The organism is Variovorax sp. GrIS 2.14 (assembly GCF_046115955.1).
In the GTDB taxonomy this organism is placed as follows: domain Bacteria; phylum Pseudomonadota; class Gammaproteobacteria; order Burkholderiales; family Burkholderiaceae_C; genus Variovorax.
Map to the genome: position 1 here is coordinate 1 of NZ_JBJXIA010000012.1, position 56,167 is coordinate 56,167.

Annotated in this window: 56 protein-coding genes, 1 tRNA gene and 1 pseudogene; 32 read left to right on the forward strand and 26 right to left on the reverse strand. The window is 62.2% G+C overall.

All coding sequences use genetic code 11. The features are described 5' to 3' along the window. Window positions 1-36: 36 nt before the first annotated feature. Window positions 37-1,071, reverse strand: a complete 1,035-nt coding sequence (locus RCH10_RS18540) for a hypothetical protein (protein WP_409053528.1) — start codon at window positions 1,069-1,071, stop codon at window positions 37-39. A gap of 203 nt (window positions 1,072-1,274) precedes the next feature. On the opposite strand from RCH10_RS18540, the gene RCH10_RS18545 reads away from it, so the two are divergent. The 5 genes from RCH10_RS18545 to RCH10_RS18565 all read left to right on the forward strand — a co-directional run bounded on the left by RCH10_RS18545 (window position 1,275) and on the right by RCH10_RS18565 (window position 8,306). Then, window positions 1,275-3,980: a hypothetical protein gene (locus RCH10_RS18545; RefSeq protein ID WP_409053529.1), complete on the forward strand. Its 2,706-nt coding sequence runs from the start codon at window positions 1,275-1,277 to the stop codon at window positions 3,978-3,980. A 59-nt stretch (window positions 3,981-4,039) separates the two neighbouring features. Then, window positions 4,040-4,885 (forward strand): UbiA family prenyltransferase, encoded by an 846-nt coding sequence (locus RCH10_RS18550; RefSeq protein ID WP_409053530.1) that lies wholly within the window; start codon window positions 4,040-4,042, stop codon window positions 4,883-4,885. Between the two features lie 50 nt (window positions 4,886-4,935). Further along, window positions 4,936-5,859 carry a glycosyltransferase family 2 protein gene (locus RCH10_RS18555; protein WP_409053531.1) on the forward strand — a complete coding sequence of 308 codons (924 nt, stop codon included), beginning with the start codon at window positions 4,936-4,938 and terminating at the stop codon, window positions 5,857-5,859. 72 nt (window positions 5,860-5,931) lie between these two features. Further along, a complete protein-coding gene (locus RCH10_RS18560) occupies window positions 5,932-7,317 on the forward strand; it encodes a UDP-glucose dehydrogenase family protein (RefSeq protein ID WP_409053532.1) in 1,386 nt (461 codons plus the stop codon). Window positions 7,318-7,331: 14 nt separating this feature from the next. Beyond that, window positions 7,332-8,306, forward strand: a complete 975-nt coding sequence (locus tag RCH10_RS18565) for a UDP-glucuronic acid decarboxylase family protein (protein ID WP_409053650.1) — start codon at window positions 7,332-7,334, stop codon at window positions 8,304-8,306. Window positions 8,307-8,566: 260 nt separating this feature from the next. Here RCH10_RS18565 and RCH10_RS18570 read toward each other — a convergent pair. From RCH10_RS18570 to RCH10_RS18580, 3 genes and pseudogenes are all read right to left on the reverse strand, one after another. Continuing rightward, a pseudogene (locus RCH10_RS18570) lies at window positions 8,567-9,830 on the reverse strand (IS3 family transposase). Window positions 9,831-9,911: 81 nt separating this feature from the next. Then, the gene (locus RCH10_RS18575; protein WP_409053533.1) at window positions 9,912-11,726 is read right to left on the reverse strand and encodes a 3'-5' exonuclease; all 1,815 of its coding nucleotides are present in this window, start codon (window positions 11,724-11,726) and stop codon (window positions 9,912-9,914) included. Between the two features lie 124 nt (window positions 11,727-11,850). Beyond that, entirely contained in the window at window positions 11,851-13,398 is a 1,548-nt protein-coding gene (locus RCH10_RS18580; protein WP_409053534.1) for a helicase HerA-like domain-containing protein, read from the reverse strand. Between the two features lie 100 nt (window positions 13,399-13,498). On the opposite strand from RCH10_RS18580, the gene RCH10_RS18585 reads away from it, so the two are divergent. Genes RCH10_RS18585 through fabG form a run of 10 tightly spaced genes read left to right on the forward strand, consistent with a single transcriptional unit; the run spans window position 13,499 to window position 23,093 of the window. Further along, entirely contained in the window at window positions 13,499-13,813 is a 315-nt protein-coding gene (locus RCH10_RS18585; protein ID WP_187052146.1) for a phosphopantetheine-binding protein, read from the forward strand. A gap of 5 nt (window positions 13,814-13,818) precedes the next feature. Beyond that, window positions 13,819-14,457, forward strand: a complete 639-nt coding sequence (locus RCH10_RS18590; protein WP_409053535.1) for a hypothetical protein — start codon at window positions 13,819-13,821, stop codon at window positions 14,455-14,457. A 44-nt stretch (window positions 14,458-14,501) separates the two neighbouring features. Continuing rightward, window positions 14,502-16,217 carry an AMP-binding protein gene (locus RCH10_RS18595; RefSeq protein ID WP_409053536.1) on the forward strand — a complete coding sequence of 572 codons (1,716 nt, stop codon included), beginning with the start codon at window positions 14,502-14,504 and terminating at the stop codon, window positions 16,215-16,217. After that, the gene (locus RCH10_RS18600) at window positions 16,214-17,209 is read left to right on the forward strand and encodes an acyl-CoA synthetase (protein WP_409053537.1); all 996 of its coding nucleotides are present in this window, start codon (window positions 16,214-16,216) and stop codon (window positions 17,207-17,209) included. Before RCH10_RS18595 ends, RCH10_RS18600 begins: the two co-directional genes overlap by 4 nt. 22 nt (window positions 17,210-17,231) lie before the next feature. Further along, window positions 17,232-17,810, forward strand: coding sequence for a LolA-related protein (locus RCH10_RS18605; protein ID WP_409053538.1), 579 nt, complete (start codon window positions 17,232-17,234; stop codon window positions 17,808-17,810). Beyond that, window positions 17,807-20,236 (forward strand): MMPL family transporter, encoded by a 2,430-nt coding sequence (locus RCH10_RS18610; RefSeq protein WP_409053539.1) that lies wholly within the window; start codon window positions 17,807-17,809, stop codon window positions 20,234-20,236. The genes RCH10_RS18605 and RCH10_RS18610 overlap by 4 nt, the downstream gene beginning before the upstream one ends. A 16-nt stretch (window positions 20,237-20,252) precedes the next feature. Further along, a complete protein-coding gene (locus RCH10_RS18615; RefSeq protein WP_409053540.1) occupies window positions 20,253-21,080 on the forward strand; it encodes a polysaccharide deacetylase family protein in 828 nt (275 codons plus the stop codon). Between the two features lie 32 nt (window positions 21,081-21,112). Further along, on the forward strand, window positions 21,113-21,889 hold the full coding sequence (locus RCH10_RS18620; protein WP_409053651.1) for a class I SAM-dependent methyltransferase: 777 nt from the start codon (window positions 21,113-21,115) through the stop codon (window positions 21,887-21,889). Continuing rightward, window positions 21,886-22,350, forward strand: coding sequence for a hydroxymyristoyl-ACP dehydratase (locus RCH10_RS18625; RefSeq protein WP_409053541.1), 465 nt, complete (start codon window positions 21,886-21,888; stop codon window positions 22,348-22,350). The genes RCH10_RS18620 and RCH10_RS18625 overlap by 4 nt, the downstream gene beginning before the upstream one ends. Beyond that, window positions 22,347-23,093 (forward strand): 3-oxoacyl-ACP reductase FabG, encoded by a 747-nt coding sequence (fabG, locus tag RCH10_RS18630; protein WP_409053542.1) that lies wholly within the window; start codon window positions 22,347-22,349, stop codon window positions 23,091-23,093. Before RCH10_RS18625 ends, fabG begins: the two co-directional genes overlap by 4 nt. 123 nt (window positions 23,094-23,216) lie before the next feature. Here the strand turns inward: fabG and RCH10_RS18635 are convergent, their stop codons facing one another. Genes RCH10_RS18635 through RCH10_RS18665 form a run of 7 tightly spaced genes read right to left on the reverse strand, consistent with a single transcriptional unit; the run spans window position 23,217 to window position 29,530 of the window. Beyond that, complete coding sequence (locus tag RCH10_RS18635) at window positions 23,217-24,443, reverse strand: beta-ketoacyl-[acyl-carrier-protein] synthase family protein (RefSeq protein WP_409053543.1); 1,227 nt, start codon at window positions 24,441-24,443, stop codon at window positions 23,217-23,219. Next, on the reverse strand, window positions 24,440-24,694 hold the full coding sequence (locus tag RCH10_RS18640; RefSeq protein ID WP_409053544.1) for an acyl carrier protein: 255 nt from the start codon (window positions 24,692-24,694) through the stop codon (window positions 24,440-24,442). The genes RCH10_RS18635 and RCH10_RS18640 overlap by 4 nt, the downstream gene beginning before the upstream one ends. 21 nt (window positions 24,695-24,715) lie before the next feature. Further along, complete coding sequence (locus RCH10_RS18645) at window positions 24,716-25,441, reverse strand: phosphatase PAP2 family protein (protein WP_409053545.1); 726 nt, start codon at window positions 25,439-25,441, stop codon at window positions 24,716-24,718. Continuing rightward, complete coding sequence (locus tag RCH10_RS18650; RefSeq protein ID WP_409053546.1) at window positions 25,438-26,214, reverse strand: glycosyltransferase family 2 protein; 777 nt, start codon at window positions 26,212-26,214, stop codon at window positions 25,438-25,440. Before RCH10_RS18650 ends, RCH10_RS18645 begins: the two co-directional genes overlap by 4 nt. Next, complete coding sequence (locus RCH10_RS18655; RefSeq protein ID WP_409053547.1) at window positions 26,181-26,984, reverse strand: lysophospholipid acyltransferase family protein; 804 nt, start codon at window positions 26,982-26,984, stop codon at window positions 26,181-26,183. The genes RCH10_RS18650 and RCH10_RS18655 overlap by 34 nt, the downstream gene beginning before the upstream one ends. Window positions 26,985-26,999: 15 nt before the next feature. Beyond that, window positions 27,000-28,166 carry a Rid family hydrolase gene (locus RCH10_RS18660; RefSeq protein WP_409053548.1) on the reverse strand — a complete coding sequence of 389 codons (1,167 nt, stop codon included), beginning with the start codon at window positions 28,164-28,166 and terminating at the stop codon, window positions 27,000-27,002. After that, the gene (locus RCH10_RS18665; RefSeq protein ID WP_409053652.1) at window positions 28,163-29,530 is read right to left on the reverse strand and encodes an NAD(P)/FAD-dependent oxidoreductase; all 1,368 of its coding nucleotides are present in this window, start codon (window positions 29,528-29,530) and stop codon (window positions 28,163-28,165) included. Before RCH10_RS18665 ends, RCH10_RS18660 begins: the two co-directional genes overlap by 4 nt. Before the next feature lie 155 nt (window positions 29,531-29,685). Here RCH10_RS18665 and RCH10_RS18670 point away from each other — a divergent pair, with 155 nt between their 5' ends. Genes RCH10_RS18670 through rng form a run of 8 tightly spaced genes read left to right on the forward strand, consistent with a single transcriptional unit; the run spans window position 29,686 to window position 36,668 of the window. Beyond that, window positions 29,686-30,411: a YebC/PmpR family DNA-binding transcriptional regulator gene (locus RCH10_RS18670; protein ID WP_409053549.1), complete on the forward strand. Its 726-nt coding sequence runs from the start codon at window positions 29,686-29,688 to the stop codon at window positions 30,409-30,411. A 25-nt stretch (window positions 30,412-30,436) separates the two neighbouring features. Next, window positions 30,437-31,771 (forward strand): phosphoribosylamine--glycine ligase, encoded by a 1,335-nt coding sequence (gene purD, locus RCH10_RS18675; RefSeq protein WP_409053550.1) that lies wholly within the window; start codon window positions 30,437-30,439, stop codon window positions 31,769-31,771. After that, window positions 31,771-32,706, forward strand: coding sequence for an oxygen-dependent coproporphyrinogen oxidase (gene hemF / locus RCH10_RS18680; protein ID WP_409053551.1), 936 nt, complete (start codon window positions 31,771-31,773; stop codon window positions 32,704-32,706). The genes purD and hemF overlap by 1 nt, the downstream gene beginning before the upstream one ends. Continuing rightward, a complete protein-coding gene (gene nadD / locus RCH10_RS18685; protein WP_323495158.1) occupies window positions 32,697-33,344 on the forward strand; it encodes a nicotinate (nicotinamide) nucleotide adenylyltransferase in 648 nt (215 codons plus the stop codon). Before hemF ends, nadD begins: the two co-directional genes overlap by 10 nt. Next, window positions 33,344-34,039, forward strand: coding sequence for a ribosome silencing factor (gene rsfS / locus RCH10_RS18690; RefSeq protein WP_409053552.1), 696 nt, complete (start codon window positions 33,344-33,346; stop codon window positions 34,037-34,039). The genes nadD and rsfS overlap by 1 nt, the downstream gene beginning before the upstream one ends. Beyond that, on the forward strand, window positions 34,036-34,503 hold the full coding sequence (gene rlmH, locus RCH10_RS18695) for a 23S rRNA (pseudouridine(1915)-N(3))-methyltransferase RlmH (protein WP_409053553.1): 468 nt from the start codon (window positions 34,036-34,038) through the stop codon (window positions 34,501-34,503). The genes rsfS and rlmH overlap by 4 nt, the downstream gene beginning before the upstream one ends. 30 nt (window positions 34,504-34,533) lie before the next feature. Then, entirely contained in the window at window positions 34,534-35,133 is a 600-nt protein-coding gene (locus RCH10_RS18700) for a Maf family protein (RefSeq protein WP_409053554.1), read from the forward strand. Window positions 35,134-35,141: 8 nt separating this feature from the next. After that, window positions 35,142-36,668, forward strand: coding sequence for a ribonuclease G (gene rng / locus RCH10_RS18705; RefSeq protein ID WP_323501480.1), 1,527 nt, complete (start codon window positions 35,142-35,144; stop codon window positions 36,666-36,668). Window positions 36,669-36,775: 107 nt separating this feature from the next. Here rng and msbA read toward each other — a convergent pair whose 3' ends face one another. After that, window positions 36,776-38,560, reverse strand: coding sequence for a lipid A export permease/ATP-binding protein MsbA (gene msbA, locus RCH10_RS18710; protein WP_409053555.1), 1,785 nt, complete (start codon window positions 38,558-38,560; stop codon window positions 36,776-36,778). A gap of 273 nt (window positions 38,561-38,833) precedes the next feature. Between msbA and tolB the strand changes: the two genes are divergently transcribed. The 9 genes from tolB (at window position 38,834) to RCH10_RS18755 (ending at window position 44,253) form a co-directional block, all read left to right on the forward strand. Beyond that, entirely contained in the window at window positions 38,834-40,087 is a 1,254-nt protein-coding gene (gene tolB, locus RCH10_RS18715; protein ID WP_409053556.1) for a Tol-Pal system beta propeller repeat protein TolB, read from the forward strand. A 20-nt stretch (window positions 40,088-40,107) separates the two neighbouring features. Continuing rightward, complete coding sequence (gene pal / locus RCH10_RS18720) at window positions 40,108-40,620, forward strand: peptidoglycan-associated lipoprotein Pal (protein WP_323495163.1); 513 nt, start codon at window positions 40,108-40,110, stop codon at window positions 40,618-40,620. A 17-nt stretch (window positions 40,621-40,637) separates the two neighbouring features. Next, complete coding sequence (gene ybgF, locus RCH10_RS18725; RefSeq protein WP_409053653.1) at window positions 40,638-41,381, forward strand: tol-pal system protein YbgF; 744 nt, start codon at window positions 40,638-40,640, stop codon at window positions 41,379-41,381. 25 nt (window positions 41,382-41,406) lie between these two features. Further along, a complete protein-coding gene (locus tag RCH10_RS18730) occupies window positions 41,407-42,270 on the forward strand; it encodes a ThiF family adenylyltransferase (RefSeq protein WP_409053654.1) in 864 nt (287 codons plus the stop codon). Between the two features lie 47 nt (window positions 42,271-42,317). Next, window positions 42,318-42,393 (forward strand) — tRNA-Lys (locus RCH10_RS18735). A 185-nt stretch (window positions 42,394-42,578) separates the two neighbouring features. Beyond that, entirely contained in the window at window positions 42,579-42,791 is a 213-nt protein-coding gene (locus RCH10_RS18740) for a hypothetical protein (RefSeq protein WP_409053557.1), read from the forward strand. A 5-nt stretch (window positions 42,792-42,796) separates the two neighbouring features. Further along, window positions 42,797-42,988, forward strand: coding sequence for a hypothetical protein (locus RCH10_RS18745; RefSeq protein WP_409053558.1), 192 nt, complete (start codon window positions 42,797-42,799; stop codon window positions 42,986-42,988). A 442-nt stretch (window positions 42,989-43,430) separates the two neighbouring features. Beyond that, window positions 43,431-43,838, forward strand: coding sequence for a hypothetical protein (locus RCH10_RS18750; protein WP_409053559.1), 408 nt, complete (start codon window positions 43,431-43,433; stop codon window positions 43,836-43,838). Between the two features lie 40 nt (window positions 43,839-43,878). Beyond that, on the forward strand, window positions 43,879-44,253 hold the full coding sequence (locus RCH10_RS18755) for a hypothetical protein (protein WP_409053560.1): 375 nt from the start codon (window positions 43,879-43,881) through the stop codon (window positions 44,251-44,253). Between the two features lie 30 nt (window positions 44,254-44,283). On the opposite strand, the gene RCH10_RS18760 is transcribed toward RCH10_RS18755, so the two are convergent. From RCH10_RS18760 to RCH10_RS18825, 14 genes are all read right to left on the reverse strand, one after another. Continuing rightward, a complete protein-coding gene (locus tag RCH10_RS18760; protein ID WP_409053561.1) occupies window positions 44,284-44,433 on the reverse strand; it encodes a hypothetical protein in 150 nt (49 codons plus the stop codon). Between the two features lie 117 nt (window positions 44,434-44,550). Then, window positions 44,551-45,204: a hypothetical protein gene (locus tag RCH10_RS18765; protein WP_409053562.1), complete on the reverse strand. Its 654-nt coding sequence runs from the start codon at window positions 45,202-45,204 to the stop codon at window positions 44,551-44,553. Window positions 45,205-45,346: 142 nt separating this feature from the next. Next, a complete protein-coding gene (locus RCH10_RS18770) occupies window positions 45,347-48,577 on the reverse strand; it encodes a glucosaminidase domain-containing protein (protein WP_409053563.1) in 3,231 nt (1,076 codons plus the stop codon). Then, entirely contained in the window at window positions 48,578-50,086 is a 1,509-nt protein-coding gene (locus RCH10_RS18775) for a hypothetical protein (RefSeq protein ID WP_409053564.1), read from the reverse strand. It lies immediately after the preceding gene. 9 nt (window positions 50,087-50,095) lie between these two features. Next, the gene (locus tag RCH10_RS18780) at window positions 50,096-50,377 is read right to left on the reverse strand and encodes a hypothetical protein (RefSeq protein WP_409053565.1); all 282 of its coding nucleotides are present in this window, start codon (window positions 50,375-50,377) and stop codon (window positions 50,096-50,098) included. Then, window positions 50,374-50,646 (reverse strand): hypothetical protein, encoded by a 273-nt coding sequence (locus RCH10_RS18785; protein WP_409053566.1) that lies wholly within the window; start codon window positions 50,644-50,646, stop codon window positions 50,374-50,376. Before RCH10_RS18785 ends, RCH10_RS18780 begins: the two co-directional genes overlap by 4 nt. A gap of 4 nt (window positions 50,647-50,650) precedes the next feature. Next, a complete protein-coding gene (locus tag RCH10_RS18790; protein ID WP_409053567.1) occupies window positions 50,651-51,382 on the reverse strand; it encodes a hypothetical protein in 732 nt (243 codons plus the stop codon). 143 nt (window positions 51,383-51,525) lie between these two features. Further along, window positions 51,526-51,822 (reverse strand): hypothetical protein, encoded by a 297-nt coding sequence (locus RCH10_RS18795; protein WP_409053568.1) that lies wholly within the window; start codon window positions 51,820-51,822, stop codon window positions 51,526-51,528. Between the two features lie 490 nt (window positions 51,823-52,312). Continuing rightward, entirely contained in the window at window positions 52,313-52,564 is a 252-nt protein-coding gene (locus tag RCH10_RS18800; RefSeq protein WP_409053569.1) for a hypothetical protein, read from the reverse strand. Next, a complete protein-coding gene (locus tag RCH10_RS18805) occupies window positions 52,561-54,081 on the reverse strand; it encodes a YfjI family protein (RefSeq protein WP_409053570.1) in 1,521 nt (506 codons plus the stop codon). Before RCH10_RS18805 ends, RCH10_RS18800 begins: the two co-directional genes overlap by 4 nt. Continuing rightward, window positions 54,078-55,031 (reverse strand): toprim domain-containing protein, encoded by a 954-nt coding sequence (locus RCH10_RS18810; protein ID WP_409053571.1) that lies wholly within the window; start codon window positions 55,029-55,031, stop codon window positions 54,078-54,080. Before RCH10_RS18810 ends, RCH10_RS18805 begins: the two co-directional genes overlap by 4 nt. Then, on the reverse strand, window positions 55,028-55,219 hold the full coding sequence (locus tag RCH10_RS18815) for a hypothetical protein (protein WP_409053572.1): 192 nt from the start codon (window positions 55,217-55,219) through the stop codon (window positions 55,028-55,030). The genes RCH10_RS18810 and RCH10_RS18815 overlap by 4 nt, the downstream gene beginning before the upstream one ends. A 207-nt stretch (window positions 55,220-55,426) precedes the next feature. Beyond that, window positions 55,427-55,927, reverse strand: coding sequence for a helix-turn-helix domain-containing protein (locus RCH10_RS18820; protein ID WP_409053573.1), 501 nt, complete (start codon window positions 55,925-55,927; stop codon window positions 55,427-55,429). Continuing rightward, on the reverse strand, window positions 55,866-56,096 hold the full coding sequence (locus RCH10_RS18825) for a DNA-binding protein (protein WP_409053574.1): 231 nt from the start codon (window positions 56,094-56,096) through the stop codon (window positions 55,866-55,868). Before RCH10_RS18825 ends, RCH10_RS18820 begins: the two co-directional genes overlap by 62 nt. Between the last annotated feature and the right edge of the window lie 71 nt (window positions 56,097-56,167).

A 56,167-nucleotide genomic window follows, 5' to 3' on the forward strand; every position in this document is an offset into this window, starting at 1 on the left:
ATTGGCGCAAAACTCGGCACGCATGCGTCAATCGTTTCATATCGACATCAACTCGTGTCCGAACTTCGCCTCGCGACGGGTTGTGCAGACCATCCCTAGGCCTTCTGCAATTGACTGTCGGTAGAGCGTGCGACAGCCATTGTCCCAGTCGACGCCGTCTTCAAAAGTAACTTTCGGCATCCCGATCTCGCGGAAACGCACATAGCCGGCCTGCTTCAATGCACTGGCGTAGCTCTCGAAGAGAGCCTGACCCTCTCCGGGCAAATCCCAACCAAAACGAGTTTCGTAGCGCGACAACTCTTTCTTCTCGGGATTAAAGCCGCTGAAATGAAAAAAGACGAGTCGATGGAGCACGCCCGCCTGATCTTCCATGCACCAGTGATAGTCATGTATCCGGGGACTACGTTCGTGAAGATTCCAGTAGGCTGCGTTGTAGCCAATGTGCCTCAGTACGGTGGCGTTGGAAACGATTAGTGGCGCGAAGTCCATCCACTTCTGATCCGTGAACACACCTGTGCGAACGTCTTCAAAGCACCAAGTCCGTAGTTTTTGGTCCCACCAATCCAGCAAAACATGAATGCTCGCGGTATTCCGCATTGCCGCAAAGCCTAGGTTGTAGGTGCCCGCGCGAAGGATGACGAGATCGTCTGGCATGCGTCCATCATTTGGCAGGGGAGACAGGAGGTGCGGTGTCAGCACCAACTCAGGATTGGTCGTGCCTTCACCCCAAAACTGGTCGATCCTCTCAAAGAGCTTAAGGTCGGGATCCAAATAGACAGCCTGCTCGCTCCCACTGTCGAAGACGTATCGAAAGCAGGCGGGCTTTACGCTCGTGGCGAACTCGAGAAGGCTGTAGTGGCACCGCAGATGGTTCCACTCACGCCGTTCGAAAACTTGCCTTGCGGGAATAATGAGCAAGCTGTCCGGCAGGTCGACGCCCGCGGGAGCCTCGTCGATCAAAAAAACAATTAGCGGAGTGTCAGGGTGGTATTGCCTGACCGATGCTCCAAGAACAACTGCTTGGGCCAGATAGTTGCTCGCGCAGATTGTGAAAAGAGAAAGCTTCGTCATCAAGGGTTTCAATAGGCCAAAGAGGCTGCGCTGCCTCGGAGACTTTGGCAATGCGAACCGCGACATACAAGTCGCAAGGTAGTTTACGCATGCATAATCCGGCCGGGCCTGACCGTTGACTCAGGAAGATGAAAAAACTATTAGCCAGACATGATGCGTAATACGAAAGCGTTCAAGTCTGCTCGTTGCATGGCATGTGGAAGTTGAGCACTCCGTCCAGGTTTCGAGATTGCACGATCGCGCTGCTAATTGCGTTTGCAGCCTTCCTGGTCTTCAATGCCAACGGCCGTTTGATCTCTGCCGGGGATACATACGCTGCAAGATTCTTGCCGTTTTCACTGCTGCGCAATCACACGGCCCTTCTCGATCCGATTGAGCGCTCGGTGGCTATGGGCCGGGTCCCACCCGCTGCCATAGGCGAGGATGGCTCGGCATACTGGATCTTGCGTGGCCGTCACGGTCAGCTGATCTCGAAGTACCCGCTCGTCGTACCGCTCGTTGTCACGCCGTTGTATATACCAGCGGCGGTCTATCTCGAGTCCATCGAGTGGGATCCGCACATCTACGACAAGGTCGCCCGTGTCATGGAGAAACTGTGCGCGGCCCTGATCACCGCCGCATCGGTTGGACTCCTTTTTCTACTTCTGCGGCGCCGCGCAAGCCTGCGCCTTTCACTATTTCTGAGCGTGGTCTATGCGTTCGGAACTACGACATGGGTGATCAGTAGCCAGGCGTTGTGGAGCCATGGGTGCGGTGAGCTGCTGATCACCGCGACGATGCTCTTGATCACTGGGCGCTGCACGGTAGGGCGCGTGGCCGCCGCTGGCTTTTTGTGTGCGCTCATTGCAGCGAACCGCCCACCCGACGGTGTCCTGGCTGTCGCCCTTGGCCTGTCCGGCTTACTGTGGGCGGGCCGACGGTGGGTCTGGTTCATCGCTTTTGGTGCAATTCCTGTTGTGCTGATCCTTGCGTACAACTTAGGGGTTGTGGGACACATAGCGGGTGCGTATGCACTGCGGATTCACGACAGCGACTTCAACGACGACATTGCCGCCGGATTGGCTGGCCTGCTGTTCAGCCCCACCCGTGGACTTTTCGTCTTCTCTCCATTCCTGTTGTTTGTTCCGTGCTTCATCTTGTGTGCCATTCGCGATCGCTCGAACCGAACGTTGACTGTGGCTTTGTGCACCGCGATCGTTGTTCAGCTCCTCGTTTACGCCCACGTCGATTGGCGTCAAGGTGTGAGCTGGGGCCCGCGCTGGCTTACGGACATCGTGCCGCTGCTGATCTGGATGCTTCCTCCCATACTCCAAAAGCTGTCTCGTCCTGGGCTGACAGTATTTGGTGTTGCCTGCGCTGTGTCGATCGCTGTTCAGGCCGTCGGAGCGTTCTGGTACACAGGTGCTGTCGATTCGGCCTTGCTCACGACCAAGGGCAAGGACAGGATGCGGCCAATGTGGGATTTCCGGAACGCCGCCTTCGTTGCCGAACTGAGACATCCGCCAGCAGCTGCCGATTTGCTGCGTGACCTGCAAGGCAATATTGACCTTGTTGAGTTGGTGGAGCAGGTTGTTCAGGACGATTCGGATGGCGCACAGATCGTGCGCCAGCTAGATGTCGCCGGTTGGGCGCTGTTTGACTTGCGATCCCCGAAAGATGTCGCCGTGCTGCTAGACGGCCAGGAGGTGGCCGGCACCAGTCAGTTTTTTGAGCGGCCGGATGTGGTCAAAACTCTGGGCCAGAAGAATCATGCTGGATGGCGCCTTAGAATCCCTGCGGAACAACTCACGCCGGGCTTCCATCGTCTGTCTGTCCTAGCCCGCGCCGACTCCGGCGGAGAAGTGCGTGTCCTGCGAGATCGCTCCTTCGTGGTGCCGTTTCAGCAGTTACTCGATCCTCACGAACGACTTTTGAAGTATGCCGCTGGCCAGGCGATCGAGCGGATCAAGCATTCGCAGCAGCCCGGCGGTTACTGGCTCACTACGTTCACCAGGAGCGCACACTTTGAAAAACCCACGCTCGAACTCAACACATATCTCAACGCGGTCATGCTGGATGTCCTGAAGCCTTTTACCGATGACTTGAGATTGCAGGAATCACTACAAAAAACCCGAAAGTTCTTGAGTACCCAGATCGAGCCTGATGGTTTGGTTCGCTATCACGGTAGGCCGGAAGCAACGACCATCGGGGTACTGGGTTGTGCCATCACACCGGACTCGGACGACACCGCGTTGGCATGGCGAATGGCGCCGCTGGAGAATCGGGAAGATCTTCAGAAGGCGCTGCGTGTCATGCGTAGCTTCCGGACCCCCGATGGTCTTTACCGCACATGGCTGGCACAGCGCAGAGACTATCAGTGCCTGGATCCTGGTAAGGAATCCAATCCAGCGGATATCGGAATCCAGATGCATATCCATATGCTGCTGGCCCAGCAGGATGCCGCGGGAGCAAAGCAGCTGTGCGAAGCACTAATGCGCCGCGTTAATGACGACTCCGTCTGGGTCTACTACTCGGGAGCTCCCTTAATAATCATCTTGCGGCTCTCCGAGCTGCACCGGGAAGGTTGTCCGCTGGTTTTTGCACAAGAGCGCCTGAAACCCCCGGAGCCGGAGCAGGAAATTTGGAGCCGTATGGCCTTGCTCTTGACGGAGATCGAAAGCGGTGCATCCAAGCCGGAGTCAAGGGCCGAAGCGCAGCAACTCTTGCGAGACGTTGCATCCAATGGTTTCTCAAAAGCATTCACGAACCCTCCGCTTCTGTATCACAACGACATGACCGGTACTGTGCGCCGCTTTTATTGGTCGGAGGTGCTGGGCTATGCGTTGTGGCTGAGGCTCTATCGTGCTCTTTCGGCTACTAAGGACAGTACTGCCACAGTGAGCGCAGCGCTACCGGACGCTCACCGGTGAGGCGGATTGAACCAAGCCTGCTGCCAAAGGCGCCGAGGCCTGCCTCGTTCTGGCGTCTGTTGTCATGCATCCGCTTCGACGAGGTCTGCGTGTTGCAGGGCGCGCCAATACTCGGGGCTTGTTTCGCGATGGCCAACTTCGGGCAAGTCACTCTGCGCACCATCTGCCTGTTGATCGTTGGAAACTTGTGCCTGGTCGCGCATATTTTTGTCGTAAATGATTGGGCTGGCCTCCAGGGCGACCTCAAGGATCCCCATAGAGGATATCGGACCTACCTGGCTAGCGGTGAAAGCGACGTTCGTATGGTCTGGATGGCCTGGAGCCTGCTTGGACTCACAATCTTGATCTTTGGCCTGATAGGTGCAACGCCACTTTGCATCGCAATAGTCATCGCGATCCTGAGCGCGGCGTACTCGCTTCCCATGCCCAATGGCAAAGGCGTTCCAGGACTGAATTCGGCGCTCCACCTGCTTGGAGGCACCTTGCACTTTCTGCTTGGCTATGCATCGCTTGCAGCAATTTCGCCTCACGCCGTGGCCATTGCGTGCTATTTCGGCCTTGTGTTCGCAGCCGGGCATCTGACCCATGAGACGCGGGATTACGAAGGCGACCGGCGCAATGCGATTCGAACCAACGCCGTCGCATTTGGTAAAAACTTTGCGTTCTTGGCCGGACTAGCGATGTTCATCGCCGCCTACGGGTTGCTGGCGATGCTGGCCTTTCAGAGGGCAGTGCCAATGGTGATGGCACTGGCAGCCCCCTTGCTTTTGATCCACCTTCTGGCGGCTTGGCGTGCCTGGCATGCGGGCCTGGATTACAGCGGCGTCCGCCGCCTCCAGTCTGTATACCGGAACATCCACGCACTCATCGGCCTGGGAATGCTTGCCAGCGTTCCGCCTTGGTAGCCGCAGCCTTGAAAAACCAGCAAACCACGTCCTCCGCACATCGGCATGAGATGCTTTCCATCGTAATTCCCATACTCAACGAACTTGAGACCCTTCCCAGGGTGCTCGCTGCTGTCTCTCAAGTTCTTCCCTGCGTCCCGAAAGAGATCTTGCTGGTCGACGATGGCTCGTCGGATGGAACGCGCGAGTGGCTGTTACGGGAAATTCCTGAAGGAAAGCGCCTGTTTTCAGGCATTACCGTTGACTCCCAAGGACAGCTCACGTGGTTGCATCAATCCGGTGAGGCAGAGCTCGTTGTCCGGGCGTTCTATCACGAACGAAACCGAGGAAAGGGCGCGGGCCTGCGCACTGGTTTTGCTGCCGCCACGGGTCAAGTCATCGTTGTTCAGGACGCAGATCTCGAGTACGACCCGGCGGACTGGCATTCGATGTATGACCTGATCGCGATTCAAAAACGTGCGGACGTGGTCTATGGCTCGCGGTTCGCAGGTCGGCGTGCAGGGCGTGCGACGTTCATCTCCGTTTGGCAAGCCGGCGCGAATTGGTTGATTTCCGCGATATTTAGTTTGCTTTACGGGACTTGGCTGTCCGACGTGGAGACGTGCTACAAGATGTTTAGCAGTGAAGTGAACGACGCATTGAACATCACTTGTAACGACTTCGGTTGTGAAGTTCAGATCAGCGCCCAGATCGTTAGGGCTGGCTCATGGCGGATCAGCGAAGTACCGGTTGGTTATCGTGGTCGAACTGTTGAGCAGGGCAAAAAAATAAACTGGCGGGATGGCCTGAAGGCGCTCTGGTATTTGGTGAAGTTCCGTTTGTCCAACCAACGCGCCGCAGGTCTGCAGAGTCCCCCTTCTGCTAGCTTTGACGCTTTTAACTGCAGCGTTGCACAGCAACGAGGAGTTGCTGATTCGGACGCTTCTCGAAGCGCACGCGTAAATTTGAGTCCAGAGGCGCAGAGCAATGCCTAATCTGCATTCTTATCCAGCGTACACGGCGAAATTGTGCAGGCGCGGCGACCCAGTGGCCCAGCGTCGTCACTCATGAAAGTTTCCGTATTCGGTGCAGGTTATGTCGGACTCGTCACTGCCGGTTGCTTGGCCGACATCGGGAACGAGGTGATTTGTCTGGACATCGACAATCGTAAATTGAAGATGTTGCAAGCAGGAATTATTCCGTTCTTCGAACCAGGATTGCCGGAACTCGTTGCGCGAAATTTCGTTTCTGGTCGATTGAGGTTCAGCGGCGACGTCGAAGCGGCAGTGCATCATGGTGAGATCATTTTTATCGCTACCGGGACGCCTGCAGGGCTGGATGGCAGCGCGGACCTAGAGTCGCTATTTACTGTTGCAAGGGATATTGCCCACTACATGCAGCGCTTCACTGTGGTTGTGCAAAAGTCCACAGCGCCGGTGGGCACTACAGCGCGCCTGCGGGCGGTTATCGAAGAAACATTCCGAGCACGTCCAAAGGCCCATGATGTAGGGACTGAGCCATCTGCGGCCTTCGCGCCGTTCGACATCGTCGCCAACCCAGAGTTTTTAAAGCAGGGCGATGCGATTGGCGACTTCATGCGTCCAGACCGCATCGTGATCGGGAGCGAGCCTGGGGAAAAAGGCAAGGCAGCACGGGACACGATGTTTCGCCTATATGCGCCGCTCAAACTTCGACGCGACCAATTTCTCAACATGAATCCAGCGGCTGCCGAACTTACTAAGTACGGCGCCAATGCGATGCTCGCCACACGCATCAGCTTCGTGAACGAGTTGGCCAACCTTGCTGAGTCGCTGGGAGTTGACATTGACGATGTTCGGCGAGGCATAGGTTCGGATGCCCGTATTGGCATGCACTACCTTCAGCCCGGAATCGGCTATGGTGGCAGCTGCCTGCCGAAAGACGTTCGCGCGCTGATCCACGCTTCTTCCGCACAGGGCCTGCACATGCACCTTCTCAAAGCGGTCCAGAAGGTCAACGAACAGCAGCCAGATGTCCTCGTTGAAAAAATCGTCCGGCAGTTTGGCGAAGACCTTCGCGGCCTGACGTTCTGTGTCTGGGGACTTGCATTCAAAGCTGGAACCGATGACATGCGAGAAACGCCGAGTCGAGTAGTGATCAAGTCGCTTCTTGTGCGCGGCGCGGAAGTCGTCGTGCATGACCCGTCGGCTATGGACCAAGCGAGACTGACGCTTCTGGCTGGATTGAGCTTGGAGCCTGATGCCGATATTCGCCTGCGATACGCTGATACACCTATTCATGCAGCAATCGGTGCAGATGCGCTTGTAGTCCTCACCGATTGGGATGCCTACAGGATCCTGGATCTTGCGGAACTCAAGTCCGCCCTTCGAAAACCGCTGGTTTTTGACGGCAGAAATCTCTTTGATCCATCAATCAGTTCAGCAGGCTTTGTCTATCACGCCATCGGGCGCTGAGGCATTTGCCAATGATGTCCGTACCTGTTTCATCACAGCGCATCCTTGTTACCGGTGGGGCGGGGTTCGTTGGCAGTCACCTGTGCCGCCGTCTCCTTGATATGGGCCACCGTGTCTTGTGCGTGGACAACTTTTCGACTGGAGCGCGGCGCAACGTTGCGCGCCTGCTAGCCAATCCACGCTTCGAGTTACACGTACACGACATCACCGTACCGCTCGATGCGGCGGCAAGTCTCATTTACAACCTGGCGTGTCCGGCGTCGCCAAAGCACTATCAGTCAGATCCCATCCACACCATGAAAACCAGCGTGCTGGGAGCGCTGAATATGTTGGAACTGGCAAAGAGAAATAATGCACGCGTCCTGCAGGCGTCCACCAGCGAAGTCTACGGAGACCCTACGGTTCATCCGCAGCACGAAAACTATTGGGGCAATGTAAATCCCGTGGGGTTACGGAGCTGCTACGACGAAGGCAAACGCTGTGCTGAAACACTCTTCTCGGACTTTCACCGACAGCATGATGTTGATGTGCGGATCGCAAGAATCTTCAACACTTACGGTCCTGGTATGCAGCTCGATGACGGGCGCGTCGTTTGCAATTTCGTCATGCAGGCCCTGACAGCTGCGCCGCTGACCGTCTACGGCGATGGGCTTCAAACTCGATGTTTTTGTTTTGTCGATGATTTGGTGGATGGCTTGATTCGCTTAATGGATTCTGTGCACTGCACAGCAAAGCCTGTCAATCTCGGAAATCCTGCCGAGATCACTGTACGCGACTTGGCCGCACTAGTGATTGAGATGACGGGTTCGCCATCGAAAATAAGATTCGAGCCTCTGCCTTCCGACGACCCGGTTCGGCGAAGGCCTGACGTTGACAGCGCCGAACAATCGCTGGGATGGAAAGCGACGGTCGGCCTTAATGAGGGGCTACGACAAACGATTGCATATGTCAAAACTGTACTTTCTGAGTCCGGCTCAGAACACGACTAGTTGTTGCCGTCGCAACGCGAGCAATGGCATCGCGATGCAACTGCGCGACTGCTCAACGTGACTGTGTGAGCAATCAAGAGCGCCGATGCTGTCCGCGCCGAAATAGAACTGAGCCACTGGGGGTGCGGCGGAATTCTTGGACTACCTGAAAGTGGTTCATGTATTCCTACGAAGATTGAATCCGAGCAGTCGAGCTCTTCATCATGAATCGCCCCGGGATTGAACTGACCCCCAGAAGTTGGAAATTGTGATCCCGCCGATCAGGCGGTGTTTCTCAACCGGTATTGAACCGGGCTAAGCTTCACGCCCGCTTCGAGCTCATCAACGTCGCCAAGGTTTTCAAGGTGGAAGTACTCCGCCTTGAGGGTGCCAAAGAAGCTTTCGATCACAGCACAGTCAAAGCAATTGCCTCTTCGGCTCATGCTTTGCGTTACCCCGCGATGCGCAAGCATCGCCCGGTATGGCTGCATTTTGTAATGCCAGCCTTGGTCTGAATGTACGGTCAGTCCGTACCGGAGACCACGTCGAAGACAGGGCGCCTGGCCATGCGGTGCGCAATGGTCTCGCGGTTGTACAAGTCTATGCAGGCCGACAGATAGAGCTTCTGCCCGTTCACGTTGAACTCGGTTATGTCGGTCGCCCATTTCTCATTGGGAGTCTTCGCGAAGAAGTCTCGCTTCAGGACGTTTGGCACGTGCACATCGCTGATTTCAGGGGCGTGCCGAGAGCGCTTCCTCGCCCGAATCAGCGCGCGCAATCCCATCTCCTTCATGAGGCGCTGGACGCACTTGTGGTTGACAGACACCCCCAGCGAATTGCGCAGCGCTGCCGTGATTCTTCGGTAGCCGTAGCGGCCTTTATGTTCACCCTAAACGGCGCGAACCTTTGCCTCCAAGCCGCTTGGCTCGATACGCTGGATCGCGTTGCACTGGTAGTAGAAAGTGCTGCGCGCAAGCCCTGCTGCCCGCAGCAGGGCCGCCAATTTGTGGTGATGCCTCAATCCGAGTATCAAGCGCGCTTTGTCGGCGCAAGCGATCTTTTCGCCCGGATCAAGGCGTGCACTTTTTTTAAGTACGCGACCTCAGCGCGCAGTCGCTCGTTCTCTTCGCGCAGGGCGTCCGCCGAATCGGGGATGGCCTCGGGCGGTGTCTCTGAGCAACGTCGTTCTGGCTTCGTATCTGGCTTTGGCATGGTGTTCCCCAGAGCTTGCGCGTCGCCCTCAGCAATGTCGCGTCGCCAGACCACAACCTGGTTCGGATTGCGGATGTCATAGAGGGCGGCGACCCGACGGCTGGACAGTCGTTCACGGTCCTGATGTAACAGAACCTGCAGATTGAATTCCGAACTGTATGCGCCGCGCTTGGGGCGTAGACCGTCGATGCCGTGGAGGCGGTAGTGGCTCACCCAGGTACGGATTTTCTCCTCGGGCACTTTCCACCGCCGCGCCAACAGCTTTGCGCCGCCTTCACCTTCTAGAAAGCTATTGACGACCTGGAGCTTGAACTCTGTCTCGTACTTCTCCATAGGACTCCTTAAAGTTCGTCCAACTTCTGGGGGTCAGTTCAAAGCCGGGGCGATTCACTGAGGTCGTCGTGCTTCCGCAGCTCATGGCCACTTCAATCCAAAACTTCCCGGCCCACTTACCCCCAGAAGCAACCTCTGCGTAGCCCTCGTCGCCGCCACATAAAACACCCGAGCAGCCTCCTGCTCGTCTTCGCCCTGCGCTGGCATATGCCCCACACCCGGCAGCGCCACCACCGGAAACTCCAACCCCTTGCTGACCTTCATGGTCATGACCTGAATGGCGTCGGCGGCCGGGTTGTAGTCGCCTGATCGCTTGCGCAGGTTGAAAGGCAACTTGCGCTGGAGCAGTGCATCCGCGCACAGGTCCATGGTTTTCCAGTCCGCGCACAGGATGGCCATGTCACCCCAGGCGTGGCCTTCCTCGTGGGCGTGGCTCAGCTGGTCGGCGATGGCGAATGCTTCTTCGCGCAGGCTGGGCAGTTTGATGAGGATGGGCGCTTGCCCGTCGCGTCCGCAGCTGATGGGTTTGAGCAGCGGTATGCCGTCGTCGTCCTTGTCGTCCGCGGTCAGCAGGTCGGCCGCAATCAGGTTGGCGGTTTGCAGAATCTGCCGCGTGTTGCGGTAGTTGATTTTCAGGATGGTGGTGCGCCCCTGCGCCTGCACGCCCACGCTCTTGAAGCTGAATTGCTTGCTGCGTTTGCGCTCGTAAATGCTTTGGGCGTCGTCGTAAAGCAGCAGTAGGCTGTTGGTGCTCGGGTCGACCATCTGCGTGACGAGCTTGAGCCACTCCGACGCGAAGTCGTGACCCTCATCGATGAGCACCGCCTGGTATTGGCCGCTGGGAATGTGCTTCTGCTCCACGCCGCGAATCACGCGCTGCACAAACTCTTCCATCAGCTGTGTCGTGCCCATCTTTTCGGTGGGCAGCAGGTTGTAGGTTTTGAGTTGGTCGCGGCACCATTTATGAAAATGGCGCACATGCACGTTGTCGGCCAAACCTTTGGCGTCCATCACGCTGGCCAGCTTCACACCCAGCGGCTCGTTGAAGCACAGGATGAGGATGGGCTTGCTGGTCGGCGTGCAGGCCTTGGCCAAATACTCGGCGCGGTAGCCGAGGATCATGGTCTTGCCGGAACCGGCCACGCCGTGGATGACGCGGTGACCGTCGCCCAATGACCTGGCCAGTTGCTCCTGCTGCAGGTCCATCACCCGCATGATGTCGGGCAGTTCGGCGTCGGCGTCACCGTCGTCGAACAGCACCCCGCTTGTTTGCACGCGCACTTCGGGGAAAAGAATCCACCGAACCCGATCGAGTTGCGGCAGCGACATGGCGCCGCGCATCATGAAAGGGAACATGCCCCACATGCGGCTCTGCAAATCTTCGGGATCCACTTTTTCGAGCATCTCGTCGCTGCAGATCACCTGGTTCGGCTCAATGATCTGGTCGAGCTGGCCGTCAGTGAATTGCTTGCGCGTCATGTTCGGAAACACGACCCCATAGCTCCACGGGAAAATCAGGCCGCCTTGATGCTTGCCTTCTGGGTGTACGAGCTGAGCATCCCTTTTGAGCGCATCCACCACGGCATGCGCGTGCTGTCGGGCCTGTTCTGCCGGATTGGGGAGCGTCTTCAACACGCCATCGATAAAGACCTGCCAACTTTGTTTGTTGGCATGCTGAATGGTCTTGGGGCTCCAGTCCTTCACCTCCAGGATCAAGATCCCGCGACGCGGATGCATCACTACAAAGTCAGGGTGCAGGTGCTTGGGTCCGATGGGCACGTCGTACCAGAGCAGGTAGTCGTCTTCGAGCTTTTGCTCCAGCCGCTCGGCCAGGCGTTTTTCGCCACCCGTCATGCGCGATGCGCAGCTGCCTATCGCCGGAATAAGAGTCGCCATCGGTGCCGCGCGTCTTGTTGCAATGATTTACACAAATCATGCATCACTTGGGCGCGTGGGCTGTCGTCTACATGCCGAACGGGCAATCAAACAAGGGTTTGTACGGCGTTCTTCACATTGAAGCTCAGCGCTTCTTCGCGCCGAAGATACCGCCCAGCACGCCACGCAGGATTTCCTTGCCGACCGATGTGCCCATGGTTCGCACCGCCGAGCGCGCCATGGTTTGCGCCAGGCCGTCGCGCCTGCCGCCACGGGGCCCGGTCGATCCGAAGAGCAACTCGTTGAGGCCGCCCATCAATCCGCCACCGGCGGTATCGGGTGCGGCAGCGCCGCCCTTGTTGCCCGGAATCGTCACAGTGCCGGCGCCGCCGCTCGCAGCCGGCGCCCCCGGCGCAGTTTCCGCGTGGCCCTTCAGCTTTTCGTACGCCGATTCGCGATCGACCGTCTTTTCATAAACGCCCGCCACCAGAGAATTGGCCAGCAGCGCCTGCCGTTGCGCCGGCGTGATCGGCCCGAGCTGGCTGGCCGGTGGCAGCACGTAGACGCGCTCGGTGACGCTCGGTCGGCCCTTGTCGTCGAGCAGGCTAACCAGCGCTTCACCCACCGCCAGTTCGGTGATGGCTTTCTCGATGTCGAGCCCCGGCTTCTGGCGCATCGTCGTAGCCGTCGCCTTGACGGCTTTCTGGTCGCGCGGCGTGAAGGCGCGCAGTGCGTGCTGCACCCCGTTGCCGAGCTGCGCCAACACCGAATCCGGAATGTCCAGCGGGTTCTGCGTCACGAAATAGACACCGACGCCTTTGGAGCGCACCAGCCGCACCACCAGCTCGATGCGCTCGACCAGCGCCTTGGGCGCTTCGTTGAACAGTAAGTGCGCTTCATCGAAAAAGAAGGCGAGCTTGGGTTGCTCCGGGTCGCCGATCTCGGGCAGCTGCTCGAACAACTCCGACAACATCCACAACAGAAAGGTCGCATAGAGCCGCGGCGAATTCATCAGCTTGTCGGCCGCCAGAATGTTGACCACGCCCTTGCCATCGACGGTCTGCATGAAGTCGGCGATGTTCAGCATCGGCTCGCCGAAGAACTTGCCGCCGCCCTGCGTTTCGATCTGCAGCAGGCCGCGCTGGATGGCGCCCACGCTGGCCGCGCTGATGTTGCCGTACTCGGTGGTGAACTGGCTCGCGTTCTCGCCGACGTGCTGCAGCATCGCGCGCAGGTCCTTCAAGTCGAGCAGCAGCAAGCCGTTGTCGTCGGCGATCTTGAAGACGATGTTCAGCACGCCGGCCTGCGTCTCGTTGAGGTCGAGCATGCGGCCGAGCAGCAGCGGCCCCATGTCGGATACCGTGGCGCGGACCGGGTGGCCCTGCTCGCCGAACACGTCCCACAGCGTGACCGGGCAGGCCAGCGGCGTGGGCGCATCGAGCCCGCGCTCCTTCAAGGTGGCCGCCATCTTGTCGCCGATACGGCCTGGCTGGCTAATGCCCGTGAGGTCGCCCTTGACGTCGGCCATGAACACCGGCACGCCAATGTTCGAGAGCTTTTGCGCGATGGTCTGCAACGTGACCGTCTTGCCGGTGCCGGTGGCGCCGGTGATGAGGCCGTGTCGATTGGCGAGCGCAGGGAGCAGGGCGCACTCGATGGTGTCGTGGCGGGCAATCAAAAGAGGGTCGGCCATAGGCACTCCGGGGTCGTATCGATGCGACAGTCTAGCGAAGGCCCCCTCCTATAATTAGGGGCACTTTGTTGCCTTTGTAGAACAGTTCCGGAGCTCCCTTTTGTCATCGATTGCACAAACCCCCATTCCCGCCGTTGGCGATGCTTCTTCGGAACAAACGCCGCTCGAAGCCGAGCTGGCCGTGTTGCTTGTCGAATCCCTGAATCTGGAGATCGCACCGGCCGACGTGGCGCCCGACGCGCCGCTGTACGGTGAAGGCCTGGGACTCGACTCGATCGACATCCTCGAAGTCGCGCTGGAAGTCTCGCGGAAGTACGGCTTTCAGCTGCGTTCCGACGACGAGCGCAACCAGCAGATCTTCACGTCGCTGCGCACTCTTGCGACCCACGTCGCACAGAATCGCAGCGCTACCTGAAGCCGATGTCGAGGTGGCGGCTGGCGCTCCTGCTGGTGGTGGGCGCTGCCTACGCAGGGCTGTCGCACTGGATGATGCTGTTTCATGCGGCCGAACCGTGGGCCGTGGTGGTGCTGCTCGTGCCGCTGTGGCTGACCGCCCTTGGCCTGGCTGCGGCGCGCGTCGGCAAGTGGGCCCTGCTCATCGTCGCGGCCGTCGGCGCCGCATTGTTCGTGCTGGTGTTGCGCGGCGAGGCGGGCGACCCCAACCGGCTCTACGTGCTGCAGCACGCGGGCATCAACTTCGTGCTGTGCATCTGGTTCGGCAGCACCCTGCGCGGTGATGGCTTGTCGCTCATAGGCCAGTTCGCGCAGCGCGTGCACGCGATCGTGCCCGGAATGAAGCGCTACACCGATCAGGTCACCTTGGTATGGACGGTGTACTTCGCGCTGATGGTTGTCGCCTCGGTGGTCGTCTACCTCACGCTGCCGTTTTCAGCCTGGTCGTTGCTGGCCAACGTGTTGACGCCGGTGAGCGTGGTGTGCCTGTTCGTCGGCGAACATTTCATGCGCTACCAACTGCACCCCGAGTTCGAACGCACCCGCATGATCGATGCGGTGCGAGCCTTTTATGGTGCGCCTGTCGACAACGGCGCGCCGCGATGAACAGTACGTCTGGTACTCCGTCTGGTACCGCGAACACCACGCAAATGAAGTCCGATCTTCCAAAGTTCCTTCCGCTGCTGGGCGCACGCGACCTCGACGCGCCGCTTGCCTGGCGCGCCGGCGTGCCGATTTCGTCACGCCAGTACCTGGCCGACGTCACCGCTCTCGCCGAGCAGTTGCCTGCGCAAGGTCCGGTGGTCAATCTGTGCGTCGACCGCTATTCCTTTGCCGTCGGTCTCGGCGCTGCGCTGGTGCGCCGACTGCCCAGTTTGCTGCCGCCAGACGCGCGGCCCGAGACGCTGTCGCGACTGCGCGAAGGCAACCCCCATCTCTTCGCAATTGCCGACGACAAGCACCTCGATCCGCAAGGCATCACGGTGGTCTGGACCGATCCACGCGTGCATGTCGCCGTGCGCGACGGTGCAGCGATAGAGATGCCGATGATCGATGCCGAAGGCCATGCCGTCAGCCTGTTGACTTCCGGCTCGACCGGCGTGCCGCAACCGCATGCCAAGAGTTGGCGCACGCTGGTCGACGACGTCGGCGCGGCGGTGCCACGGCTCTCTGATTTGCTGAAGCTGCCGTCTCTCGAAGGCTTGACGCTGGTGACGACAGTGCCGGTACAGCACAGCTACGGGCTCGAATCGTCGGCCTTGCTCGCCATGCTCGGCGGCGCATCGTTCGACAGCGGCCGGCCGTTCTTTCCGGCGGATGTCACAGCCACGCTCGAGGCGTCGCCGCGGCCGCGTGCGCTCATCACCACGCCGTTTCATCTGAAGACCCTGTTGGTGGCCGGCGTGCCGCTGCCAGCGGTCGACCTGATCCTGTCGGCCACGGCACCGCTGTCGCCGCAACTCGCCGTGCAGGCCGAGCAGGCGATGTGCGGCGCGCTGATCGAAATCTACGGCAGCACCGAGTCGGGCCAGGTCGCAACAAGGCGCACCACTGAGAGCGAGGTCTGGCACACCTTCGGCGAAATCCAGGTGACGGCCGAGCCGACCGAAGACGGTGCGGAGCGCTTCGTTTTCAGCGGCGATTTCGTGCCCCGCCCGACGCCGATGGCCGACGTGCTGGAATTGATCGATTCGCAGCACTTTCGCCTGTTAGGCCGGGCCAACGACCTGATTCACGTGGCCGGCCGGCGCAGTTCGCTCGGGCATCTGAACTACCACCTGAACAGCGTCGCCGGCGTGGTCGATGGCGCGTTCTGGCTGCCCGACGAAGTGGCCGACGGCGTGGTGCGGCCGGTGGCCTTCGTGGTCGCGCCGGAGTTGAAGTCGGGTGACCTCATCGCGGCGTTGCGGCAGCGGCTGGAGCCGGTCTTCGTGCCGCGCCGCGTGGTGCATGTCGCGTCGCTGCCGCGGGAGGGCACCGGCAAGCTCACGGTGCGTGCGTTGCGCGAATTCGCGCTGGCGCAACTGGCCGACGACAGCACTGCGGTGCAGGTCACGCGCGACGTGCCGGTAGACCATCCGGCTTTTGCCGGCCACTTTCCCGGCCAGCCGTTGGTGCCCGGCGCATTGCTGCTGGCCGAGGTGCTCGAAGCCGCGCACGGCGTGCCTGCATTGGTCGCGCGACTGGGCCGGCAACCGACGCTGGCGGCGTGCAAGTTCCTGTCGCCGGTACGGCCGGGCGCTACGTTGACGATCGAGCTTCAACCCGAGCCAGGCGCAGCCAGAGGCGTGCGCTTCGAGGTGCGCTGCAATGCGCAGATCGCGGTCAGCGGCCGCTGGATGCCGGGGACAGACACGGCTGCATGAGTGCCGATCCGACCGTGACAAAACCCGCGCCCGAAACCGATCGACCGGCCGCTGCAGCCGATTGGTCGACCACGCCGGAGCGCGCCAACAAGGTGGCGCTTCAGGTGATCTGCTGGATCGCATTGACGATGGGACGCCGCGCCGCGCGGCTGGTACTGCATCCGGTCACGCTGTATTTTCTGCTCTTTTCGCCAGCGCCGCGTCGTCACATCAAGCGCTACCTGTTCCGCGTGATCGGCCCGAGCGCAGGGTGGGGCGACGGCTACAAGCTGCTGCACGCCTTCGCCTCCACCGTGCTCGACCGCGTCTACTTTCTGCGCGGCCGCATGGACCTGTTCGATGTGCGGGTCGTCGGCAAAGAGCCGGTCGAGAGCGAAGCACTGGCGGGCCGCGGCGCTTTTTTGCTGGGTGCGCATGTCGGCAGCTTCGAGGCGCTCGGTGCGTGCAAGGGGCTCAGCCCCGACTCGCCAAAACTACGTCCGGCGATGCTCATGTTCCCGGACAACGCGCGGCAGATCAACGCCATGCTGGATGCGATCAGCCTGCCGGAACTGCGGCCGCACGTGATCGCACTCGGACGGCCGCATTCGATGCTGGCCCTGCGCGACTGGCTCGACACCGGCGGCATGGCGGGCTTGCTGGCCGACCGCACGTTGCCCGGCCAGGCGGAGCAGGCTGGCCAGCGCGGCAACAGCATCGAGCTGCCTTTTTTGGGGCAGCCCGCCGTCTTCAACGACGGACCTTTCCGCCTCGCCGCGCTGCTCCGCCGCCGCGTCTTCTTCATGGCGGGTTTGTATGTCGGCGGCGCCCGCTACGATGTGCTGTTCGAGCCGCTAGCCGATTTCAGCGAACGCATTCGCGACCCGGCCGAGCGGGAACGCGCGATCCACGAAGCGGTCCAAGCCTACGTGGTGCGGCTCGAGGCGCTGTGCCGCAAGTACCCCTACAACTGGTTTAATTTTCATGATTTCTGGCTCGAAGATTCGCGGTGAGGCTGGTGCAGGCAAAGGCGCAATGACATGGCGCCGTGCATGCCGCGGGCTGCTGCTTGCGGTGGCCTTTGACGCCTCTTCCGCCTGGGCATTCGACCTTCCTGATCTGATGGGCCTGCTTGCCAAACAGAAGAGCGGCGAGGCACGTTTCACCGAGCAGCGCTTCGTGCGCGGTCTCGAAGGTCCGCTCAACGCCAGCGGCACGCTGAGTTTCACCGCGCCCGACAAACTGTCGCGTCGCACGCTCACGCCGCGCCCTGAAAGCATGGTCGTCGACGGCAACAACATGGTGCTGTCGCGCGGTGAGCGCACGCGCACCATGACGCTCGACAGCGTGCCCGAACTGCAAGGCCTGGTCGAAGCCATGCGTGGCACCTTGAGCGGCGACACGGCCGCGCTTACACGCTATTTCAAGAGCGCCGTCGGTGGCTCGGTGGACGGCTGGACGCTCGATCTGCAACCGCTCGACAACCGCCTCGCCGCGCAAGTCCGCAGCGTGCGAATGAGCGGCCGGGGCAGCGAAGTGCTCGGCCTCGAAATGGAATTCGTCGGTGGCGACCGTTCTGTCATGACGATCGTTCCCACCCGGTCTGCGCAGTGACATCGCGCGAGCCAGTTGCGACTTCTGCGGCCACGGGTGCGTCCGGGCTCAGCCGCCAGCGTCGCATCGTGGTGCTGCTGGTCTGGCTGGCCATCGTCGCGGCCGGCGTGGTCTTGATCACACGCACGCATTTCAGCGCCGACCTGTCGGCCTTCCTGCCCCAGAGCCCCGATGCGCGCCAGCGCGTGCTCATCGAGCAACTGCAAACCGGCGTGGCGTCGCGCACTTTGCTCGTCGGCATCGAGGACGGCACCGACGCGACGCAGCGCGCGGTCGTCTCGCGTTCGGTCGCCAGCGCCATGCGCGAAAGCGGCCTGTTCGACCAAGTGCAGAACGGTGACGCCTCTGACTGGAAGGCGGCCGGTACCTGGCTGTTCGATCACCGCTATCGACTGTCGACATCCATCACGCCCGAGCGCTTTACCGCTGCTGGCCTGCACGATGCCATCGCCGACACGCTGTCGTTGCTCGGCACGCCGGCTGGCAACCTGGTCAAGCCGCTGCTCGACCGCGATCCGACCGGCGAGACGCAAGGCGTGGCCGAAAGCCTCATTCCCGCCAATGCGCCGCGCACCGAAGCCGGCGTGTGGGCCTCGCGTTCGGCACAGCGCGCGGTGTTGCTCGCGACCACGCACGCGTCCGGCAGCGACCTCGACGCGCTGACCATCGCCATCGCCAAAGTGCAGTCGGCTTTCGATGCGGCCACGCGTGACATGACTGGCGCCAAGCCACGGCTGCGGCTCAGCGGCGCGCCGGTGTTCTCCGTGCAGAGCCGCGATCAGATCAAGGGCGAGGCGATCCATCTGTCCATCGTTGGCGGCATCGTGATGGGCTGTTTGCTGCTGCTGGCCTTCGCATCGCCCAAGGCCTTGCTCATCGCTTTTCTGCCGGTCGCGACCGGCGTGGTCGCGGGCACCGCCACCGTCAGTCTGGTGTTCGGCAACGTGCACGGACTGACGATGGGATTCGGCAGCACGCTCATCGGCGAGACCATCGACTACGCCATCTATTACCTGATCCAGGCGCGCGGCGCTGCAGTGCCTGGCACCGGCTGGCAACGCTGGCGCGACCTCAACTGGCCGACCGTGCGACTCGGTCTGTTGACCTCGGTGTGCGGCTTCGCAGCCCTGCTTTTCTCCGGCTTTCCGGGGCTCGCGCAGCTCGGTGTTTTCTCGATTGCCGGCCTGGTCGCCGCGGCCCTCGCCACGCGCTACGTGCTGCCGGTGCTGGCGCCCGACGGCGCCACCGGCATGGGCATGCGCCGCACCATGGCCAAGGTCGCGGGTGCCATCGTGCGTGGACTGCCGCGACTGCGGGTCGGTTTGTTGGCGCTCGGCATCGCGGCCCTCGCGCTGCTGGCCTGGCGCGGTGCCGACCTGTGGCGCGCCAACCTGAGTGCGATGAGCCCGCTGCCCAAGGAAGCGCAGGCGCTCGACGAATCGCTGCGGGCCGACATCGGCGCCAGCGACGGCGGTCTGCTGGTCGTGGCGCAAGGTGCGGATGTGCAGAGCGTGTTGCGCAACGCCGAGGCCGCCAGCCTCCGCCTTGAAAAGCTCGTCGACAGCGGTGAACTCTCCGGCTTCGAAACCGTCACGCGTTTTCTGCCGAGCGAAGCGGCGCAGCAAGCACGCGTCGCGAGCCTGCCCGACAGCGCCACGCTGCGTACCCGGCTCAACGAGGCGATGAAAGATCTGCCACTGCCGGTCGCGCGGCTCGAACCTTTCCTCGCCGATGTCGAGACGGCGCGCAACCAGCCGATGGTGCGGCGCGAAGATCTTTCGAACGGACCGCTCGGGCCGATCGTCAACTCGCTGATGTACCAGCGACCGGGCGGCGGTTGGGGCGCGTTGATCGCGCTGCACCCCGGTCCCAAGTTCGATCAGGCTCGGCTCGAATCGGCGCTCACCGGCGTACCAGATGTGCAGGTGGTCGACGTCGGCCGCGAGCTGGGTGCGCTCTACGACCGCTATCTGCATGAAGCCTTCGTTCAGGTGCTGCTCGGCGCGCTCGCGGTCGTGGTGCTGCTCGGCCTGTATCTGCGATCGCCGCGCCGGCTGCTCGCGGTGTGCCAGCCGTTGGTGTTCGCCGTCGTGCTCACGCTGGGTGGCCTCGCGGTGCTGCAGGTGCAGCTAGGCATCCTGCATCTGGTGGGCATGCTGCTCGTGGTGGCCGTGGGTTCCAACTACGCTTTGTTCTTCGATCAGTTGCGCGAGACGGGTCGAGCCGACGAAGACACGCTGGCGTCGCTGATGCTGGCCAATCTCACGACGGTGGTGTCGTTCGGCTTGATCGCGATCTCGAACATTCCGTCGCTGTCGGCCATCGGCCGCGTGGTGGCGCCGGGGGCGATGCTGGCATTGCTGTTGTCTGCTGCCTTCGTGCGGGGCGTACCGCCGGCGCCGCCGGCGTCGAGTGGTCGCCGCTGATGGGAAAATATTAAAAGTGACGCCACTTATCGACTCGACGCCTGGGACTGCATGGCCCTGGCCACCCATTCTGCGGGCTAGCGTCGGCTGGCATGTGGCCGCCGTCGGAGCGGGCGTGCTGGTGCCGGGCGCGCTGCCCTGGGCGGTCGGCGCCATCGTGCTGAACCATGCGTTGATCACCGGCGCCGGCTTGACGCCACGCAGCAGCTTGCTCGGCCCTAACGTCACGCGTTTGCCCGAAGCAGCGGCCGCGCGGCGCGAGGTCGCCATCACCATCGACGATGGTCCCGAGCCGGATGTCACGCCGCAGGTGCTCGACCTGCTCGATGCGCACGGCCAGCGCGCAACCTTCTTCTGCATCGCCGAGCGCGTGCGCTCACAGCCGGCGTTGGCACGCGAGATCGTGGCGCGTGGTCACAGCATCCAGAACCACACGGCGCAGCATCGGCATAACTTTTCATTCCTCGGTCCGCGTGGCTTCGCCGCCGAGATCGCGAAGGCGCAGGAAATACTCGCCGATGTGACCGGGCAAAAGCCGACCTGTTTTCGTGCGCCTGCCGGGCTGCGCAATCCGTTTCTGGAGCCGGTGCTGCATCGGCTCGGGCTGCGGCTCGTGAGCTGGACGCGCCGCGGCTTCGACACGCGCGAAGGCGATGCGGCCAAGGTGCTCGCGCGGTTGACGCGTGGCCTCCAAGCGCGCGACATCCTGCTGCTGCACGACGGCAATGCAGCGCATACGTCCGCGGGCCGGCCGGTGCTGCTCGACGTGTTGCCTCCGTTGCTCGAGCGGCTGCGTGCCGAAAGGCTGAAGTCCGTGACGCTAACGGAAGGACTTCGTACATGAACGCCGTCACTTCGCCGCCTCCACTCGCGTCGATGTCGGCGTCGAAGCCGCCGACTCAACCATTGCCGCAGCCCGACACCGCCTGGCGCGAACTGCACGAGGCAGCCACGTTGCCGTACAAGACTGCCGGTAACTTCGCCTGGCGTTTCGCCCGCGGCAAGTTGGGGCGTGACCCGGTTTTTCGCGGCCTGATCGAACGCCGTTTGATCGATGCGCGGCATGCGCGCGTGGTCGACATCGGTTGCGGCCAGGGCCTGTTCGCGAGCCTGCTGGCATCGATGAGCGCGATGCAGGCCAAGGGCCGTTGGCCTGCGTCGTGGCCCGCCACCACTGCAGCTGCGCAGTACACCGGCATCGAGCTGATGCCCAAGGACATCGCACGTGCCCAAGCGTCAATCGGCCATCTGCGGCCGGCGCCTCGACTGCTCTGTGCAGACATGTGCAACGCTGATTTGCCGGCGTGCGATCTGGTCGTGATCCTCGACGTGCTGCACTACGTCGACATCCCCGCGCAGAACGATGTGCTGCGGCGCGTGCGCGATGCGCTGCAGCCGGAAGGGCGCCTGTTGCTGCGTGTCGGCGATGCGTCTGACCGACGCGGCTTTGCAGTGAGCCAGTGGGTCGACCGCATGGTCACCCGCATTCGTGGCCACAAGGTTTCGCCGACCTGGGGCCGTCCGCTGTCGGCATGGGTCGCAGCGCTCGAAGGCTTCGGCTTCAAGGTGCACAGCGTGCCGATGAGCCAGGGCACGCCGTTCGCCAACGTGCTGCTGGTCGCCGATATCTGTCTGCCTGAAGTTAAAGAATGACGCCCCAAACACTCGACCGCGCCGCCATCGCGCGACGCATTCCGCACAGCGGCACCATGTGCCTGCTGGACCGCCTCGAAAGCTGGTCGGCCGAGGCCATCCACTGCACTACCGCCACCCATACGGCGCCCGAAAACCCGTTGCGCACCGCGAGCGGTCTGCTCGCGCCCAATGCCATCGAATATGCGGCGCAGGCCATGGCCTTGCATGGCGGCGTGCTGGCGGTCGAGGGCAGCGTGCCGTCGGCTGGGTTTCTGGCGAGCGCACGTAACGTGAAGATGGCTGTCGAGCGGCTCGACGACATCGCCGGTTTGCTGCATGTGCGCGCCCGACGCCTGTCGGGCGATGCGCGGCAGGTGCTCTATGAATTCGACCTGACCGATAGCGAGGGTCGGCCCGTAGCCGAAGGCCGCGCCGTGGTCGTCCTCAACACGCCACTGGCGATGGAAGCTCCTCAATGACTCTCGAAGGCAACACTCTCGCAGGAAAACGCGCCCTCATCACCGGCGCGAGCGGCTCGCTCGGTGCGGCCATCGCGACGCGGCTGGCGCGCGACGGCGCCACTGTGTTGCTGCATGCCAATTCAAGGCCCGAGGCCGTGGAGCAACTGGCCGCGACGATCATCGCCGCCGGTGGCAAGGCCGAGAGCGTGGTGTTCGATCTGCGCAGCGACGAGGCCGCCCGCCTGGCCTGCGAGCGCATGCTCGAAGGCGGCCCGGTGCAGATCGTCGTGAACAACGCCGGCGTGCATGACGACGCGGTCATGCCCGGCATGCGGCCCGAGCAGTGGCACAAGGTCATCGACGTCTCGCTCAACGGCTTCTTCCGGGTGACGCAGCCGCTGTTGCTGCCGATGCTGCGCACGCGCTGGGGCCGCATCCTGAACATCTCGTCGGTCGCGTCGCTCACCGGCAATCGCGGCCAGGTCAACTATGCCGCCGCCAAGGGCGCGCTCAACAGCGCGACCAAGGCGCTGTCGCTCGAAGTGGCTGCGCGCGGCGTCACCGTCAACGCCATCGCGCCGGGGATCATCGCGTCGCCGATGGCGGATGCGGCGTTCGACCCGGCGATGATCGCGCAGATGGTGCCGGCCAAGCGGGCGGGTACGCCGGACGAGGTGGCGGCGCTGGCCGGTTTTCTGGCAAGCCCCGAAGCCGCCTACATCACGGGGCAGGTCATCTCGATCAACGGCGGGATGATTTAGCTCGCCCCACCCCTGACCGGAGGCAACACCAGCGGCCCGGCGAAGCCGGTTCCGCGGTGTCTCTGGAAGGGGTGCGTCGCGATGGCCGGTGGGTCGCAGTGCGGCCAACCCGGCGAGTTTGCTTCAGCGCTTGAAAAGCAAGACCGAATTGGTCCCTCCGAAGGCGAAGGAATTGCTGATGGCGGACTGGATGTTGGGGGCGTTGTAGCTGGGTTCGAGCACCAGATTCAGCGCGCAAGCGGGGTCGGGCGTGACGCAGTGCGCATTGGGCGGCAGCCGTTGCTTGTAGAGCGCCATCACGGTGATGACGGCTTCGATCGCACCGGCTGCGCCGAGCAAGTGGCCGTGCAGCGCCTTGGTCGAGCTCACTTTGAGTGCGTCGATATCGGTGCCCCATACCTCGGCCAATGCCTTGGCTTCGACTTCGTCGCCTATGCGGGTGGCGGTGCCATGTGCGTTGCAATAGTCGACATCGCGCGGCGCGAGGTCGGCCATTTTCAAGGCCTGGCGCAGCGCGCGCGCCTGGCCGGGTGCGTCGGGCTTGGTGAGGTGGGTGGCATCGCAGCTGCTGCCCCACCCCTCGAGCGTCGCGTAGCTTTTGGCCCCACGAGCTTTCGCGCGATCTGCCGATTCGAGAACGATGAAAGCCGCGCCTTCGCCCAACGCGAAGCCGCTGCGATCGGCGGCGAAGGGGCGCACCGCGTCGGCGGCCTCGCCGGGCGCAAACGAGGCCAGCGTCTGCATCGCCTGCCACGCCATGACCACACCCGGGACGATGAGCGCTTCGCTGCCGCCGGCGATGGCAAGGTCGACATCGCCGCGCTGCACTGCCTTGGCGGCTTCCGCGATGGCCAGTGACGACGAGGCGCACGCAACCGAATAGGTCAACACCGGACCGTGCACGCCCTGGCGCATGGCGACGTGCGCTGCCGGAGCGTTGGGCATGAAGGCCGGTATGGTAAGGGGCGGTACTCGACCCGAGCCTCCGCTCTGGGTGTTGCCGCTGCGGTAGGCGGCTTCCAGTGCCGCCGCGCCGCCCATGCCGCAACCGGCGAAAACACCGATGCGTTCGGGCTCGACGGTCCCTGCGGCGCCGGCGTCCTGCATCGCCAACTCGGCGGCCGCGACCGCCAGTTGGCTCACGCGGTCGACACCCGCCAATTGCAGCTTGGTGAACCAGCGCGAAGCATCGAAGGCCGCGGTCGCTGCGGCTGCCGGTTTGGGCAACTCGGGGAAAACAGGTCGAATGGCCGAGCGGCCGAGCATCAGCGCTTCGAAAAGCGCAGTGATGCTGTCGCCGTGCGGTGCCACGACGCCCATGCCGGTGACGACGACGGCGCGGGAGTTCACGCCGTTTTTTTCAAGTTGTCTTTTGCGGCCACGACACGGTCGACCAACGCGGCCAGTTCGCCCAGGGTGTCGATGTTGGGATCCTCGTCCGGCAACTCGATATGGAAATGATCTTCGATGGCAAATACGAATTCGGCGATCGAGAGCGAATCGAGCCCGGACTCTCGCATCGACGCATCGGGCGCGAGCTTTTCAGGCGGGATGTCGTACTTTTCCTGGATCAGGTCCTGCAACTCTTTCAGCGAACTCATGGTGAGGTGAACTTGGTGTTGTTAGAGGTTGGTGCGGTTGGCAAATGCGGCAGGCAAGGGGTCGGCGCGGGCCATCGGCACATCGGATCGCGGTCGCCAGCGCAGCGACGGCACTGCAAAAGCCATCCCCAGCATAGCGCCACCGATCACGTCCAGCACCACGTGTTGCCGAACGGCCAGGGTCGACCAGGCAATGGCGAGAAACCAGAGCACGTTGAGCAGGCGGAGCGTCCAGGGTACGCGTGCACGGCGCAACACGTCTTCCACGTGCACGGCAGTGAAGAGGGCGACCGCCACATGCATCGACGGAAAGGCGTTGCCCGTGGCGTCGACGCCTTGCAGCATCGCGAACCCGGGAAAGCCCGATACGTCGAATGTCAGTGCCGGTACCGCCGTCGGCAAGACATAGAACACAGCCAGTCCCGAAAGGCAAAGCGCAGCCTCCCACAGGCCGAAGACTACGAGTTCGGCAAAATTGCGCTGCAAACCCGGCGCCACGCCGATGTAGAACCAGAGCGACAGGTAAGCCACCAACGTGTAAGGCTGGAACGGGATCAGCAGGTCGAGCGCGGTCAGCGGCATCGTGATCGGCTGCTGCGTCGGGTGCCGCAGCAGCTGAAAGTAGCCGATGAAAAAGATCCAGGTGAAAGCGATGGTGCCGCCCAGCTTCAACAAGAACAGACGGCGCATGCGCAGCGCGATCTCGGCGGTCCAGGGACGGGCCTGACTCGACGCGTTGGCGGTCATGGCTGAAACGGTGGCAGACCTCGAAAACGTCGCCACAGGAGGGCTGGCAAGCGAAGAACGAACTCGAACATGAGCCGGGTGTGCATCCACGACAAGAGCACGTTGTCGCGCACATACCGGAAGTGCGAGACGCCACCTTCTTCAGCTGTGAGGTACTTCACCGGTGCATCGATATTGACTGGTTTGACGCCACGCCAGGCGAGTCGCACGACCGCCTCCGTATCGAAGTCGAAGCGGCGCATCCAGGGCTGCCGCGACATGACCGCGATCAGGCCGGCGACGGGGTACACGCGAAAGCCGTAGAGCGAATCGCCGATGCCTGCGAACAGGGTTTCGAGATGCGTCCAACCGTTCGACAGCTTGCGGCCGCGCACGCGCAACAAGGGGGCGCTGGAATCGAAAATCGGGCGGCCCAGAACCATGGTCTCCGGGCGGGCGAGCGATGCCTGCATGAAAGCCGGTATGAGGTCTGCCGGATGTTGACCATCGGAGTCCATGGTGAGTACGTGCGTGTAGCCCGCTTCTTGCGCCGCTCGCAAGCCGTGCAGCACGGCAGCACCCTTGCCCTGGTTGGCCGGCAGCAGCCAGACCCGCAGGCCCGGATCGGCTTCGGCCATCTGCTGCAGCCGCTCGCCGGTGCCATCGGTGCTGCCATCGACGACGACCCACACGGGGCTCCATTGCGCTCGCGCCGCACTGACCGTCGAGAAGAGGCGCTCGCCCGTGTTGTAGCTCGGGATCAGAACAAGGTGTGTAGGGGAGACGTCTGGCATTCTGCGGGCGCGGTGTCGTCGCGCTGTTGTTGTTCTACGTGGTGTCGAAAATACTGGTCCAGCTGCGTCAGCAACGCGGCGCTGTCTTGTCGCGGTGAAAACCTGTGACCCAGCCGCAGCTTGAAAACGACAGGCAGCGGCGGCACGCGCCACAGCGGCCAGCCCTTGCCGAGATAAGGCGAGTCGGTGTCGATAAAGACCGTTTGAATCGGCGCCTGCGCGAGCTTTGCGATCAGCGTCACGCCGGGGCGAAACGCGTTAAGCGGCGGCGAGACGGTGCGCGTGCCCTCTGGAAAGATGACCAGCTGGCCGCCATCGCGCAGATCGTTCACGGCGAGCCGGACCATCGTGCGCGCCGAGTCGTTGCGGATGTACTGTGCGAGCCGCGCGCCGGCACCCAGAAAGACGTTTTTCATGAGCGACGCTTTCATGATGCACGCGCTCCTGGGCAAATGCGCCACCAGCAACAAGGCGTCCAGCATGGTCGGATGATTGGCCACGAAGATCACGCCCGGCTCGTCGCGCAGCGCGTCGAGGCAGCTCGCGTCGATGCGCATCATCCTGCAGGCCGACGCTACGTTCCAGAACAGCCGATAGCCCCACGAGATGCCCGCACGTCCGATGCGCAGGCCTTGCCGCGCCGGCAACAGCGGATGCAGCACCATGGCGATGAGGTTCCAGCCGAGCGACATGGCGCCGAGGAACAGCAGCAGCGCGTAGAGCAGCAGCGCCAGCGGAATCGTTGCGAGTAAGCGCAGGGCGCGAATCATGGCGTGGGCGCCGGTTCACGCATCGAGTGAGCCGACCGGCAAGGCATCGTGCCGAGCGCCTTGCACACCGGACGCAACCGCGTGTGCCTCGATCTCGACCAGCAAGTCGCTGCGGCAGATATCGGCTTCGAGCACCACCGCGTGCGCAGCGAAGTGCGAGCCCCCGCCCAGTACCTCGTCGATCACTTGGCGGATGGCGACGACATCGTCGACATGCCGTACGTAGATCACGCAGTCGAGCGCCGGCACCGTGAAGCGTGCGGCGTCGCACGGTGCTTCGAGCTTTCCTGCTGCGTCGTTCGCGGCGGCGACCACCGCAGCGAGGTTGCGCAGCGTCTCGCGTGTTTGCTCGCGCACGTCACCGGGGTGAACGGTCTCGTGGCCGATGATGCTGGCGGTGCCGGAGATGAAAAGTGCGACATCGCCGCCGCCCATTTCGGCGAGTGCCGCGCGTGAGAAAGTCGGCGCGCGCGGCCCGTAGGTCGGTGGGTAGTGGTAGGCCGACACCTGGCGCGGATTTTCGACCGGCACCGGCGCCTTGCGGCCTGCCAGAAAGCGGATGCTCAATGCGCCTTGCCTGATGCCCAGTGCGCAAGCTGCCGGGGCGCCGTCGAACGCAGGGCGAGCGGCATCGATAAAGGCCTGCTGGCGGCCGAAGTTGAATTGGCGGTAGCGCTCCAGGCCTGTGCCACCGGTGGCTTGCCCTGCGGCGCTATCGTCGGAATCGTTGAAGCCGTTGATGCGCGGCAGATAGTTCCAGATGCGCAGCAGGTGGGGCGTACCTGCTTCGTCGAGCGCCTTGAAGAGGTCGCTGTAAGCGCGGTGCGACATGTCGGACAAACCCTCGTCATCGGCCTTGTCGGTCGCTTCGGAAAGATCGATGGCGCCGAGCAGCCACTCGCCATCGCTGCGCCAACGGGCCGAGCCGGTCGCGCCCGAATCGATGCTCTCGCCCGCATGCCACACGTCGGCCATGGCACCGCGCAGCGACAGCACCTGCGCGTCCACCGTCGGCATCCAGTGCAGATGCGCAGGCGTGCCGTAGCCCAAGGCGCCGAAGGGTGCATCGCCGGTGGCGCTGAGGTCGAGGCTGGCGGCCAGCGACATCCGTTCGACCCGCAGACGGGACGGAAAGCCCGAGGAGCCCGAGGAGGCTGAATTGTCCGCAAGCGGCGCGCTCACTTGGCCTCCACCACGTTCTCGCCGACCAGCGGACCGAGGTCGCGAATGTTGCGCCGCCGCCGCGTCCACGCCAGCCAGGTCCGCCTGGGATGGCCGGCCGAAACCAACCAGTACATCGTCTTGATGATGCGCAGCGAGCGCCAGATCGGCGTCTTGCCGTAGATGTCGCCCGCCAGCAAGGACATGAGCGCTTCCTTCACCCGCATCGGGTTTTGTGGGTACATGAAAAATTCGCGCATGGTCGGGTTGGTGACCCGAAAGATGAACCACGAAAACTCGCGTGGCCCCTTGCGCATGTAGCGCTCAAAGCGCTGCATCAGCGCAGCCGCCTGCGCAGGACGTTCGAGCGCTGCGGTCACGACATCGACGCTTTCGAAGGCGCTGTGCATCGCCAGGTAGACGCCCGACGAAAACACCGGGTCGACGAAGGTGAACGCGTCGCCGAGCATCAGATATCGCTCGCCGCTGCAATGCGTGCTGGTGTACGAGTAGTTGCCGGTGGCGTACACAGCGTCGTCGACCAGCGTGGCGTCTTTCAGCCGCTCGACCAGTTGCGGGCAGAGCGCGATGGTGTCGGCAAAGAAGTCCTTGACCGGCTTGGTGCGCGACTTCAGGTAGTACGGCCAGCAAACTGCGCCAATGCTGGTGGTGCCGTCGGCCAGCGGGATGTACCAGAACCAGCCGTGCGCGAACCAGAAGATGGTGATGTTGCCTTCGAGCTTGCCTTCACCGCGCAAGGCATTGGCGAAGTGGCCGAACAGGGCCGAGCTGTTGTGCTTCGGGTTTTTCTGCTTGGCCTTGAACTTGTTCGACAGGAAGGTGTCGCGGCCCGATGCATCGATGACGAACCGGGCGCGCCATGTGCGCTTTTCGCCATCGTCGTGCGTGGCCTGCACGGTGGCGCCGTCGGCGTCGAAATCGACATTCCGCACGCGCCAGCCTTCGCGCGTGTCGGCGCCGTGCGCGGTTGCATTGCGAAACAGCATCTCGTCCATTTCGGAGCGGCGCACCTGCCAGGCGTATGGCATCGACTTGTCCCAAGCCTCGGCAAATTCGAGTGCCACCGTGTGATCGTGGTCGGGCGAGACGAATTCGACACCGTACTTGGGCATGCCGATCGCCTCGATCTGCTCGCGCAGGCCCAGTCGGTCGAACAGAGCGACGTTGGCGGGCAACAGAGATTCGCCGATGTGAAAGCGTGGGTGGTGCGCTTTCTCGAGCAGCACGACCTTGCGGCCCTGCTGCGCGAGCAGTGCGGCCGCGGTGGAGCCCGCGGGGCCGCCGCCGATGACGAGTACGTCGCAAGCCTCGACGTCTGTCGTGACGACATGACTTCGGACAGGTGTCGGGTCAACAATGTTCATGCGCAGTGTCAGGTTGAATTCAGGCGCCGCAGCCGGAAAGCGGCGTTTGAGCATTGGATTATCCAGAAAAGCACTGCCGGTCCCGCCGTGCGGCGCAGGCCGTTGCGTGCGACGGACAGTAAACTCGACACCCACTAGACAGCGAGAGCGAAGCCATGGCCGGACACAGCAAATGGGCAAACATTCAGCACCGGAAGGGCCGGCAGGACGAGAAGCGCGGCAAGGCATGGACCCGCGTGATCCGCGAAATCATGGTCGCTGCGCGCCTCGGCGGCGGTGACTTGGGCACCAACCCGCGGCTGCGGCTGGCAGTTGAAAAGGCCAAAGCCGTCAACCTGCCGATCGACACCGTCAAACGCAACATCGACAAGGCCACCGGCAACCTCGAAGGCGTCAACTACGAAGAAATTCGCTACGAGGGCTACGGCATCGGCGGCGCGGCGATCATCGTCGACACCATGACCGACAACCGGGTGCGCACGGTGGCCGAAGTGCGGCACGCTTTCTCTAAATACGGCGGCAATATGGGCACCGAAAATTCGGTCTCGTTCCAGTTCAAGCATTGCGGCCAGTTCGTGTTTGCGCCCGGCACCGACGAAGACAAGGTGATGGAAGTCGCCCTGGAGGCCGGCGCCGAAGACGTGGTAACGGACGAAGACGGCGCCATCGAGGTGCTGTCGGCGGTCGGCGACTTTGAAGCAGTCAAGAACGCGCTCGACGCCGCCGGCCTCAAGCCCGAAGTGGCCGAGGTCACGATGCGGGCCGAAAACACGGTCGATGTCACTGGCGACGACGCTGCAAAAATGCAGCGGCTGCTCGACATTCTCGAAGACCTGGACGATGTCCAGGAGGTCTATCACAACGCTGCACTGTCGGAATGAAAAATCCTCGAACGAAAGCTGGCGAATGAAGGTTCTGGTCATTGGCGGCGGTGGTCGCGAGCACGCGTTGGCCTGGCGCCTTGCACAGGCGACGCGTGTCAGCAAGATTTATGTGGCGCCGGGCAACGGCGGTACGGCGACCGATTCGCGATTTATCGGACTCGACATCACCGACCCGGTCGCGCTGCGCGAATGGGCGGTAAAGGAAAAGATCGCGCTGACCGTGGTCGGCCCTGAAGGTCCGCTTGCTGCCGGTGTGGTCGACGAATTTCGCGCACACGGCTTGCGCATCTTCGGTCCGACGAAAGCGGCCGCGCAGCTCGAGAGTTCCAAAGCCTTTTCGAAGGCCTTCATGAAGCGCCACAAGATTCCGACGGCGGAGTACGAGGCCTTCACCGACCCTGTCGCCGCGCATGCGTACATCGAAGCCAAGGGCGCACCGATCGTCGTCAAGGCCGACGGGCTGGCGGCAGGCAAGGGCGTCGTGGTTGCGATGACGGCGGCCGAGGCGCACGAGGCGATCGACTTCATGCTGGTCGACAACAAGTTCGGCGTCGCCCACAACGACATCGGCGGCGGCAAGGCGGTCCCGCGCGTCGTGATCGAAGAGTTTTTGCAGGGCGAGGAGGCAAGTTTCATCGTTATGTGCGACGGCAAGAACGTGCTGGCGCTCGCCACGAGCCAGGATCACAAGCGCCTGCTCGACGGCGATGAAGGCCCCAACACCGGGGGCATGGGTGCCTATTCGCCGGCCCCGATCGTCACCGCCGAAGTGCATGCGCGGGCTATGCGAGAGATCATCCTGCCGACCATCCGCGGCATGGAAAAAGACGGCATTCCATTCACCGGTTTCTTGTATGCGGGTCTGATGATCGACGGCACCGGTCACCCGAAAACACTGGAATTCAACTGCCGCATGGGCGACCCGGAAACGCAGCCGATCATGATGCGGCTCAAGTCGGATCTGTTCGAGGTGTTCTTGCACGCCACTGATGGGACGCTCGACCAAGTCGAACTGCAATGGGACCGGCGTGTCGCCTTGGGGGTCGTGATGGCGGCGCACGGTTATCCGCTCGATCCGCGAAAAGGCGACCGTATCGCCGGGGTGCCGGCGGGGACGGCCGATGCTGTCGTGTTCCATGCTGGTACCGCGCTCAAGGGCAAGGAATTGCAGACCAGTGGCGGCCGGGTGTTGTGCGTCACCGTGCTGGCGGACAGCGTCAAGCTGGCGCAGCAGCGCGCTTACGAAGTGGCTTCGCGCATTCAATTCGACGGGGCGCAATACCGGCGCGACATCGGGTATCGCGCCTTGCATGCGCACACGCAGGGGAATACGCAAGGCCGGGGGCAGGGCGGCTGATGGCGGTTGCGTCTGCAACGGCCACGACGACACCGGCAGAAGTCGCCGCCTACCTGCGCGGATTGCAGCAACGCATCGTCTCGTCGATCGAGGCGGCCGATGGCGGTGCGTGCATCAGCGATGCCTGGCAGAAAGCGCCAGAAGAATTGCTTCAAGGCAGCGGGCTCACCTGCATCCTCGAAGGCGGCGAATTGTTCGAACGCGCCGGCTGCGGCTTCTCTCAGGTTCGTGGCCCCAGGCTGCCGCCGTCGGCCACACAGCATCGGCCCGAACTATCGGGCGCGCCCTTCGAGGCGATGGGCGTGTCGCTGGTTTTTCATCCCCGCAATCCGTATGTGCCGACAGTGCACATGAACATCCGCATGCTGGCTGCACTGCCCGAGGGTGGCGAGCCGGTCTGCTGGTTTGGCGGCGGCATGGACTTGACGCCGTACTACGGTTTTGTCGAGGACGCGGTGCACTTTCATGCGACTTGCCGCGATGCGCTATCGCCCTTCGGCGACGACAAATATCAGCGCTTCAAGCAGTGGTGCGACGAGTACTTTTTCTTGAAGCACCGCGACGAGCAGCGCGGCATCGGCGGCATCTTTTTCGACGATTTCTCGGAGCTCGGTTTCGAACAGAGCTTTGCGATGTTGCGTTCCGTCGGCGATGCGTTCTTGCCTGCTTACATGCCGATCGTCGAGCGCCGCCGCGAAACACCGTATGGTGAGCGCGAGCGCGAATTCCAGTTGTACCGCCGCGGCCGGTACGTCGAGTTCAATCTTGTGTGGGATCGTGGAACGCACTTCGGTCTGCAGTCCGGCGGTCGCACCGAATCGATCTTGTTGTCGATGCCGCCGCTTGCGAGTTGGGCTTATCAGCGCATGCCTGACGTCGGTACGCCCGAGGCGAGTCTGTACAGCGACTTCATCGTGCGGCGCGAGTGGCTTTGAGCGCGGACGGCCACGGCAGTAGTCGGCCATCGACCCGCATCGGCGTGTTCGGCGGCGCGTTCGATCCGCCGCACAACGCACACGTCGCGCTGGCTGCGGCGGCACTGGCGCAGCTCGATTTGCAGGAGCTACGCATCTTTCCGACCGGACAGGCCTGGCACAAGGCGAGGGCGTTAACCAGTGCCGAAGACCGGCTCGCCATGACGCGTCTTGCGTTTCAGGACTTGCCCGGCGCAATCGTCGACACGCGCGAAGTGTTGCGGCCCGGCCCCACTTACACGCTCGATACGTTGCAAGAGCTGCACGACGAATTGCCCGACGTGCAATGGGTGCTGGTCATGGGCGAAGACCAGGCCCGCGCCTTGCCGACCTGGAACGGCTGGCAGGGTATACTCGAGCTTGCTATCGTTTCTGTAGCGCATCGAGCAATACAGACGGGCGATGCAGCCCGGTTCGATCCATCTGCCTTGCCCGGCCTACCGGCTGGCGCCCGGTTCGAGACACTCGAACTGCCGGCCATGGACATCAGCGCCACCGACATTCGCGAGCTCGCTGCCCGTGGCAGAGACCTTTCCGCACTGGTTCCGCCCGCCGTTGCACGCTATATTGATCAACATCTCCTCTACCGCCCTGCCTGATGACAACTGAAGCCGCCGCCAAGAAAGACACCCAGAAACTTCAACGAGCCATCATCGATGGGCTTGAAGACGTCAAGGCGCAGGACATTGCGGTATTCGACACTGAGCATCTTTCACCGCTTTTCGAGCGCGTGATCATCGCCTCGGGCACATCGAATCGACAGACCAAGGCGCTCGCTTCGAGCGTGCGCGATGCCGTGCGCGAAGCCGGCTTTGGCAAGCCGCGCATCGAAGGCGAAGAAAACGGCGAATGGATCATCGTGGACTGCGGCGCAGCGGTCGCGCACATCATGCAGCCGGCCATCCGCCAGTATTACCACCTCGAAGAGATCTGGGGCGACAAGCCGGTTCGTACCAAGCTCGGGTCGAGCAAGCCGGCGTCGCCGGCCAAGGTCGTCGAAGAGAAGAAGCCGGCCGTCAAGCAGCCGACGACGTTGCGCCGTTCCAGCGCTGCCAAGACCGCCATTCGCGCCGCTGAACTCGAGGCCAAAGCAGCCAAGGGCCCATCGCGCAGGGCGCCGGCCCGCAAGGCTTCTGCCAACACGCCGGTCAAAGTGTTCGGCAAGCCGGCCGCCAAGAAGGCCGCTGCTAAATCAGCGCCGAGGTCGGCCGCGAAGCCTGCAGCCCGACCTGCCTCCAAGACCGCCGCCGCGGTCAAGAAGCCCGCGCGCAAGGCTGCTCCGAAGAACGCATGAAGCTGCTGGTGGTCGCGGTCGGGCAACGCATGCCCGACTGGGCACAGACCGCCTGGGACGACTACGCCAAGCGCTTCCCGCCGGAGCTCAAGCTCGAATTGCGGGCCGTCAAGACAGAGCCACGCAGTTCGAAATCACTCGACACGATCTATGCCGCGGAGCGCGAACGCATCGAGGCAGCCATCGCCCGCGGCATGCACATCGTCGCGCTGGACGAACGTGGCACCTCGCTCACGACAAAGGCCCTGGCGGCGCGACTGCAGGCCTGGCAGGGCAAGGGCGACGACGTGGCACTGGTCATCGGCGGCCCCGACGGGCTCGACCCAGCCTTCAAGGCCGCTGCGCACGAGCGCATTCGTTTGTCCGATCTGACATTGCCTCATGCCATGGCGCGCGTGCTGCTGGTCGAACAGCTGTATCGCGCCTGGTCGGTCAACGCCGGCCATCCGTACCACCGCGAATAGCGCCTGGACCACTTGCTTTTGCCTGCGCCGATGCGCTTCATCTACCTTGCCTCGCAGAGTCCGCGCCGTGCCCAGTTGTTGGGACAACTCGGCGTGCGCCATGAGCTGCTATTGGCCGATGACGACGAGGACGCCGAAGCGCTCGAGGCCGTCCATGGTGCCGAGAGTCCGGCTGCCTACGTACAGCGAGTGACGGGGCTCAAACTCGACGCCGCGGTCGAGCGCCGCAAGCGCCGTGGGCTGCCCGACGCGCCGGTGCTGTGTGCCGACACCACCGTGGCGCTCGGCCGCAGCATCTTCGGCAAGCCCGATGATGCTGCCGACGCGCGTCGCATGCTGAGTCTCCTGTCGGGTACGACGCATCGCGTGCTGACGGCCGTGGCCGTACATCACGGGCGCCGCCGCGATGCCGCGCTCAGCGTCTCGCGTGTGCGCTTCGCAACCCTGACTCGGCCGGAGATCGCGCGCTACGTAGAGGGCGGCGAGCCGCTCGGCAAAGCCGGCGCCTACGCAGTGCAGGGTGCTGCGGCAGCCTTCGTCGAATACATCGGCGGGTCCTATTCGGGCATCATGGGTCTTCCGATGTTCGAGACCGCGCAGCTGCTGCGGCACGCCGGTTTCAAGATCTAGAAGAACCCATGCAAGACATCCTGATCAACTGGTCCCCGCAAGAGACCCGCGTCGCGCTGGTGGAGCACGGCGCAGTGCAAGAGCTGCATGTCGAACGCACGCTGGAGCGCGGGTTGGTCGGCAACGTCTATCTCGGCAAAGTGTCTCGCGTGCTGCCCGGCATGCAGTCGGCTTTTATCGACATCGGTCTCGAGCGCACAGCGTTCCTTCACGTCGCCGACATCGTTTCTCCCTTCACGCCCGGCTCACGTGCCAGCACGCAGGTGCCCGAGCGCGACCATCGCGGCAGCGGGCCGATCGTGCCGATCGAAAAGCAGGTGTTCGAAGGACAGTCGTTGCTGGTTCAGGTGATCAAGGACCCGATCGGCACCAAGGGCGCGCGCCTGTCGACGCAGATCAGCATCGCAGGGCGGCTGCTGGTGTTTTTGCCGCAAGACAACCATATCGGCGTGTCGCAGAAGATTCCGTCGGATCAGCGGGATGCCTTGCGCGCCCGCATGCAGGTGCTGATCGAGGCCGCAGCAGCAGCCGACAGCGGCGGTGTGGTGCCGGCCGCCACCGGTGGCTTCATCCTGCGTACCAACGGCGAAGACTCGTCCGACGCCGAACTCGCCGAAGACATCGCGTATCTGCGCAAGACTTGGTCGCGCATTCGCGAATCGTCTTCTCGCATGCCGGCGATGTCGTTGCTGCATCAGGACCTGAGCCTGCTGCAACGCGTGTTGCGCGACATGACCAGTGAAGACACGCAGACCATTCGCATCGATTCGCGGGAGCAGTTCGATGTGCTGCACAAGTTCGGTGCCGAGTTCATGCCACAGGCGGCCGGCAAGCTGCAGCACTACAAGGGCGAGCGTCCGATTTTCGACCTGTATGCGGTCGATGAAGAGATCGCCAAGGCGCTAGGTCGACGCGTCGAACTCAAGTCAGGTGGTTATCTGGTGGTCGATCAGACCGAGGCGTTGACCACGGTCGACGTCAACACCGGTGGTTTTGTCGGCGCGCGCAATTTCGACGACACGATCTTCAAGACCAATCTCGAAGCTGCGCAGGCCATCGCGCGACAACTCAGGCTGCGCAATCTGGGCGGCATCATCATCGTGGACTTCATCGACATGGTGCGCGACGACCATCGCGAGCAGGTGCTGGCGGAGTTCAGGAAGCAGCTCGCGCGGGATCGCGTCAAGACGACAGCAGGCGGCTTCTCGCAGTTGGGTCTGGTCGAGATGACGCGCAAGCGCACCCGCGAATCGCTGGCCCACATGCTGTGCGAGCCTTGCGTGGCTTGCAAAGGGCAGGGCATCGTCAAGACGGCCCGCAGCGTGGCGTACGACGTCATGCGCGAGATTCTGCGTGAGGCGCGACAGTTCACGCCGCGCGAGTTCCGGATCGTGTCATCGCCGCAGGTCATCGAGCTATTTCTGGACGAAGAAAGCCAGCATCTCGCCGGCCTCAGCGACTTCATCGGAAAGCCGATTTCCCTGCAGGCCGAAGCTGCGATCGGCCAGGGACAGTACGACATCGTGTTGCTCTAGCTCGCCCCAGGTCGCTGCGGACTCAGTGCCGCGACTCCCACCCCATGACCGGGGGCAACATCAGCGGCCCGGCAAAGCCGATTCCGCGATGTTTCTGGAATCGAGGGTCAGATCGTGGGCTCTTTTTCTGGAGGGGCTGTGCGAATGGCGTTGTTTTGCAGGCGGGCGTACAGGCCATCGAGCGCCATCAGTTGCGCGTGGCTGCCTTGCTCCGACACGCGGCCGCGCTCCATGACGACGATGCGATCGGCGTGCTGGATCGTGGAGAGGCGGTGCGCCACGATGAGCGTGGTACGGCCTTGCATCAAGCGCTGAAGGGCGTCTTGCACCAGGCGCTCCGACTCGGTGTCGAGGGCCGAGGTAGCTTCGTCCAGAAGCAGAATCGGCGCGTCTTTGTAGAGTGCGCGCGCAATGGCCAGTCGCTGGCGTTGACCGCCCGACAGTTGCGCCGCGTTGTGGCCGAGCACGGTATCGATGCCCTGGCTGAGGCTGTCGATGTGCGACTGCAGGTTCGCCGCGACGATGCAGCGCTGAACCTTCTCACGGTCGATGTCGCCGCCGAGCGCGACGTTCGCGGCCAGCGTGTCGTTCAGCATGACGACGTCCTGGCTCACCATCGCGAATTGCGCGCGCAGGCTCGACAGCTGCCATTCGCCGATGTCGTGGTCGTCCAGCAGCACCTTGCCCGCACTGGGCAGCACGAAGCGGGGCAACAAATTGACGAGGGTGGTCTTGCCCGACCCTGAGGGCCCGACGAAGGCCACGACCTCTCCTGGCTCGATCGTCAGGCTGAGCCGGTCGATGGCAGAGGCTTCGTCGTCGCCGCGGTAGCTCACTCGCACGTCTTTCAGCTCGATGCGGCCGCGCGCGCGGTCGGCGGAGTAGCTGCCTTGCGTCTCCGAGGCGATGTCGTCGATCAGCGCCAGCCCGCGCTCCAGTGCGGCGAGGCCGCGCGTGATCGGGTTGGCCATGTCGGCAAGCCGGCGGATCGGCGCGATCAACATCAGCATGGCCGTGATGTAGGCGACGAAGCCGCCGACAGTCAAACCTTGCTCGCCGCTTTGCCACAGCGCGATCATCAGCACCACGGACAGCGCGACGGACGCGAGCAACTGGGTCAAAGGCGTCATCGCGGCCGATGCGATGGTGGACTTCACGGCAAGGCGGTTCAGCTTCTGGCTCAGGGCCTCGAAGCGCTGCGCCTGGCCGGCTTCCGCGCCGTGCAGACGCACCATGCGGTGGGCGAGCACGTTTTCTTCGACTACGTAGGCCAAGTCGTCTGTAGCTTGCTGACCAAGGCGCGTCAGGTGGTAGAGGCGCTTGGAAAACACCTTCATGATCCATGCGACGCCGGGCACCAGCACACCGACGATGAGCGTCAGTTTCCAGTTCAGATAGACAAGGTAAAAAAGCAGGGCGACCAGCGTGAAGCCGTCGCGCGACAGCCCCAGCAGCGCCTGTACCAGCAGCATGGCGCCAGTCTGCACCTCGTACACGACCGTGTTCGACAGTGCGCTGGCCGACTGTCGGGAGAACAATGCCAGCTCTGCCGCCAGCACCCGGTCGAACAGCACGCGGCGCAACCGCTGCATTCCCTCGTTGGCGATACGTGCCAGGGCGTACTGCGAGACGAACTGCGCCAGTCCGCGCACCGCGAACAGCGAAATGAGCACGACCGGAACGGTCCACAACGCGAGCTGGCCGCGCGAAAAACCGCGGTCCAGCAGCGGCTTCAAAAGCGCCGGCATCAACGGCTCGGTGAGTGCCGCGATCAAGGCGGCGACGACCCCGATGGTCCACCAGCGACGAGACTCTCCGAACCAGGTCATGAGCCGCGAAAGACGGCGCATCAAGGGGGCACGCACGGTGGCGTCCAAGGGGGCGGAAGACATGGCGGCGGATTCTACGGGCGTGAACTGTTGACTCTTTATGAGTTCCTCCATGGGTCCTCATTGACGTTATTCCCGTTGACATTCGCCCTTTCGCCAATGTCCACAAGGGGCGCTCACGTTTTGTGACGACCCCTTCGGAGCTATGTGTACCATTGAGGCTCGCTTCAGATCGGGGAAACTTTTGCCCCGGAAACTTCTCCGAACTGCATGAACAAGCCGTTGCCAGCTATTATTTCGACTTCTTCTTCATCCTCGTTCACCGCACGTCGCACCTTGATTGCGGCTCTCGCTGCCTCTCCCGCGCTCTCCGCTCTTGCGCAGTTCCGGGTCGAAGTGTCGGGCGTCGGCCTGACGCAGCTGCCCATTGCGCTCGTCCCTTTCAAAGGACAAGACGCCTCCCCGCAAAAAATCTCCGCCATCGTTCAGGCGGATCTCGAGCGCAGCGGCCAGTTCCGCGGTGTCGATGCGTCGGGCCAGGCGCTCGACGAAACATCGCGGCCTGACCTTACTTTGTGGCGTCAACGTACGGCCGACTCGCTCGTGGCCGGTGGCGTGACCAAACTCGCCGATGGCCGCTACGACATCAAGTTCCGCCTTTGGGACGTGGTGCGGGGTGCGGACCTCGGTGGCCAGAGCTATACCGTGCCACAAGGCGACTTGCGCCTTGCATCGCACCGTATCGCCGACTATGTCTACGAAAAGCTAACCGGCGAAAAAGGCATCTTCTCGACGCGCATCGCCTACGTGACCAAGGGCGGCAGCCGCTACACCTTGTGGGTGGCAGATGCCGACGGCGAGAACGCCCAGGCAGCGCTCGCAAGCCCCGAGCCCATCATTTCGCCGTGTTGGTCGTCCAATGGACAACAGCTCGCCTACGTTTCGTTCGAGTCGCGCAAGCCGGTGGTCTACGTGCACAACGTGGCGAGCGGGCAGCGGCGGCTGCTGGCCAACTTCCGCGGCTCAAACAGCGCCCCGGCATGGGCGCCCGATGGCAATTCGTTGGCGGTGACGCTGAGCCGTGACGGCGGCTCGCAGCTTTACACAATTGCTGCGAGCGGTGGCGAGCCGCGCCGGCTGACGCAGAGCAACAGCATCGATACCGAGCCCGTGTATTCGGCCGACGGCAGTACCATTTACTTTGTTAGCGACCGTGGCGGCGCACCGCAGATTTACAAGATGGGTGCCAGCGGCGGAAACCCAACACGGGTCACGTTCAGCGGCACCTACAACATTTCTCCGTCCATCAGCGCCGATGGCCGGTGGTTGGCCTACATCTCCAGGGTGGGTGGTGCGTTCAAACTCCACGTGATGGAGCTGTCGACCAGCACGGTGAACGCGATTACCGACACCGCAGCCGATGAGAGCCCGAGTTTTGCTCCCAACAGTAAGCTGATCGTCTATGCAACGCAGCTTCAGGGCCGCGAGGCGCTGATGACCACCACGCTGGACGGAAAAATTAAGGCACGCCTTGCGGGGCAAGCGGGCGACATCAGAGAACCGGACTGGGGTCCGTTTCAAAAGCAATGATTAACTTGAGGAGTTCGAAAATGTTGAAACGTACGATTTATTCGCTGGCCATCGTGGCTTTGATCGCAGGCTGCTCGTCTGGCACCAAGCTGAACGACGCACCCGTTGTCGACCGCACTGGTGGCGGCATGGGACAGGGCTCGGCGAGCGGCGTGGCACCTGTCACGATCGATCCGAACGCGCAGAACGCGCAAGGTCCGGTCGGAGTCGCACGGATCATCTATTTCGACTACGACAGCTACACGGTAAAGCCCGAGTACCAGGCGCTCATCGATGGTCACGCACGCTTCCTGAAAGCGAACGCACAGCGTCGCGTTTCCATTGAAGGCCACACAGACGAGCGCGGTGGTCGCGAGTACAACTTGGCGCTGGGTCAAAAGCGCTCAGAAGCCGTGCGTCGCTCGCTGGTGCTTCTGGGAGTGAACGATGCCCAAATCGAAGCGGTGAGCTTCGGCAAAGAAAAGCCGGCTGCAACTGGCACCGGCGAAGCGGTGTACGCGCAAAACCGCCGCGCTGAAATCTTCTACAAGTGATCATGCGCAGTGTTGCCATGCGGCACGCGCTCGCCGCTGCGGCGTTGGCATGCGCGTCGCTTGCATCAGTCGGCGCGCATGCTGCGCTGTTCGAAGATGACGAGGCGCGCCGCGCCATCCTGGACTTGCGGCAGCGCGTCGAAGCGATGCGCGAGGCCACCAACCAACGGCTCACTGACGAAAACGGTCAATTGCGGCGCAGTCTGCTCGATCTGCAAAGTCAGATCGAGGCCATGCGCGGCGACCTTGCTCGCATGACCGGCCAGAATGAACAGCTCACCCGCACCGTGTCCGACATGCAGCAAAAGCAGACGGACGTCGACGATCGTTTGAAGAAGAGTGAACCCTCGACCGTTGCAGTCGACGGACGCGAGTTCACCGCTGACCCTAAAGAAAAAGCGGAGTTCGACGCGGCACTCGGCGTCTTTCGCGGTGGTCAGTTCGCGCAGGCCCAAACGGCTTTCGCCGGCTTCGTGAAGGCCCATCCGCAAAGCGGCTACAACCCGTCGGCCTTGTTCTGGTTGGGCAATGCGCAATATGCGACGCGCAACTACAACGAAGCGATTGCCAATTTCCGGTCGATGCTGTCTCTGGCGCCCGATCATGCGAAGGCGCCGGAAGCCGTGCTGTCGATCGCCAATTGCCAGATCGAGCTCAAAGACACCCGCGCGGCTCGCCGCACGCTGGAAGACTTAACCAAAGCCTATCCGCAGTCCGAAGCCGCTCAGGCTGGACGCGAGCGCCTGGCGCGCTTGAAATAGGCGGGACTTGCCGTTGGAAGCTTCGATTCCACTCGACGTTGCAGTTCAGATCGTGCCCAAGGCCTTGGTTGAGGACAAGCCTGATCTGGTACGTCGATTCGGCGGGCTCGACCGACTTTATGGCGTCACTGGCGCAGCACGCATTCGGGATGCGCATGTTGTCGTCACCGGCATCGGTGGCGTCGGTTCGTGGGCCGTCGAGGCGCTGGCGCGCAGCGGCGTCGGACGGCTGACGCTCATCGATCTCGATCACATCTCCGAGTCCAACATCAATCGGCAGATTCATGCGCTGACCGGCACGCTGGGCCAGGCTAAGGTCGAAGCGATGCGGGACCGCATTGCCAGCATCAATCCCGAATGCAAGGTGTACACGATCGATGACTTCGTCGAGCCCGACAACTGGCTTGCGCTTTTCGATTCAGCACAGACGGCACAGGGACCGGTGACGGCGCTGATCGATGCTTGCGATCAGGTCCGCGCCAAGGTGGCAATGGCGGCGTGGGCACGGCGTCATGACAGCAGAGAGTTCAACGATACCGGCGCGCGCTTCGTCACGGTCGGCGCTGCAGGCGGCAAGCGCATGGCGCACCGGGTCGACATCGAAGATTTGGCACTCGTCACGCACGACCCCTTGCTGGCCCAGTTGCGCCAGCGACTTCGCAAAGAGCATGGCGCGCCTCGCGAAGGTAAGAAGATGGGCGTGAACTGCGTGTTCAGCCGCGAGAGCGTGGCGCCGCCCGACGTCTCATGCGCGATGGACCAAGGCGCCGACAGCGACGGCACGCTCAACTGTCATGGATACGGTTCCGTCGTTACCGTCACTGCGACTTTCGGTCAATGTGCGGCTGGGTGGGTTCTCGACGAAATTGCCCGCGGCGGCAAGCTATAATTAGAGGCTTTGCTGGACCCCGCCGGCGAGACAGAAAAGTTCAGTCCGGGACGTTAGCTCAGTTGGTAGAGCAGCGGACTTTTAATCCGTTTGTCGTGGGTTCGACCCCCGCACGTCCCACCATCTACAGGCCGCATGGAGCCTCGAAAGCCTGCTATCAATACGGTAGCAGGCTTTTTAATTTGCAGTGTCAAAAGCAGCCCATGTAGCCACCATGTAGCGGTGGGTACAGGGTTTCGCGCCTTTTGGCCCATTGCTGCCCGCACGTTCCAGCCAGACAATCTGACGTCAAACAAACGGAGAAGGCGATGCTTAGAGGTCTTGGCCGCGTGAGTGCGGTGGTTTGGGGCTTCATCGGGTTATGGGTGTTCTGGATCCTCACCAGTGTGTGCTTCTCTTCGAGCCAGCCGGTTGGCGAGAACCTCAAGGGTGCGCTGATCGTTGCCGTAGCGCTCGGAATTGTCTACGCGCTCCACCGATTGACGTGCTGGGTCATGGGCGGCTTCAGTCGGCCGGTATAAGCATCATGCTGCAACTCTCCATCGATGCAGTCGCCACCCTGGCAATCCTCTACTTCTTCGGCTCTATGTGGGCGGGTATCGCCGTTCTGGTCGGCGTTATCTGCTGGCTTGCCGGATCGTTCGTGAAGTCGCAGAACGAGCGCATAGCCGAGCTGCAGAAGCAAGTCATTGCCCTTACCAACGAGCGAGCGGGATGATGGCCCTGTAGCCTGGCACGCGCGCGCGGAACGCTCAGGATGATTCGGGTAGCACACTGCGACTCGACTTCTTCGGGATGTCGAAAGCTGCGAATTAGGATGCGCACTGGTCGAATCGCGCCACCAGTGCAACCCGCTCCCAGCCTGTGACGAGCGCTCTGGCTATGTCTCTGTGTCACCGCCGAAATCTTTCGGCCTGACTGGTTTGGTTGTCGCAACAACTCGTCTTAGGGTTGGATGAGTTTTCCAGGGTGCAGCTGGTTGGGCGCTACGATCATCCAGAAATCAGAAAGGGCGCCACTATCGACCCTACAAAACCTACAAAAGCCCCTTGAAAACTTAAAAGGGCCGGGCGGGGAACCTACAAAACCTACAAAAGGCATTGCTTCCCCAAAAATTGGGACGCAGGCATGCAAAACGGGCTGCACGGCCGAAGGCTCAAATGATCGTCAGAACCGCTATTGTCTTTTGGTGGTGCGGCCTGCTTATCGGGCTTTTCGTAACCTCCAGTGCACTGCTGGACGCTTTTGAGCGGAGCGACTGCACTACGATCCTTTCGCTTCGATCTGCAATTGAGGCTGATCACAACGCTGCGGTTGAGAAATATCAGCGAGACCATCCTTCGCCCGCTGGCTACAAGCCTGATTCGGTGCAAGCACTGCTTGAGGCTGCGGTTAACACACCGCCCGACGGACGTGACACCCCTAAGCTCCAAGTACGCGGTGCGTTCTGCGAAACGCCATTCAATATCCTTCCTTTGGTTTTTGGTTGGGCTTGCGTCTTGATGCTCTGGACACTTGCCTACATTGCCGGCGGATCGTTCTGGCTACCGCAAAAGCGGCGCGCATAGCCTCTTGATGGAACTACATCGAAGGCGGAACAGGAAGGCCATGAACATCGAACTATCTCCCGATCACCAGACGCTCAAGCTATCGGTCAACGGTCAGACGGTGGATCTGACGGGCCAACAAGTCCGAGACTTGATCCAGCAAGCGGGAAGTCTGGCAGAGGCTGGTTTCCCCATCCCTCCTGTCCCAAGCTCCCCCGAACCCGCCAGGCTGCTTGGAGCAACGGCGATGCTCCGGCTACCAGCGAACGCGAAGACATCCCACCCCCCGACCGAGGGCGCGGGCGTCGTGGCGCACTCTCTGCTGTTCGGTCACTTCGTGGTGCCTCTGTCGCCTGCAGATTGCAAGCACTGGGGCAGTTGGCTGCTCGGCACGCATGCGCTGCATTTGGCGCCGCCTGATTCGCCGCTGAACTAAGTTTCGTCATACCGTCGGTATTACGAGCACTCACTTGCGCCGCATCTGTTCGGGTGATTTCTTGTGCTTAGTGCCCTTGGCCTTCGGCACCTTGGCAATCGCCTGTTTGGCTGCGATCACCTTTGGATCGAGCAGACCGCCGCCCATCATGGGAGCGTTTGTCGGGTTGAATGGAAACATGGTTGCTCCTGTGTGATGTTTCAGAGGTCGGCCAGCACTTGCCGCTGTTCGCGCAACAGTGCATTGGTCTGCTTGGTCAGTTCGCGGATGAATCGCCACTCGGCGCCCCGGTAGGCGTTACGAGACACGGCAGCTTTTCCTTCGGGGCTTCGTGGTCCCGTTGATTTGTCCCACGGGCGCCAGGTGCGTATCAGTTCTGCCTGTCGTGCACGTCGCTCCGGTGTCCAGCCATTCGCCATCGCTCACCCCTAATTGTTTGATTTGCGCGCTTTCGTCGTTTGTCGCGGGCGCGCCGTTGTGGTTGATCTGCTGCTGGCCGTTGTTCACGTTCGCCACGTTCTTGGCGAAGACGACCTGCCGCGGGTACTTCAGTTCGACGAGCGCCTGCACGGTTGCTCGGCTTTGTGACTGCGCCTTGAACGAGAGATTGAGCATCGACTCGAAATTGCGCTGCGCCCCTTGTCTCTGAGCACGCATTGCGAGGCTTGTAGCCATCGACTGCAGGGCCATCGCCTGGCTGACGAGCATTGCCTCAAGGTCGGAGAGGTCGCCACCCTTCACCGCCTTGGTGATGCGTCGCACCTCGTCCACGGACGCGGACACGTCAGCATCGCCCGGGATGTACCCGCCGAAGGACTTGATGAGTACGCCGGAGCAGACAGCCGAATCAGCAGCCGAACGCCCGATGACTTCGGCCTCTGTCTCGTGCTCGCCGTTTTCCTTGCGGAACTGCGTGAGCTTCAGCGCCGAGTGTTGCGGGTCTTCTGTCATTTCGTTCCTTTGCGATCTAAGATCACGTCCATGGAAATCTTCGGCTTCACGTTTACAGCCTTCCTCTTCTGGAAGCTGGTAGCGCTGTGCGTGCTGGCTTTCATCGTCAACTTTGTCTACACCCTGAAGACAGGACGCTCTCTCACTGACGACCGGAACCGGCTACGGCGGGAGCAGAGCGCAACAAGTACGACTCAAGCGCTGGATCGAGTAGACCGATAGGCTTCTTGCCGGAGTACGTCTCCAGCAGCTGCAGCGCCTTCACCATCTCTTCAGGGTCAGCGAGCAATCCGCCGATCTGCGCGACCTTGCCCTTTTTGGCTGTTTCGCGGAGGCTGTCGAGCATCGGCCCGGTGAACTTGCCAAGGCCCGGAATCTGCTTTGCCAGGACGTTGACCGCCTTGTGATCCAGCAGTCCCAAGCCGAGGGCGCTTTGCACGTTTTGAGCCGTGTTAGAGCCCTTTGCCATGCCGAGTGATGCGGCAGTGTCTGCGCGGGCAAGGTCACTCTTCACACCCATCAACTGCGCGCGTTCACCCTCAGACATTAGCCCGTCAATCGCGCCGCTTCGGGCATTCACCCAGTTCGCAAACTTCGAGTTGGTCAGGTTGCTGAATCGGTCCGTCTGGTTCGCTGCATCGGTGATCGCGTAATTCTTCAGCGCTGCAGTCGTCTCCGGGTTGGCGACCTTCTGGAAGGCTGTGATGTCGGAAGACTGCGAGCCTCGCGGGTTGAAGAACTTGGGCGCCAACTCGGCGCCTTGCGCAGCAGGTAGACCATCCCCACCGCGTTGGAACATCAGCGACTGTGGGCCGGCATGGAAGCGGTCCATCTTGTCGGCATGCAGGGCGATAGCTTTCTGCCACTGCGCAACCACGTCAGGCGGGAAGTATTCGCCCGGACTACCTTGGCCGGTCGCTACAGCTTTCACCCGGGTATCGACATCGGACACCATCTGACGGAGCGCAGCGGCTTCGCGGTTCGCGCCTTTGGCATCTGCAGCGGCTGCTGCTTCACCGAGCGAGGAACGCAGGTTCTGCACCTGGTTGAAGGGCACAACCCTTGGAATGATTTTGGCGCCCGGTGCATCACCTTGCGCGGCTTCGTGCATGGCGAGCATTGCCCGTGACTGGTCGGCTGCGGTGGACACCACCTTGTCACCCGATGCGTGATCGCGAAGGGCGTTGAGCAGCGTGGCCGAGTCCGCTTCAGGAATGAAGCCCTGTGCATGCATGGCCTGCGCCAGCGTATCGATCGACTGGCCGCGACCGTTCTGCATGATGCTGCCAAGCCCCGACTGTCGAAGGTCTGCCAGTTCACCAGCGAGGCCGCGGGACGACACAGCGCCGGTATTGATGCCACCGAGCGAGCGGATAGCCTGCGCGATGTTCTGCGGCTGCGAGCGAGCCCCAGGCGTACTGGTTGGCGCGATCGCAGGAATCGTTTCAGTTCCGATGCGACGCGCTTCAGCAAGCGCTGAGTCGACCTTGCCACCAGTGCCAAAGGTGCCAGCCCCAAGGAACTTGTCCTTTGCCGCCTGCATCTCGTCGAGCGGCAGATTGAAGCGGGTTTCGTTGAACGGATCGACTGCCGAGAAGGCTTGATTGACCTCCTTCGATGCCTGCGCTTCGGCGGGACGGACGGCAGCGCTCAGGCCGTTGCCGAAGTTCTCCGCCGACTGTTGCACAGTCCCACTGACGGGCGACACACGATCGAGCGTGGCGAGGCGTGCCGTGTCCTGCGCGGTTTCGCGTCCAAGGATGGCTGTATCACCGCTGTTGCGAAGCGTGCGCTGCAACTGGCTGACGCCGGGGTTTTGCAGGATCTGCGGGACGGTTGGGCCTTCGCCGACGATGTTCGGACCTTGCTGGCCGAGAGCAGCACGCACCGCTGCAATCTCTTCCGGCGTCTTGTAGCCGCCAGCGTTCAGCACCGCCTGAGCGGCACGGGCCTGCTCTGGAGTGAACATCAAGCGCACGCCGTTCGCTGCCACGCCTGCGACCTTGCCGATGCCGGCGACGACAGGAGGCAAAGCGCCGCCGATAGCGCCGCCAAGGTTCGCCGACGATGGATCGATGAGCCCCGCGCTTGCGTAGCCGTTGATGCCGCCGCCGAGTGAGCGCAGGCCGAGGTTGCCAGCTTGCGCGACGATGCCGGTAGGAGACAGTCCGGTGGACATGCCGCCGCTTCCAATGGCATTCCCCAACCCATTGAGCAGGGGAGCCGCACGGCCAAGCATCGGGAGAGCGGCTGCGCCCCGGATGCCTGCGCCGATGGCACCGCCGACAGGCCAGGTAGCCGCGATGTTGCCGCCGAGGCGACCCGCACCGAAAGCAAGCGAGTCGTTGTCTTTGTTGAAGGATGCCAGCGAAGCCTGGCGGTCGTCGTTGCTCATGAGCGGGGGCGTGATGCCCATGCGGCCGAGCGTCGATTGCGACGGGTCTTTGACGCCAAGTCCGACAGCATCAGCCACGCGGCTGGCACCGTTGAGTATCGTGTTGCCCACATCAGCGAAGCCGCTTGCAAAGCCCTTCACTGCGTCACGCTCAGGACCGGGGCCGTTGATGGCGTTGATCGCGAGGCCCACCGGCAGCGCATTGGTAGCGAAGCGGGACACCTTGTCGAGCGTCGATGCTTGCGGGGCCTGGGCGCTGACAGCGGCTTGCGTCGTACGCAACGGCGCCGCTGCTTTGGTCGGCTGCGCGAACTGCGCGTTGAGATCGGCCCATGGGTCTGCGCCTTGCGGCTGCTGGCCTTGTCCTTGCGCTTGGGGAGCGAACTTCTGCCCGAGTGCGGACCATGCCTGATCGTCTGGCTGTGCCATTGGCGCCCCTTGGTTGTTCGGTTGACCTGCATAAGCGCTCGGAAAGATCGATCCCACGGCGCGGCCGACTGCGTTCATTACCGGGCCAGGTGCAGAGCCGGCCATGCGGGAGGCCTGCACGATCTTGTCCGCGTAGCGTGGGTCTTCTGCGTACCCCTTCAGCCCCGAGGCAAAGCGCGACGGGTCATCGCCAACTCCGACAGCGTTCGGATACTTGCGCTGGATGAGGCTGACGTAATCGCTTGCGAAGTCATCGGGCGTCCGATACGTGCGGTACTTGTCGCGGCTCCCGGTCATGTTGTCCGTTGCCGCCGTGCCGCCCCCGGAGAAGTCTTTGATGTTGCCGAGGTTGTTCGTTCCGGGAATCACCGACTTGCCCCAGCCGGTTTCAAGCCCCCACTGACCCAGGATCACTTTGGGATCGACGCCGAGCGCAGCGCCCGCACGTTCCGCCGCTAGCCCGTAGGTCGCTGCGAAGTCGGCCGGGTTGCTGACGCGTGGCACGTTGGCAGGGATGCCCGCCGAACCGCTGTAGAGGATGTCGTCCATTTATTTGGCCCAGCGTTGCAGGATCGGATCAGCCCACACAGAGCCTTGTACTTTTGACCATTCGCGGTCTACGCGTGTCAGGTCACCGGACTTCTGCGCCAGCGGCAGGGCTTGCTGGAAATACTGCGCGCGGCGCTGGTCCTGATTGGCCTTGGCTTGTGCGAAGTCGAGAATGAAGGCGTTTGCTTCGGGTGTGTTCGACAGCTTCACAAAGGTTTGTTGAGCACGGGTCGAGTCGCCTTCGGTCTGCGGTCCCTTTTGCGCTGAGAGCGTAGTGAGCAGCTTGTCCATCGCCACAGACTGGAACTTTTGCGAGTTGGCTGCGAAGAGCTTTGCGCTGCCAGGAGCGATGCCCAAGCCTTCGAGGAATGCCGCACCGTTGGCCTTCTGGTCGGTGCCCCATCCCGTGTTCATGTCGATGTTGCGCACCGCTTGAATGCTCGCCTGGAGATCCGTTGCGGTCTTGCCGGCATCGAGCGTCGGCTGATAGCTATTCTTCAACCATCCGTCATTGATGGCTATCGCGGACTGCTGCGTCACCGGGTTGCGGCCGCTCTGATACGCGCCAGGGAATGCTGTGGGGGCGCCGGACGCGCCGCTTTGCCCACCAGCCCCTGACGTGCCGCCTTGACCTTGCGCGAGGTTGTAGAGAGGCACCTCGTATGAATTGCCATCTGCACCGATCACCGATTTGGTTTGCAGTTGCGCGCCTGTGACTTGGTGCGAACGATCCGTAGCGATGTCGAACGGCATCTTTGCCCCTGCGACAGCCCCAGCCTCCTGACCTTTGATTTGTGCATTGGAAGCCGAGTAGCCCGCCATCGGAGCGACTACGCCGTTAACGAGCCCCATGCCGTTGTCCAGCTTCGGCAGGTAGCGCACCGCGCCGGTGTTCGGGTCTTTGTAGTAGTTCCCGGCTTCTTGCTTCACGCCATCCGTGGCGTATTTGAATTGGCTGAAAAGAGCGTCGGCACCCTTGTAGCCCAAAGCGGTAAGGCCGGTGATGTCGTTCATGCTGAAAGGGAAGCCTTGAGCAGAACTTGCAACGCCGGGGCTCTGCATGGGCAAAGGCCGGCCGTTCGCGCCCATCGGAACAGAGGGCGGGGCCGAAGGCGCATTCATGTCATTGGGCTGTGCGCCGCCGTTCGACGCCACCGGGAAGGATGTAGCCCCCGAAGCATTGTCGGGCGTCGCTTGCATGCTTTGAGGCGCGGCGCTTTGAGGCATCGGGGTGCCGCCTTGCATGCGAGACATCACAAGCGCATTGATCTGCGCGTCCCGTTGAGCCTGCATCTGTCGTGCCGCAATCTGCGCCGTGTTCTCGTCGATCTGCGATTTGACGTACTGCCGTCTAAGGTCGCCATCGCGGTTTGCATCGACGCTTTGCATCGCGCCGGCAAGGCGCTGACCAAACCCCGTGCGGTTCGGATCGGTCGTCGGGCCACCTGCGGCCAGGAGGCCGATGCCGAGCTGTGCATCGGGTTGCTGAAGGAAGTCGAGTAGCCCCATGAGTGGTCCTTAGTGCGCGGTTTCGTGGGGCTCAGCCCACGGCAAGAAATTCAGTCGGTTTGCCATGGCTGGCACGTCCACCCAGACCTCAGGAGCGGCGGGCGTCGAGTACGAAAAGATGTGCCGCCCGGCTACGACCTTCGCGTCATTGGCGTTCAGGAAGTCGAAGAACGCCGGCATGGTCTGCGCAACCACATCAAGCGCGAACGTTGCGAAAGCTTCATGCAACGCCGGGTCTTGCTCCGTGCCGGGAATCTCGGTGTTCCATTCAGTGAAGACGGTGGCGGTCACTGCATAGCTCCAGCGGTGCCGGCGACATCGACGCCTTGCTCTTTGAGGTACTCGTAGAGCGTGACCGTCAACGCCTGAGCCTCGCGCGCCGGGATGACTACACGCAGAGCGACTTTCTTGTGCACCGATTCGCCGCCCGGGTTGTGGTCGGCGGTAGGGTTTGCGAACGTGATGATGACGTTGCCGCGGCTCATGATGAAGCCAACGAGTTGGTCAACGTAGATGGTGGGCGCAGTGGCCGAATCGATGATCTTTGCGGCTTCGCTCATGGGGTTACCACTTGATCCCTTGATCCATCGAGTTGGTGTAGTTCGGCGCGGTGTAGTCGCTGCTCGATCCCGAGTAGTCATTGCCGCTCGTGCCGGTGGTGCCGGGAAAGTTCTTGTTCCACCAGCCCATGGCCGACTGGCCGAGTTGAGCGCCACCCATTGCCGAAACGAACGGGTTGCTCGTGGTGCCGGTCGTCTTGATCTCGGTGCCGTAACCCTGGCCTGTGCCATTCGCCGCGTTGGCAAACTGCGACCAATAGTTCATCGGCGTGTTCTGGATCGTCGTGCCGTTGTTCAGGTCGTTGGTGTTGTAGCCGGCCTGCGTGCCCAACAGACCGATGCCGGTTTGCAGGTTCTGCTGGTTCTGCGAATAGGCGTCGTTGTAGAGATTGCGGTTGAAGTTGTTGTTGTTCCAGTAGTTCCCGCTATCGATGCCCTGCTGCTGCATGTACAGGTTGCCGCGGTTTTGGTAATCCGCACCGCGCATCTGCGTGGAGATGTTGCCCAGCGAGTCCTGAAGGGTTCGCTGCCCGTTGGCGTTCATCTCATCGACGCCGGCATTCCCGAAGGAGCCGGACCTGGCCATCGCCGAGTTGTACGCAGGCTGGGTCGTCAGGTTGTAGTTGCGGACGACATCGCCTTGCGCTTTGTCGATGCTGCCCTGCAAATAAGGGTTTGAGCCACTAAGAAACGGGTTGTCCGAGGCGCTGCTCGGATCGGAATACATGTTTGCCATCAAATGCTCCAGCGCAATCACTGCGTTAGGTAGGGAGGTCCGCACATGCCGTGCAGCTCTCATGCATCGAGCATATCGCCGGCCTTTAGCGCGGCGCATACCCTTGCGTGCCTCTTGATGCCGCCCGATGTCGCTGAATGTCGTTACCAGACTTGACGCTTAGATTCGAGCCAAAGCGCAAGGTCCATAAGCCGGTAACTGACGCGCGATCCATTCACCGCGCGGTCGTAGTGAACCGGACCCTTTCCGGCTTGTCGCTTGTTCTTGAGCGAACCAGGCGCATAGCCCAGCAAGCCCGCTGCTTCCGTTTCACTGACGCGCATATCTGCGGTCATGACAACCTTACGATCCTGCGCGGCGCGAAGAAGCATCGCCATGGTGCTTTCAACGAGCTGCTGAAACTCTTCGGTTGACCGTGCCGGTAGATCGCGGCGGCTCATCGTGCAGCCTCAAAGCCGGGGCACCTCTGCGGCATCCTCAGCAACGGGGTTACAACCACACCAGCGCCCGCCAAAGCCGATACAGCGCACTTGTGACCCTGCAGGTTGCGACATTCCAGGCAGATCCTCCGGTCGTCAAACTCACGCGCGCGGCGGGCCACGTCCTTTGCAAGTTGCTCGGCCTCTTCGTTGCGAATGCCACGCCGATGGAAGACCATCACTTGCGCTGTGTGGCGGTCGTTGGCTTTGACAGGCTCCACAGTTGGCTCAGGCTCAGGCTCTGGAGCGGGTGCCGCCTCTGCGCCGTCGAATGCCTCGTCTTCCGGGAAGTTCGGCGGTCCTTCGTTTGAAAACTCGGGGTCGCTCACAACCTCGATTTCTGCAAAAGGGGCGGGGGACGCACCTACAAAACCTACAGAAGCCCCTTTCGTAGGTTTTGTAGGGTCGGTAGTGGCGCCTTTCGCCAATTCACGAGCGCGATCAAGCCACCTCATGCCGCACCCCCGGCCCTGCAGCACCCGCACTGCTGGCACGTCCCCAATGCAGCTTTGGGCCGGCGCTTTGGCAGTGGTGCCCAACCCATATAGAAGGTGTTTTTGCCGTCCCACAGGCCATATTGAGGCAAGCCCCCAGCGCTCAAAAGTTGAACCTTGCTGTTCACCGGGCAATCGCTCATGTCGCGCCAGTAGTAGGACGCGTCAACGGCGACGTTCTGTGCTGTGATCGTCACCGGCTCGTTCATGCTCGGCTCCAGACGCGCGGGTTCACGTCGTAGCGCTCGCTCGGGCGTCCCCCGGTCTGCACCACGTCGCGGTGCAGCCAGTCGTAATCAGCGAGCAGTTCAGCAGCCTTGCGTACCGCTTCCGTCGTCGTCATGCCTGCCCAGCACTTCTGTGCGACCTGGCGAGGCGTGAAGGACTCACCAAGGGCGCCGCTGCGGATCTTGGCCAGCAGAGCCTTAGCCGCGCCTGTCTCGGGCATCACAGCAGCGCTGTAGAGCCGCTCCGCATGGGTGCGCAGGTACTCGCTCCAATCAATGGCACGTCCCAAATGCTCAGCCCCAACGACACCCGTATCAGGAGAATCGATCATTGCGAAAATCAGGGAGAGCGCGGGAACCAACTTGCGATATTTCGACAGATGCGCGGCCAGCGCAGGATGCAAATCGCCGCTCCGAATTTGCGGTTCAAACTCTTCGCGCCAATTATTGAACAGCCCTTGCGCAATGTCGTCATAGCGCCAAACGCGCGGCTCGGTGACCTCTATTGCTGCGAGATGGTCGAACACGTCGTAAGCTCGTTGCTTGGCTTCCATGTCGGGCCACTGATCGACGTTTTTGAAGCCGGGCGGCAGGTCGGGCCACACCGTCAGGCCGAAGCGCTGCAGCAAGCCGTCATCACCGGATCCACCGGCCACAGCATCACGCACATAACTCTGGATGCGCCCTGGCTGGATTCCGCCGAGCATGGCGATGCACACCCGCTCGATTCGCACAGTACCGCGACCGATCCGATCGAAGGTGTAGCTCTGGTTTCCGTCGTAGCCCTGCAGGTAAAAGGCACGAGCGCCCTCCTGGCCTTCGCGATCCATGCTCTTCAGTAACCCGTGGATCTCGTCGCGGTAGGCGAGGAAGCCCCATGGATTGACGCTCATTAGTTCGCCGAGTTTTTCGACCGTCGTATCGTTGAAGATGAAACGACGATTGGCGGGCGATGGAGGGAGATCTATGGGTTTGAGCTTTTCTCGAGCTGCTGCCGGGTCTTTTTGAGCAAGTGCTTTCGCATCGCGTGCATTGGCCTCGTTCTGCAGTTCGGCGACCTTTACATCTAAGTCCCAAACTTCTTTTTCAGCTTCCCACGCATCCCGTGCTTTTTGTTCCAGCTTATTCAGTGGCTGCAGCGCTTCGCTCGTCGCTGGCGACTTTTGGGCGCCGGGGATGCCGATGATGTTGCCCCACATGTTCGGAACAACCCGCCAATCGTCCTTTGCCTTCGGCTGGATAACGGCACGGGCACCGATCAGACTTGAGATTGCCGTGATCGCAGCAACAGCTGGAAAATCAGGGGGGCACTGCATCCGATGCGCAATATCCATGATCCAGCCGCGCATAGCATCGGGCAACAGTTCGGGATTGAACGCCATGACAGGCGGGAGCGTGTCGGGCAGCTCGGCAGGGATGCCCCAGCCTTTGAGGGATGGTCGAGCAGCCTCGATGGAGTTGCGCACTACGTCGGCGACATCAGGGAATACCGCGCTCATGCTGCACCGCCAATCTTCACCGTACCGGCAAGCCGAACAAGATCGTTGAAATCGACATCGCGAGGGCCTCGCGGTAGCCCGGTGAAATCAGGAATCGCGACCTTGCCGGCTACTGCCGCCGCCGCCTTGTTCGCTGCGGCCAAGCCGGGATTGGTCAGATTGCCGGCTACGTCCTTGGTCAGATAGTCGTCGTCGGCTGCAATGATGATCGAGAGGCATGGGTACTTCACACGTAGACGAGTAGCGACCGCTTCCAGATTCCCGCTACTGAACGCAACAGCAATGCCGTCTTGTGTGGCCTCGTGAACCGTGGCGCAGGTTGCATACCCCTCGCCGATGATGAGCCGACCGCTAGGGCGTCCGATGGAGTGATACATGCCTTTGACCTTGCCTCCTGAAAGAAAGAGTTTTTCGCCTTCGCTGGTGATGCCCTGCAGGCTTGCCAGTTCGCCGGCCGTGTTGCGCATGGGCACGTAGAGAACGTTTTCCAGCGTCGTTATCTCGCCTGTCTCGCGGTCCCACTTCTGCCAAGTGCCGATGCGCAGGCCATATGCCTTCACGCGCTTTGCAGTGAGGTAGGGATGCCCAGCAACAGGAAGGCCGGTAGCCCACATCTGCGCGGCCTTGGCTGCGGCCTCAGCGTGGCGCCTGGCCGTCTCTGCATCGCGTTGACGTTGAGCAGCCTTGATGCGCTCACGGATCGCCGCACGCTCGCCGGGGCTCATCTCGCCATCGGACTTCGCGCACCAGTTCTGCGACTCGCCTGTCCGCCAGTTCCCGAAGGTGCCGGCCGGGATGTTGTCGAGGTGCAGCAGATACCAACCAGCATCGTCCTTGCGCCGGCCTTCGGGGCTGAAGCGATGCAACCGGCCATCGGCTATCAGTTCGTCGGGCGCTGTGTAGCCGGCGCTCTCAATGGCTGCTCGGAAAAGGTCTACCGGATCACTCATGCTTTTGCCCCCTGTACTTGTTTTAGAAATTGCTGCGCTTCTTCGAGGCTGTGCATCGGGCGAAGGAAGCCCCAGCGAGACACAACGAAGGGCACAGACCCATCACCCGCAGTGGTGCGGTTCAACGCGAAGCCGGCCAATGCGAAGCGGGCGGCAAGATTCGCAAACGTCTTTTGTTCAGCGTCCATGTCTTTGCGCTCCCATGCGAAGCAGGATCAACTTCTCGCGCCGTGCGGCGGAGTCGTCGAGCGCGGGCTCATTGCAGAAGCCACAGCGGCGTGCGTGGGCTTCCATAGAGGCTCCGCAGCAGTCGCAGTGCGTGTTACCGGCATCGGTTTTGCGTGGTGCTGCCCATGGCTGGACTGCCGCAAGGGCCGTGATCTTTGCGAAGGGCATCACTCACCCCCTTCAGTCGTCGGGCGGACCCATGGCTCGGTCGGCTCGTGCAGCGTGTACAGAGCCATTTTTGAGTGTTCATACCCGTCAGCAGAGACAGCGGAGAACAACTGCGTCGAGATTGAATACCCGCGAGCCCGCAGAGCGAATATGCGAGCGGAGACTTGATAGATCCCTAGGGCGCGAAGCGAATCGGTCGATTGAGAGCTGCGCCGAAGAGCGGCAAGGATGCGTGCGAGCTGCGCCTCAGTGGTGGTGGAGCGACTGAGCAAAGGGTCAACACGGACAGGTGCCGCGGCGATAACATCGCTGAGTTGTTCCTTAAACGCCCCGGTCGCCGTCGAAAGTGCTGGGGCGTTTTTCAATTGGATTCCCCTTTGAACCAGAGGGAGGGCTGGATGCACCAGAGCCGCAGCGCAAAGGCAGTGAGGACGCGCATCATTGCGAACCTCCTGCCAAGATCGTTCTAATTTCTGCGACGTTCCACGCGAGCCGGCCATTGACGCGAATTGGCTGCAGCGGTCCCGATCCGCAAACGGCCCACTTATTCAATGTGCGGGGCTTGCGGGAGAAATAGAAAGCCGCCGTTGCGGTATCTATGGTGGTGCGTGTTTCACGATCAAGCGAAGGGCTGGCTTTGGCCTGCTCGCTATTTTGGTCGATTGACATTCGAAAACTCCTTTGTTGCGCAACACATCGCAGCGCATGGAAAGGAGTAAATCTCGATAGCCTTTAATCAC

What these genes read in the sequence shown, in the direction of transcription:
- RCH10_RS18755 (WP_409053560.1), top strand. Translation starts at nt 43,879, where the DNA reads ATGAACATCGAACTATCTCCCGATCACCAGACGCTCAAGCTATCGGTC.
- RCH10_RS18770 (WP_409053563.1), bottom strand. Translation starts at nt 48,577, where the DNA reads ATGGACGACATCCTCTACAGCGGTTCGGCGGGCATCCCTGCCAACGTG.
- rsfS (WP_409053552.1), top strand. Translation starts at nt 33,344, where the DNA reads ATGACAACTGAAGCCGCCGCCAAGAAAGACACCCAGAAACTTCAACGA.
- RCH10_RS18700 (WP_409053554.1), top strand. Translation starts at nt 34,534, where the DNA reads ATGCGCTTCATCTACCTTGCCTCGCAGAGTCCGCGCCGTGCCCAGTTG.
- RCH10_RS18640 (WP_409053544.1), bottom strand. Translation starts at nt 24,694, where the DNA reads ATGAGTTCGCTGAAAGAGTTGCAGGACCTGATCCAGGAAAAGTACGAC.
- RCH10_RS18765 (WP_409053562.1), bottom strand. Translation starts at nt 45,204, where the DNA reads ATGACAGAAGACCCGCAACACTCGGCGCTGAAGCTCACGCAGTTCCGC.
- RCH10_RS18605 (WP_409053538.1), top strand. Translation starts at nt 17,232, where the DNA reads ATGACATGGCGCCGTGCATGCCGCGGGCTGCTGCTTGCGGTGGCCTTT.
- RCH10_RS18645 (WP_409053545.1), bottom strand. Translation starts at nt 25,441, where the DNA reads ATGACCGCCAACGCGTCGAGTCAGGCCCGTCCCTGGACCGCCGAGATC.
- pal (WP_323495163.1), top strand. Translation starts at nt 40,108, where the DNA reads ATGTTGAAACGTACGATTTATTCGCTGGCCATCGTGGCTTTGATCGCA.
- RCH10_RS18655 (WP_409053547.1), bottom strand. Translation starts at nt 26,984, where the DNA reads ATGATTCGCGCCCTGCGCTTACTCGCAACGATTCCGCTGGCGCTGCTG.
- RCH10_RS18555 (WP_409053531.1), top strand. Translation starts at nt 4,936, where the DNA reads ATGCTTTCCATCGTAATTCCCATACTCAACGAACTTGAGACCCTTCCC.
- RCH10_RS18800 (WP_409053569.1), bottom strand. Translation starts at nt 52,564, where the DNA reads ATGAACGAGCCGGTGACGATCACAGCACAGAACGTCGCCGTTGACGCG.
- RCH10_RS18540 (WP_409053528.1), bottom strand. Translation starts at nt 1,071, where the DNA reads ATGACGAAGCTTTCTCTTTTCACAATCTGCGCGAGCAACTATCTGGCC.
- hemF (WP_409053551.1), top strand. Translation starts at nt 31,771, where the DNA reads ATGGCGGTTGCGTCTGCAACGGCCACGACGACACCGGCAGAAGTCGCC.
- purD (WP_409053550.1), top strand. Translation starts at nt 30,437, where the DNA reads ATGAAGGTTCTGGTCATTGGCGGCGGTGGTCGCGAGCACGCGTTGGCC.
- RCH10_RS18810 (WP_409053571.1), bottom strand. Translation starts at nt 55,031, where the DNA reads ATGAGTGATCCGGTAGACCTTTTCCGAGCAGCCATTGAGAGCGCCGGC.
- RCH10_RS18650 (WP_409053546.1), bottom strand. Translation starts at nt 26,214, where the DNA reads ATGCCAGACGTCTCCCCTACACACCTTGTTCTGATCCCGAGCTACAAC.
- RCH10_RS18565 (WP_409053650.1), top strand. Translation starts at nt 7,332, where the DNA reads ATGTCCGTACCTGTTTCATCACAGCGCATCCTTGTTACCGGTGGGGCG.
- RCH10_RS18750 (WP_409053559.1), top strand. Translation starts at nt 43,431, where the DNA reads ATGATCGTCAGAACCGCTATTGTCTTTTGGTGGTGCGGCCTGCTTATC.
- RCH10_RS18775 (WP_409053564.1), bottom strand. Translation starts at nt 50,086, where the DNA reads ATGGGGCTACTCGACTTCCTTCAGCAACCCGATGCACAGCTCGGCATC.
- RCH10_RS18825 (WP_409053574.1), bottom strand. Translation starts at nt 56,096, where the DNA reads ATGTCAATCGACCAAAATAGCGAGCAGGCCAAAGCCAGCCCTTCGCTT.
- rlmH (WP_409053553.1), top strand. Translation starts at nt 34,036, where the DNA reads ATGAAGCTGCTGGTGGTCGCGGTCGGGCAACGCATGCCCGACTGGGCA.
- RCH10_RS18670 (WP_409053549.1), top strand. Translation starts at nt 29,686, where the DNA reads ATGGCCGGACACAGCAAATGGGCAAACATTCAGCACCGGAAGGGCCGG.
- RCH10_RS18790 (WP_409053567.1), bottom strand. Translation starts at nt 51,382, where the DNA reads ATGGCAAACATGTATTCCGATCCGAGCAGCGCCTCGGACAACCCGTTT.
- fabG (WP_409053542.1), top strand. Translation starts at nt 22,347, where the DNA reads ATGACTCTCGAAGGCAACACTCTCGCAGGAAAACGCGCCCTCATCACC.
- RCH10_RS18785 (WP_409053566.1), bottom strand. Translation starts at nt 50,646, where the DNA reads ATGAGCGAAGCCGCAAAGATCATCGATTCGGCCACTGCGCCCACCATC.
- RCH10_RS18795 (WP_409053568.1), bottom strand. Translation starts at nt 51,822, where the DNA reads ATGAGCCGCCGCGATCTACCGGCACGGTCAACCGAAGAGTTTCAGCAG.
- RCH10_RS18600 (WP_409053537.1), top strand. Translation starts at nt 16,214, where the DNA reads ATGAGTGCCGATCCGACCGTGACAAAACCCGCGCCCGAAACCGATCGA.
- RCH10_RS18805 (WP_409053570.1), bottom strand. Translation starts at nt 54,081, where the DNA reads ATGAGCGCGGTATTCCCTGATGTCGCCGACGTAGTGCGCAACTCCATC.
- RCH10_RS18820 (WP_409053573.1), bottom strand. Translation starts at nt 55,927, where the DNA reads ATGGCCGGCTCGCGTGGAACGTCGCAGAAATTAGAACGATCTTGGCAG.
- ybgF (WP_409053653.1), top strand. Translation starts at nt 40,638, where the DNA reads ATGCGGCACGCGCTCGCCGCTGCGGCGTTGGCATGCGCGTCGCTTGCA.
- RCH10_RS18580 (WP_409053534.1), bottom strand. Translation starts at nt 13,398, where the DNA reads ATGGCCGACCCTCTTTTGATTGCCCGCCACGACACCATCGAGTGCGCC.
- RCH10_RS18815 (WP_409053572.1), bottom strand. Translation starts at nt 55,219, where the DNA reads ATGGACGCTGAACAAAAGACGTTTGCGAATCTTGCCGCCCGCTTCGCA.
- RCH10_RS18620 (WP_409053651.1), top strand. Translation starts at nt 21,113, where the DNA reads ATGTCGGCGTCGAAGCCGCCGACTCAACCATTGCCGCAGCCCGACACC.
- RCH10_RS18740 (WP_409053557.1), top strand. Translation starts at nt 42,579, where the DNA reads ATGCTTAGAGGTCTTGGCCGCGTGAGTGCGGTGGTTTGGGGCTTCATC.
- RCH10_RS18575 (WP_409053533.1), bottom strand. Translation starts at nt 11,726, where the DNA reads ATGGCGACTCTTATTCCGGCGATAGGCAGCTGCGCATCGCGCATGACG.
- RCH10_RS18590 (WP_409053535.1), top strand. Translation starts at nt 13,819, where the DNA reads ATGTCGAGGTGGCGGCTGGCGCTCCTGCTGGTGGTGGGCGCTGCCTAC.
- rng (WP_323501480.1), top strand. Translation starts at nt 35,142, where the DNA reads ATGCAAGACATCCTGATCAACTGGTCCCCGCAAGAGACCCGCGTCGCG.
- RCH10_RS18665 (WP_409053652.1), bottom strand. Translation starts at nt 29,530, where the DNA reads ATGAACATTGTTGACCCGACACCTGTCCGAAGTCATGTCGTCACGACA.
- RCH10_RS18745 (WP_409053558.1), top strand. Translation starts at nt 42,797, where the DNA reads ATGCTGCAACTCTCCATCGATGCAGTCGCCACCCTGGCAATCCTCTAC.
- msbA (WP_409053555.1), bottom strand. Translation starts at nt 38,560, where the DNA reads ATGTCTTCCGCCCCCTTGGACGCCACCGTGCGTGCCCCCTTGATGCGC.
- RCH10_RS18560 (WP_409053532.1), top strand. Translation starts at nt 5,932, where the DNA reads ATGAAAGTTTCCGTATTCGGTGCAGGTTATGTCGGACTCGTCACTGCC.
- RCH10_RS18760 (WP_409053561.1), bottom strand. Translation starts at nt 44,433, where the DNA reads ATGTTTCCATTCAACCCGACAAACGCTCCCATGATGGGCGGCGGTCTG.
- RCH10_RS18625 (WP_409053541.1), top strand. Translation starts at nt 21,886, where the DNA reads ATGACGCCCCAAACACTCGACCGCGCCGCCATCGCGCGACGCATTCCG.
- RCH10_RS18595 (WP_409053536.1), top strand. Translation starts at nt 14,502, where the DNA reads ATGAAGTCCGATCTTCCAAAGTTCCTTCCGCTGCTGGGCGCACGCGAC.